The 54,806-nt window shown below is 70.0% G+C and carries 56 protein-coding genes and 2 tRNA genes (1 of these 58 running past the window's edge); 26 read left to right on the plus strand and 32 right to left on the minus strand.

Features of this window, described 5'->3' with window-relative positions:
- The 5 genes from CKO43_RS07410 to CKO43_RS07430 all read left to right on the plus strand — a co-directional run.
- Positions 1 to 497: glycine radical domain-containing protein (locus CKO43_RS07410; protein WP_200378281.1), on the plus strand; the 497-nt coding region annotated here is incomplete at its 5' end.
- The gene (pflA, locus tag CKO43_RS07415; protein WP_200378282.1) at positions 484 to 1,302 is read left to right on the plus strand and encodes a pyruvate formate-lyase-activating protein; all 819 of its coding nucleotides are present in this window, start codon (positions 484 to 486) and stop codon (positions 1,300 to 1,302) included. The genes CKO43_RS07410 and pflA, both read left to right, overlap by 14 nt.
- A gap of 94 nt (positions 1,303 to 1,396) precedes the next feature.
- Positions 1,397 to 2,437, plus strand: a complete 1,041-nt coding sequence (locus tag CKO43_RS07420; RefSeq protein WP_200378283.1) for a bifunctional enoyl-CoA hydratase/phosphate acetyltransferase — start codon at positions 1,397 to 1,399, stop codon at positions 2,435 to 2,437.
- Between the two features lie 46 nt (positions 2,438 to 2,483).
- On the plus strand, positions 2,484 to 3,413 hold the full coding sequence (locus CKO43_RS07425) for a formate/nitrite transporter family protein (RefSeq protein WP_200378284.1): 930 nt from the start codon (positions 2,484 to 2,486) through the stop codon (positions 3,411 to 3,413).
- Between the two features lie 11 nt (positions 3,414 to 3,424).
- Complete coding sequence (locus CKO43_RS07430; protein ID WP_200378285.1) at positions 3,425 to 3,757, plus strand: hypothetical protein; 333 nt, start codon at positions 3,425 to 3,427, stop codon at positions 3,755 to 3,757.
- A gap of 71 nt (positions 3,758 to 3,828) precedes the next feature.
- Here the strand turns inward: CKO43_RS07430 and CKO43_RS07435 are convergent, their stop codons facing one another.
- The 3 genes from CKO43_RS07435 to CKO43_RS07445 all read right to left on the minus strand — a co-directional run bounded on the left by CKO43_RS07435 (position 3,829) and on the right by CKO43_RS07445 (position 6,247).
- Positions 3,829 to 4,728, minus strand: a complete 900-nt coding sequence (locus CKO43_RS07435) for a fumarylacetoacetate hydrolase family protein (protein WP_200227397.1) — start codon at positions 4,726 to 4,728, stop codon at positions 3,829 to 3,831.
- A 431-nt stretch (positions 4,729 to 5,159) separates the two neighbouring features.
- Positions 5,160 to 5,236 (minus strand) — tRNA-Pro (locus CKO43_RS07440).
- Positions 5,237 to 5,305: 69 nt separating this feature from the next.
- Positions 5,306 to 6,247 (minus strand): polyprenyl synthetase family protein, encoded by a 942-nt coding sequence (locus CKO43_RS07445; RefSeq protein ID WP_200227492.1) that lies wholly within the window; start codon positions 6,245 to 6,247, stop codon positions 5,306 to 5,308.
- 256 nt (positions 6,248 to 6,503) lie between these two features.
- Here CKO43_RS07445 and rplU point away from each other — a divergent pair, with 256 nt between their 5' ends.
- From rplU to proB, 4 genes are all read left to right on the plus strand, one after another.
- On the plus strand, positions 6,504 to 6,815 hold the full coding sequence (gene rplU / locus CKO43_RS07450; RefSeq protein WP_200227408.1) for a 50S ribosomal protein L21: 312 nt from the start codon (positions 6,504 to 6,506) through the stop codon (positions 6,813 to 6,815).
- A gap of 14 nt (positions 6,816 to 6,829) precedes the next feature.
- A complete protein-coding gene (rpmA, locus tag CKO43_RS07455) occupies positions 6,830 to 7,087 on the plus strand; it encodes a 50S ribosomal protein L27 (RefSeq protein WP_200227409.1) in 258 nt (85 codons plus the stop codon).
- A 69-nt stretch (positions 7,088 to 7,156) separates the two neighbouring features.
- Positions 7,157 to 8,227: an Obg family GTPase CgtA gene (gene obgE, locus CKO43_RS07460; protein ID WP_200227411.1), complete on the plus strand. Its 1,071-nt coding sequence runs from the start codon at positions 7,157 to 7,159 to the stop codon at positions 8,225 to 8,227.
- A complete protein-coding gene (gene proB / locus CKO43_RS07465; protein ID WP_200378286.1) occupies positions 8,224 to 9,342 on the plus strand; it encodes a glutamate 5-kinase in 1,119 nt (372 codons plus the stop codon). The genes obgE and proB overlap by 4 nt, the downstream gene beginning before the upstream one ends.
- 10 nt (positions 9,343 to 9,352) lie before the next feature.
- On the opposite strand, the gene CKO43_RS07470 is transcribed toward proB, so the two are convergent.
- Positions 9,353 to 9,928, minus strand: coding sequence for an RNA pyrophosphohydrolase (locus tag CKO43_RS07470; RefSeq protein ID WP_200227415.1), 576 nt, complete (start codon positions 9,926 to 9,928; stop codon positions 9,353 to 9,355).
- A gap of 115 nt (positions 9,929 to 10,043) precedes the next feature.
- Between CKO43_RS07470 and CKO43_RS07475 the strand changes: the two genes are divergently transcribed.
- Positions 10,044 to 11,792, plus strand: coding sequence for a proline--tRNA ligase (locus CKO43_RS07475; protein WP_200378287.1), 1,749 nt, complete (start codon positions 10,044 to 10,046; stop codon positions 11,790 to 11,792).
- Positions 11,789 to 12,391: a lytic transglycosylase domain-containing protein gene (locus tag CKO43_RS07480; RefSeq protein WP_200227418.1), complete on the plus strand. Its 603-nt coding sequence runs from the start codon at positions 11,789 to 11,791 to the stop codon at positions 12,389 to 12,391. Before CKO43_RS07475 ends, CKO43_RS07480 begins: the two co-directional genes overlap by 4 nt.
- Here the strand turns inward: CKO43_RS07480 and CKO43_RS07485 are convergent.
- The 6 genes from CKO43_RS07485 to hemA all read right to left on the minus strand — a co-directional run bounded on the left by CKO43_RS07485 (position 12,381) and on the right by hemA (position 17,291).
- On the minus strand, positions 12,381 to 12,959 hold the full coding sequence (locus CKO43_RS07485) for a UbiX family flavin prenyltransferase (RefSeq protein ID WP_200378288.1): 579 nt from the start codon (positions 12,957 to 12,959) through the stop codon (positions 12,381 to 12,383). The genes CKO43_RS07480 and CKO43_RS07485 overlap by 11 nt on opposite strands.
- Positions 12,959 to 13,273, minus strand: a complete 315-nt coding sequence (grxD, locus tag CKO43_RS07490; RefSeq protein WP_200227421.1) for a Grx4 family monothiol glutaredoxin — start codon at positions 13,271 to 13,273, stop codon at positions 12,959 to 12,961. The genes CKO43_RS07485 and grxD overlap by 1 nt, the downstream gene beginning before the upstream one ends.
- An 89-nt stretch (positions 13,274 to 13,362) precedes the next feature.
- Positions 13,363 to 13,911, minus strand: a complete 549-nt coding sequence (locus CKO43_RS07495; protein WP_200227423.1) for a hypothetical protein — start codon at positions 13,909 to 13,911, stop codon at positions 13,363 to 13,365.
- A gap of 110 nt (positions 13,912 to 14,021) precedes the next feature.
- On the minus strand, positions 14,022 to 14,837 hold the full coding sequence (gene prmC / locus CKO43_RS07500; protein ID WP_200378289.1) for a peptide chain release factor N(5)-glutamine methyltransferase: 816 nt from the start codon (positions 14,835 to 14,837) through the stop codon (positions 14,022 to 14,024).
- Positions 14,837 to 15,931 (minus strand): peptide chain release factor 1, encoded by a 1,095-nt coding sequence (gene prfA, locus CKO43_RS07505; RefSeq protein ID WP_200227426.1) that lies wholly within the window; start codon positions 15,929 to 15,931, stop codon positions 14,837 to 14,839. The genes prmC and prfA overlap by 1 nt, the downstream gene beginning before the upstream one ends.
- A gap of 64 nt (positions 15,932 to 15,995) precedes the next feature.
- Positions 15,996 to 17,291 (minus strand): glutamyl-tRNA reductase, encoded by a 1,296-nt coding sequence (gene hemA / locus CKO43_RS07510; protein ID WP_200227428.1) that lies wholly within the window; start codon positions 17,289 to 17,291, stop codon positions 15,996 to 15,998.
- Between the two features lie 88 nt (positions 17,292 to 17,379).
- Here hemA and CKO43_RS07515 point away from each other — a divergent pair, with 88 nt between their 5' ends.
- Complete coding sequence (locus CKO43_RS07515) at positions 17,380 to 17,661, plus strand: hypothetical protein (protein ID WP_200227429.1); 282 nt, start codon at positions 17,380 to 17,382, stop codon at positions 17,659 to 17,661.
- A 9-nt stretch (positions 17,662 to 17,670) separates the two neighbouring features.
- On the opposite strand, the gene miaB is transcribed toward CKO43_RS07515, so the two are convergent.
- From miaB to CKO43_RS07530, 3 genes are all read right to left on the minus strand, one after another.
- Positions 17,671 to 19,005 (minus strand): tRNA (N6-isopentenyl adenosine(37)-C2)-methylthiotransferase MiaB, encoded by a 1,335-nt coding sequence (miaB, locus tag CKO43_RS07520; protein ID WP_200378290.1) that lies wholly within the window; start codon positions 19,003 to 19,005, stop codon positions 17,671 to 17,673.
- A 1-nt stretch (position 19,006) separates the two neighbouring features.
- Positions 19,007 to 19,387 carry a hypothetical protein gene (locus CKO43_RS07525; RefSeq protein WP_200378291.1) on the minus strand — a complete coding sequence of 127 codons (381 nt, stop codon included), beginning with the start codon at positions 19,385 to 19,387 and terminating at the stop codon, positions 19,007 to 19,009.
- A gap of 69 nt (positions 19,388 to 19,456) precedes the next feature.
- Positions 19,457 to 19,533, minus strand: a tRNA-Met gene (locus CKO43_RS07530).
- Positions 19,534 to 19,580: 47 nt separating this feature from the next.
- Here CKO43_RS07530 and ftsY point away from each other — a divergent pair.
- Positions 19,581 to 20,720: a signal recognition particle-docking protein FtsY gene (ftsY, locus tag CKO43_RS07535; protein WP_200378292.1), complete on the plus strand. Its 1,140-nt coding sequence runs from the start codon at positions 19,581 to 19,583 to the stop codon at positions 20,718 to 20,720.
- A 392-nt stretch (positions 20,721 to 21,112) separates the two neighbouring features.
- Here the strand turns inward: ftsY and ffh are convergent, their stop codons facing one another.
- Entirely contained in the window at positions 21,113 to 22,480 is a 1,368-nt protein-coding gene (ffh, locus tag CKO43_RS07540) for a signal recognition particle protein (protein ID WP_200227434.1), read from the minus strand.
- A 45-nt stretch (positions 22,481 to 22,525) separates the two neighbouring features.
- Between ffh and CKO43_RS07545 the strand changes: the two genes are divergently transcribed.
- The 8 genes from CKO43_RS07545 to CKO43_RS07580 all read left to right on the plus strand — a co-directional run bounded on the left by CKO43_RS07545 (position 22,526) and on the right by CKO43_RS07580 (position 32,431).
- On the plus strand, positions 22,526 to 23,344 hold the full coding sequence (locus tag CKO43_RS07545; RefSeq protein ID WP_200227436.1) for a cytochrome C assembly family protein: 819 nt from the start codon (positions 22,526 to 22,528) through the stop codon (positions 23,342 to 23,344).
- Complete coding sequence (locus CKO43_RS07550) at positions 23,341 to 23,577, plus strand: PP0621 family protein (protein ID WP_200227438.1); 237 nt, start codon at positions 23,341 to 23,343, stop codon at positions 23,575 to 23,577. The genes CKO43_RS07545 and CKO43_RS07550 overlap by 4 nt, the downstream gene beginning before the upstream one ends.
- A 6-nt stretch (positions 23,578 to 23,583) precedes the next feature.
- Positions 23,584 to 25,449, plus strand: coding sequence for a two-component system sensor histidine kinase NtrB (locus CKO43_RS07555; RefSeq protein ID WP_200378293.1), 1,866 nt, complete (start codon positions 23,584 to 23,586; stop codon positions 25,447 to 25,449).
- On the plus strand, positions 25,446 to 26,885 hold the full coding sequence (locus CKO43_RS07560; protein ID WP_200227441.1) for a sigma 54-interacting transcriptional regulator: 1,440 nt from the start codon (positions 25,446 to 25,448) through the stop codon (positions 26,883 to 26,885). Before CKO43_RS07555 ends, CKO43_RS07560 begins: the two co-directional genes overlap by 4 nt.
- A 4-nt stretch (positions 26,886 to 26,889) precedes the next feature.
- Entirely contained in the window at positions 26,890 to 27,477 is a 588-nt protein-coding gene (gene ampD / locus CKO43_RS07565) for a 1,6-anhydro-N-acetylmuramyl-L-alanine amidase AmpD (RefSeq protein WP_431191957.1), read from the plus strand.
- A 233-nt stretch (positions 27,478 to 27,710) separates the two neighbouring features.
- Entirely contained in the window at positions 27,711 to 30,581 is a 2,871-nt protein-coding gene (locus CKO43_RS07570; RefSeq protein WP_200378294.1) for a ribonucleoside-diphosphate reductase subunit alpha, read from the plus strand.
- A 133-nt stretch (positions 30,582 to 30,714) separates the two neighbouring features.
- Positions 30,715 to 31,842 carry a ribonucleotide-diphosphate reductase subunit beta gene (locus CKO43_RS07575; RefSeq protein ID WP_200227447.1) on the plus strand — a complete coding sequence of 376 codons (1,128 nt, stop codon included), beginning with the start codon at positions 30,715 to 30,717 and terminating at the stop codon, positions 31,840 to 31,842.
- Between the two features lie 253 nt (positions 31,843 to 32,095).
- Positions 32,096 to 32,431, plus strand: coding sequence for a hypothetical protein (locus CKO43_RS07580; protein ID WP_200378295.1), 336 nt, complete (start codon positions 32,096 to 32,098; stop codon positions 32,429 to 32,431).
- Between the two features lie 85 nt (positions 32,432 to 32,516).
- On the opposite strand, the gene CKO43_RS07585 is transcribed toward CKO43_RS07580, so the two are convergent.
- The 18 genes from CKO43_RS07585 to thiD all read right to left on the minus strand — a co-directional run bounded on the left by CKO43_RS07585 (position 32,517) and on the right by thiD (position 52,768).
- A complete protein-coding gene (locus tag CKO43_RS07585; protein WP_200227450.1) occupies positions 32,517 to 33,422 on the minus strand; it encodes a carbohydrate kinase family protein in 906 nt (301 codons plus the stop codon).
- A gap of 41 nt (positions 33,423 to 33,463) precedes the next feature.
- Positions 33,464 to 34,459, minus strand: a complete 996-nt coding sequence (locus CKO43_RS07590; RefSeq protein ID WP_200378296.1) for a zinc-ribbon and DUF3426 domain-containing protein — start codon at positions 34,457 to 34,459, stop codon at positions 33,464 to 33,466.
- Positions 34,460 to 34,466: 7 nt separating this feature from the next.
- Positions 34,467 to 35,357: a 50S ribosomal protein L11 methyltransferase gene (prmA, locus tag CKO43_RS07595; protein WP_200227454.1), complete on the minus strand. Its 891-nt coding sequence runs from the start codon at positions 35,355 to 35,357 to the stop codon at positions 34,467 to 34,469.
- Between the two features lie 106 nt (positions 35,358 to 35,463).
- A complete protein-coding gene (gene accC / locus CKO43_RS07600; protein ID WP_200227456.1) occupies positions 35,464 to 36,813 on the minus strand; it encodes an acetyl-CoA carboxylase biotin carboxylase subunit in 1,350 nt (449 codons plus the stop codon).
- A 10-nt stretch (positions 36,814 to 36,823) separates the two neighbouring features.
- On the minus strand, positions 36,824 to 37,270 hold the full coding sequence (gene accB, locus CKO43_RS07605) for an acetyl-CoA carboxylase biotin carboxyl carrier protein (protein ID WP_200227457.1): 447 nt from the start codon (positions 37,268 to 37,270) through the stop codon (positions 36,824 to 36,826).
- 274 nt (positions 37,271 to 37,544) lie between these two features.
- On the minus strand, positions 37,545 to 38,039 hold the full coding sequence (locus CKO43_RS07610; RefSeq protein WP_200378297.1) for a TlpA family protein disulfide reductase: 495 nt from the start codon (positions 38,037 to 38,039) through the stop codon (positions 37,545 to 37,547).
- The gene (locus CKO43_RS07615; RefSeq protein ID WP_200227461.1) at positions 38,036 to 38,629 is read right to left on the minus strand and encodes a hypothetical protein; all 594 of its coding nucleotides are present in this window, start codon (positions 38,627 to 38,629) and stop codon (positions 38,036 to 38,038) included. The genes CKO43_RS07610 and CKO43_RS07615 overlap by 4 nt, the downstream gene beginning before the upstream one ends.
- 139 nt (positions 38,630 to 38,768) lie before the next feature.
- Entirely contained in the window at positions 38,769 to 39,485 is a 717-nt protein-coding gene (mtgA, locus tag CKO43_RS07620) for a monofunctional biosynthetic peptidoglycan transglycosylase (protein WP_200227463.1), read from the minus strand.
- A complete protein-coding gene (gene aroE, locus CKO43_RS07625) occupies positions 39,482 to 40,327 on the minus strand; it encodes a shikimate dehydrogenase (RefSeq protein ID WP_200227464.1) in 846 nt (281 codons plus the stop codon). Before aroE ends, mtgA begins: the two co-directional genes overlap by 4 nt.
- 4 nt (positions 40,328 to 40,331) lie before the next feature.
- On the minus strand, positions 40,332 to 41,204 hold the full coding sequence (locus CKO43_RS07630) for an energy transducer TonB family protein (RefSeq protein ID WP_200227466.1): 873 nt from the start codon (positions 41,202 to 41,204) through the stop codon (positions 40,332 to 40,334).
- Positions 41,191 to 43,206: an RNB domain-containing ribonuclease gene (locus CKO43_RS07635; protein WP_200227468.1), complete on the minus strand. Its 2,016-nt coding sequence runs from the start codon at positions 43,204 to 43,206 to the stop codon at positions 41,191 to 41,193. The genes CKO43_RS07630 and CKO43_RS07635 overlap by 14 nt, the downstream gene beginning before the upstream one ends.
- Positions 43,207 to 43,647: 441 nt before the next feature.
- Positions 43,648 to 44,358, minus strand: coding sequence for a beta-ketoacyl-ACP reductase (locus tag CKO43_RS07640; RefSeq protein WP_200378298.1), 711 nt, complete (start codon positions 44,356 to 44,358; stop codon positions 43,648 to 43,650).
- Entirely contained in the window at positions 44,349 to 44,939 is a 591-nt protein-coding gene (locus CKO43_RS07645; RefSeq protein ID WP_200378299.1) for a YqiA/YcfP family alpha/beta fold hydrolase, read from the minus strand. Before CKO43_RS07645 ends, CKO43_RS07640 begins: the two co-directional genes overlap by 10 nt.
- Positions 44,936 to 46,294: a UDP-N-acetylmuramate:L-alanyl-gamma-D-glutamyl-meso-diaminopimelate ligase gene (mpl, locus tag CKO43_RS07650; protein ID WP_200378300.1), complete on the minus strand. Its 1,359-nt coding sequence runs from the start codon at positions 46,292 to 46,294 to the stop codon at positions 44,936 to 44,938. The genes CKO43_RS07645 and mpl overlap by 4 nt, the downstream gene beginning before the upstream one ends.
- Positions 46,295 to 46,350: 56 nt before the next feature.
- Positions 46,351 to 48,309 (minus strand): alpha/beta hydrolase family protein, encoded by a 1,959-nt coding sequence (locus tag CKO43_RS07655; RefSeq protein WP_200227475.1) that lies wholly within the window; start codon positions 48,307 to 48,309, stop codon positions 46,351 to 46,353.
- Complete coding sequence (locus CKO43_RS07660) at positions 48,306 to 50,354, minus strand: alpha/beta hydrolase family protein (protein WP_200227477.1); 2,049 nt, start codon at positions 50,352 to 50,354, stop codon at positions 48,306 to 48,308. The genes CKO43_RS07655 and CKO43_RS07660 overlap by 4 nt, the downstream gene beginning before the upstream one ends.
- Positions 50,355 to 50,508: 154 nt before the next feature.
- Entirely contained in the window at positions 50,509 to 51,798 is a 1,290-nt protein-coding gene (gene hemL / locus CKO43_RS07665) for a glutamate-1-semialdehyde 2,1-aminomutase (protein WP_200378301.1), read from the minus strand.
- Between the two features lie 13 nt (positions 51,799 to 51,811).
- Positions 51,812 to 52,768 carry a bifunctional hydroxymethylpyrimidine kinase/phosphomethylpyrimidine kinase gene (gene thiD, locus CKO43_RS07670; protein WP_200227480.1) on the minus strand — a complete coding sequence of 319 codons (957 nt, stop codon included), beginning with the start codon at positions 52,766 to 52,768 and terminating at the stop codon, positions 51,812 to 51,814.
- A 170-nt stretch (positions 52,769 to 52,938) separates the two neighbouring features.
- Between thiD and CKO43_RS07675 the strand changes: the two genes are divergently transcribed.
- The 5 genes in view from CKO43_RS07675 to CKO43_RS07695 are tightly spaced (at most 52 nt apart) and all read left to right on the plus strand, a layout consistent with a single transcriptional unit that may run on beyond the window.
- Positions 52,939 to 53,091 (plus strand): rubredoxin, encoded by a 153-nt coding sequence (locus tag CKO43_RS07675; RefSeq protein WP_200227494.1) that lies wholly within the window; start codon positions 52,939 to 52,941, stop codon positions 53,089 to 53,091.
- Between the two features lie 52 nt (positions 53,092 to 53,143).
- On the plus strand, positions 53,144 to 53,536 hold the full coding sequence (locus CKO43_RS07680; RefSeq protein WP_346014405.1) for a response regulator: 393 nt from the start codon (positions 53,144 to 53,146) through the stop codon (positions 53,534 to 53,536).
- A gap of 49 nt (positions 53,537 to 53,585) precedes the next feature.
- Positions 53,586 to 53,951 (plus strand): response regulator, encoded by a 366-nt coding sequence (locus CKO43_RS07685; protein WP_200227482.1) that lies wholly within the window; start codon positions 53,586 to 53,588, stop codon positions 53,949 to 53,951.
- Between the two features lie 4 nt (positions 53,952 to 53,955).
- Entirely contained in the window at positions 53,956 to 54,489 is a 534-nt protein-coding gene (locus tag CKO43_RS07690; protein ID WP_200378302.1) for a chemotaxis protein CheW, read from the plus strand.
- 19 nt (positions 54,490 to 54,508) lie between these two features.
- Positions 54,509 to 54,806, plus strand: the beginning of a protein-coding gene (locus CKO43_RS07695; protein WP_200227485.1) for a methyl-accepting chemotaxis protein. It continues 2,006 nt past the right edge of the window; only the first 298 of its 2,304 coding nucleotides appear in the window; its start codon is at positions 54,509 to 54,511; its stop codon lies off the right edge, out of view.

Consider the following 54,806-nt stretch of genomic DNA (forward strand, 5'->3'; position numbering starts at 1 on the left):
AGCAGAAGGCCTACCGCGGCGCGACGCCGACGATGTCGGTGCTGACGATCACGTCCAACGTGGTCTACGGCAAGAAGACCGGCAACACGCCGGACGGCCGCAAGGCGGGTGAACCGTTCGCGCCGGGCGCCAACCCGATGCACGGGCGCGACCACAAGGGCGCGGTCGCCTCGATGGCCTCGGTCGCCAAGCTGCCCTACAGCTGCTCGCAGGACGGCATCTCCTACACCTTCACGATCGTGCCGAGCGCGCTCGGCACGGATGAAGGCCGGCGCGTGGACAACCTGGTGAACCTGATCGACGGCTACTTCGGCTCGGGTGGCCACCACATCAACGTCAACGTCTTCGACCGTTCGACGCTGCTGCACGCGATGGATCATCCCGAGCTCTACCCGCAGCTGACGATCCGGGTGTCGGGCTACGCGGTGAACTTCATCAAGCTCACGCGCGAACAGCAGCTCGACGTCATCAGCCGTACCTTCCATGCGACCCACTGACGTCATCGACGTCGCCGCCGCTGCCGCCCCGTGCGGCCTGCGGCCGGCAAACGCCCCGGAGCCCGCCCCGGCGGCGGCCGCCACCGAAGGTTGGGTCCATTCGACCGAGACCTGCGGGGCGGTGGACGGCCCGGGCATACGCTACGTGCTCTTCCTGTCCGGCTGCCCGCTGCGCTGCGCCTATTGCCACAACCCCGACACCTGGCACCGGCACGAGGGCACGCTCACCAGCGTCGCTGAACTGCTGACCGACATAGGCCGCTACCGCGGCTTCATCCAGGCCCACGGGGGCGTGACGCTGAGCGGCGGCGAGCCGCTGGCCCAGCCGCGTTTCGTCAAGGCGCTGCTGCGCGGCTGCAAGGCGATGGGCCTGCACACGGCGCTCGACACCTCGGGCTATCTCGGTGCCCTGGTCGACGACGAGATGATGGCCGACCTGGACCTGGTGTTGCTGGACATCAAGGCCTTCAGCGAGAAGCGCTACCGCCGGCTCACCGGCGCGGAGCTGGAGCCGACGCTGGAGTTCGCGCGGCGCCTGGCCGCGATCGGCAAACCCATCGTGCTGCGCTACGTGCTGGTGCCCGGCTGGACCGACCACGAAGCCGAGATCCGCGCGCTCGCCGCCTTCGCTGCCGGGCTGGGCAATGTGCAGCGTGTCGACGTGCTGCCCTTCCACCAGATGGGCGAGCACAAGTGGCGCGAGCGTGATCTGAACTACCGCCTCGCCGGCGTCGCCCCGCCGTCGGACGAAGCGGCCGAGCGCACGCGCTCGCTGTTCCGCGCCGCCGGGCTGCAGGTGAGCTGACCGGCCCCCTCGGCCCCGCGCCTCCCGACCGAACACGACTCCGGGCACACGCCCGGTCGGGCTTGCTGTTGCCCGCGAATCCGCACCGACTGCCATGCTGACCGAAATCCGCCCCACTGCCGCGCTGTTCGACGGCGCCCGTGTCCCGGCCGGCGCTGCGATCGACCACGACGACGGCGTCACCGGGAGCCTGCCCTGCGACGAGATCGCCGCCGGCCGCACGCGCCAGCTGGACGCGCTGCTGATGAAGTGCGAGCGCCTGGCGCCGCTGCCCACCGCGGTGGTCTACCCGGGCAGCGAGCCCGCGCTGCGGGGCGCCGTCGCGGCCGAGCGGGCCGGGCTGATCGAGCCGGTGCTGGTCGGCCCGGCGCGCCAGATCCGCGCGCTCGCCGCGGTGCACGGGCTGGACATCTCGCGCTGCCGGCTGGTGGACGTCGAGCATGCGAAGGAATCTGCCGAGGCCGCCGCCCGGCTGGCACGCGACGGCGAGGTCGGGGCGCTGATGAAGGGCTCGCTGCACACCGACGAGCTGATGGGCGCCGTCGTGCGCAAGGACAACGCGCTGCGCACCGCCGCGCGCATCAGCCACGTCTTCGTGATGCAGGTGCCGACCTACGCGCGCACGCTGCTGATCACGGACGCCGCGATCAACATCTCGCCCTCGCTCGAAGACAAGGTGCACATCGTCCAGAACGCGATCCACCTGGCGCAGGCGCTGGGCGTGGACCGGCCCAGGGTGGCCATCCTGTCGGCGGTCGAGACCATCAACCCGCGCATCCCGTCGACGCTGGAAGCCGCCGTGCTGTGCAAGATGGCCGAACGCGGCCAGATCACCGGCGGCGTGCTCGACGGGCCGCTGGCCTTCGACAACGCGATCTCGGCCGAAGCCGCGCGCACCAAGGGCATCGAGTCGCCGGTGGCCGGCCAGGCCGACATCCTGCTGGTGCCCGACCTGGTGGCCGGCAACCTGCTGGTCAAGCTGTTCGCCTTTCTGGCCAATGCCGACGCCGCCGGCATCGTGCTCGGCGCCAAGCTGCCGGTGATCCTGAGCAGCCGCGCCGACAGCCTGCGCTCGCGGCTGACGTCTTGCGCCATCGCTGCGCTGCTGGCCGAGGCCCGGCGCGCCGCCGCTTGACGGCGAGTGCACGCACCCAGGCCGCGAGGCCGACGAAAGCAAAACCATGCTCGACCGCACCCATTCCCGCTACCTGCCCGGCGACGGGTCTGAGCCCGACCCGGCTGCGGCTGCACCGCGCTCGCTGTTCGACCCGCTCGCCCCCGACGCCGTGGCCTGCGCTGCCGAGGAGATGGGCGTGAAGAAGGCCAAGGCCACGGCCGCCCATCAGTTCGGGCTGGCGGTGCTGGGCGGCGCCTTCGTCGCGCTGGGCGCGATGTTCGCCACCGTCGCGATCGCCGGTGCCGACCACCTGCTGCCCTGGGGCGTGATGCGCCTGCTGATGGGCGCGGCCTTCTCGATGGGGCTGATGCTGGTCGTCGTCGCCGGTGCCCAGCTGTTCACCAGCGACGCGCTGATGGTGATGGCCTGGGCCAGCGGCCGGCTGGACACCCGCCGCATGCTGCGTGTCTGGACCCTGGTCTGGCTGGGCAACCTGGTCGGTGCGCTCGGCACCGCGGTCATCGTCTTCCTCGGCGGCCAGTACGGCGCCGGGCACGGCGAGGTCGGCGCCAGTGCGCTCTACCTGGCCTCGAGCAAGGCCAGCCTGGCGCCGTTCAAGGCGTTTTCGCTCGCCATCCTGTGCAACGTGCTGGTCTGCCTGGCGACCTGGCTGTCGCTGGCCGCGCGCAGCGTGACCGACAAGATCGTCGCGATGTTCCTGCCGATCACGGCCTTCGTTGCCGCCGGGTTCGAGCACTGCGTGGCCAACATGTACTTCGTGCCCTACGGCCTGCTGGTCAAGTGGTTCGCGCCGGCCGGCTTCTGGGCCGAACCGGCGGCGCAGGCCAAGGCAGCCGCCGAGATCCCGGTGGGCCAGTACCTGGTCAACCTGGGCGTCGTGACGCTGGGCAATTGGGTCGGTGGCGCCTTGCTCGTCGCTGGTGCTTACTGGTGGCTGTTCCGCCGCGGCGCGCGCGCCGCCCGGGCCGTCTGACGGCGGCGGCGATGTCGGGATTCATCGACTACAGCGCCACCGCGCGCGAGACCGAGCGTGCGCTGCTGCGTGCCGGGCTGGCGCTGGGCATCGACTGGCACGACGCCGCTGCGGTGCAGGCGATCGTGCGCGAGACGCTGGACCGCCGCCAGGGCCTGCACCGCGGCGCGGCGCGCCTGCCGCACGGGCGCGAACGCCAGCGCCTGCAGCTGTGTGCGCTGGTCGTGCTGCGCCGTCGCATCGAAGTGGAGTACGAGCCCGCGGTGGCGTGTGCCGCCACTGGCGTGTGGCGCGCGCTGTCGCAGGCGCTGGACCACGAACTCGCCGGCCGTCTCGGCGCCTGAACGGGCCGGGCAGGGCGCGAGAACCTGGCATCCCGGGGCGGGCCGCCACCGGGATGCCGTTGTCGCCGGGCTCAGGCCGCGGCGGCTTCAACCGCCTGCAGCGCCGCGACGCTGTCCAGCGGTTCGACGACTTCGTCGGCGATGACGTTGCACAGCCGGCCTATGCCCGAGATCTCCACCTCGACGGTGTCGCCGGCCTGCATGAACAGCGGCGGCACGCGTTTCTTGCCGACGCCGCCGGGCGAGCCGGTGATGATCACGTCGCCGGGCGACAGCGCGCTGAAGGTGCTGATGTACTCCACCAGCTCGGCCACCGGATGGATCATGCTGGCCGTCGTGTCGTCCTGCACCTGCATGCCGTTGAGGAAGGTGCGCAGGCGCAGCTGCTGCGGGTCGCCGATCTCGTCGGGCGTGACCAGCCACGGGCCGAAGGCGCCGGTGTCGTGCCAGTTCTTGCCGGCGGTGAACCAGCTGTGCTGCCAGTCCCGCACCGAGCCGTCCATGTAGCAGGCATAGCCGGCGACGTGCCGCAGGGCGTCTTCACGGCGGATGCCGCGGCCGCCGGTGCCGATCACCACCGCCAGTTCGCCTTCGTAGTCGAACTCGCGGCTTTGCAGCGGCTTGACGACAGGGCAGCGGTGGCCGGTCTGCGAGTCGGGGAAGCGGATGAACAGCGTCGGCGCGGGGTTGGTCTCGGCGAACTCCTGGCGCTTGGCGGCGTAGTTCATGCCGACGCAGAAGATCTTGTTCGGGTGCTCGATGACGGGCAGGAAGGCGACCTCGCTCTCCTGGTAGTCGGGCGCGGCCTGTTCGTACTCGCGCGCGAGCGTGATGCCGCCGGGGGCGGCGAGCAATGCGCGCAGGCTGGCGTAGCGCTCGCCGAGGCGGCTGCCCAGGTCGACGATGCCGCGTTCGGTGCGGATGCCGTAGCTGCGTTTGCCCCGGCTGTTGCGGAAGCTGAGCAATTTCATGGGGTCTTCGTGAAACGTTTGGCGTCGGCACGCTGCCGTCGTTTCGCTTTCAGGTTGGGTTGCGGTGAAGCCACTGTAGGAAACGACGCGATATCGTCATAGATACATTTCCCAGCTTTCAGAGTTGCCCTGGCAGGCAAAGCTGGAGCCGCTGCGGCGGCGCGCCCGAGGGCGATGTGCTCGCGGCCGCTTCCGGTCTGCCGCGAGCCATGGGCCGCTCGGACCGTCGCGATGGGGAATCAGGTTCGCAAGCGGAGCCCGATCGATGCCGCATTCGCCACGACGAGTCGTGACGAACGGTTGGCAGATCGAATGCTGAAGCGGAACTCGTTTTCACGAGGGGGCGTCGACAGTGATTGCCTAGCCCATCATTTTCGTGGTGCCTGAGGCCGAGCGACTCAAGCGAGTCGTCGAACTCAAAGACAAATTCCTGGTCGGGGTGAGAGGATTCGAACCTCCGGCCTCTACGTCCCGAACGTAGCGCTCTACCAGGCTAAGCTACACCCCGATTTGGCTGTCCGGCAATGTGTTCATTGCCAGTGCCTTGTCTCCCGCTGCTCTTGCAGTGCCTCTCGGATTACGAGGACCTGTGAACAGCGCGAAAACAAAATTCTAGCAGAGCTTCGCGGGCTTTGGAAACAGGCAGCAGATCAAGCTGTGTGCGAGCCTTGTCGGCCTGGGCCTGCGCAGCCTCGCGCGTGGCCTCCAGCGCCCCCGTGCGGCGCACGATGGCGATGATCTCCGGGAGCTTCTCGAGTTCGCCGTGTTCGATCGCGTGGCGGATCAGGTCGCGCTCCTCGGGCGTGCCGCGCTCCATCGCGATCAGCAGCGGCAGCGTCGGCTTGCCTTCGCGCAGATCGTCGCCGACGTTCTTGCCGAGTTCGTCGCTGTTGCCTTCGTAGTCGAGCAGGTCGTCGACGAGCTGGAACGCGGTGCCGAGCGAGCGCCCATAGTCGGCGCAGGCTTCCTCGATCTCGGGCGACGCGCCCGCCAGCACCGCGCCCAGGCGCGCGCTGGCTTCGAACAGCTTGGCGGTCTTGTAGCGGATGACACGCAGGTACTCGTCGACCGCGAGGTCGGCGTCGTGCATGTTCATCAGCTGCAGGACCTCGCCCTCGGCGATGACGTTGGTCGCTTCGGCCAGGACCTCGAGCACCCTCATGCTCTTGACCGAGACCATCATCTGGAACGAACGCGAGTACAGGAAGTCGCCGACCAGCACCGCCGCGGCGTTGCCGAACATCGAGTTCGCCGTCGCGCGCCCTCGGCGCAGCGAGGACTCGTCGACGACGTCGTCGTGCAGCAGCGTCGAGGTGTGGATCAGCTCGACGACGGCGGCCAGTTCGTAGCGTTCCGCGCCGCGGAAGCCGAGCGCCTCCGAGAACAGCAGCAGCAGGCGCGGGCGCATGCGTTTGCCGCCGGCGCCGATGATGTAGCTGGCGATCTGGTCGATCAGCCCAACCTTCGAGGACAGCCGGGCGCGGATGACGGCGTCGACCTGGCGCATCGCGGCGTCCATCGGGTCGTCGACGTGAGGAGGGGAAGCGGTGGTCTGAAGCACGGAACGCGCCGGTTGATTCGGCTGGATTATAGGAAGGCGGTTCTGACACCGTCCGGCCGGGGCCGGTGGTGATACCGACGTGCTCGGGCGCAGGGGCGCCCGAGCAAGCCGACACGGCGAGCAGACATGCTATACTGAAAGGCTCTGCGTTGTTTGCTGCCCGTCACAGGGCGACATGCACCGCAGATGTCCACAAGACTGAAGGAAGGCACACATGTACGCGGTCATAAAAACCGGTGGCAAGCAATACAAGGTTGCTGCCGGCGAAAAGATCAAGGTAGAACAGATAGCTGCGGACGTGGGCCAGGAAATCGTGATCGAACAGGTGCTGGCCGTCGGTGACGGCGCGGATCTGCAGATCGGGGCTCCCTGGGTCGCGGGTGCAAGCGTCAAGGCAACCGTCGTGGCGCATGGCCGTCACGACAAAGTCCGCATCTTCAAGATGCGTCGCCGCAAGCACTACCAGAGGCACGGCGGCCACCGCCAGAACTACACCGAGCTGGAAATCGGCTCCGTGAACGTCTGAAGGAGCACTGAACCATGGCACAGAAAAAAGGCGGCGGCTCAACCCGCAACGGTCGCGACTCCAAGCCGAAGATGCTCGGCGTGAAGGCGTTCGGCGGCGAGGTCGTTTCGGCCGGCTCGATCATCGTGCGTCAGCGCGGCACGCGTTTCCACGCCGGCGTCAACGTCGGCATGGGCCGTGACCACACGCTGTTCGCGCTCGTCGACGGCAACGTTTCGTTCGCGATCAAGGGCGAGAAGAATCGCCAGACGGTGAACGTCACGCCGGTCTAAAGGCCGACGCGACCTTCGATCCCGAAGCCCCGGCACGCCGGGGCTTCGTCTTTTCTATCATCTCGCACCATGAAGTTCGTAGACGAAGCCACGATAGACATCGCCGCGGGCAACGGCGGCGCCGGCTGCGTCAGCTTCCGGCGCGAGAAGTTCATCCCCTTCGGCGGCCCCAACGGCGGCGACGGCGGGCGGGGCGGCAGCGTCTGGGCGCTGGCCGACCGCAACATCAACACGCTGATCGACTACCGCTACGCGCGCCGCCACGAAGCGCGCAACGGCGAGTCCGGGCGCGGTGCCGACCAGTTCGGTGCTGCGGGCGAGGACATCGTGCTGCGCATGCCGGTGGGCACCATCATCACCGACCTCGAGTCCGGCGAGGTGCTGTGCGAACTGCTCGAGCACGACCAGCGCGAACTGCTCGCCAAGGGCGGTGACGGCGGTTTCGGCAACCTGCACTTCAAGACCAGCACCAACCGTGCGCCGCGGCAGAAGACCGCCGGCTGGCCGGGCGTGGCACGCAAGGTCAAGCTCGAGCTGCGTGTGCTCGCCGACGTCGGCCTGCTGGGCATGCCCAACGCCGGCAAGAGCACGCTGATCTCGGCGATATCCAACGCCCGGCCGAAGATCGCCGACTACCCGTTCACGACGCTGCACCCGAACCTGGGCGTGGTGCGCGTGGGCCCGGAGCGCAGCTTCGTCGTCGCCGACATCCCGGGCCTGATCGAAGGCGCGAGCGAAGGCGCGGGCCTGGGCCACCGCTTCCTGCGCCATCTGCAGCGCACGCGGCTCTTGCTGCACATCGTCGACCTGGCGCCCTTCGACGAAGGCGTCGATCCGGTGCAGCAGGCCAAGGCCATCGTCGCCGAGCTGAAGAAGTACGACCCCGAACTGCACGCCAAGCCGCGCTGGCTGGTGCTCAACAAGATCGACATGCTGCCGGTCGAGGAGCGCGAGGCGCGCGTGAAGGATTTCGTGCGCCGGCTGCGCTACAAGGGCCCGGTGTTCGCGATCTCGGCGCTGGCGCGCGAAGGTCTGGAGCCGCTGCTCGAGGCGATCTGGAAACACGTCGCCGCGCAGCAGCACGAGGCGCCGCTGCCCGACCCGCGTTTCGACAACCCGCCGCCGTCAGATCCCGCATGAGCAGCGTGCTCGCGGCCGCGCGCCGCATCGTCGTCAAGGTCGGCTCGAGCCTGGTCACGAACGAAGGCCGCGGCGTCGATGCCGAGGCCATCGGCAACTGGTCACGCCAGCTCGCGGCGCTGGCGCGCGACGGGCGCGAGGTCGTGATGGTTTCCAGCGGCGCCATCGCCGAAGGCATGAAGCGCCTGGGCTGGACGACGCGGCCCAAGGAGCTCAACGAGCTGCAGGCCGCTGCCGCCGTCGGCCAGATGGGGCTGGCGCAGATGTACGAGACGCGGCTGTCCGAGCAGGGTCTGCGCAGCGCCCAGGTGCTGCTGACGCACGCCGACCTGGCTGACCGCGAGCGCTACCTCAACGCCCGTTCGACGCTGCTGACGCTGCTGGCGCTGGGCGTGGTGCCGGTGATCAACGAGAACGACACCGTCGTCACCGACGAGATCAAGTTCGGCGACAACGACACGCTGGGTGCGCTCGTCGCCAACCTGATCGAAGCCGACGCGCTGGTCATCCTGACCGACCAGCGCGGGCTGTACTCGGCCGATCCGCGCCAGGATCCCGAGGCCCGTTTCATCGACGTCGCCACCGCCGGCGACCCGGCGCTGGAGCAGATGGCCGGCGGCGCCGGCTCCAGCATCGGCCGCGGCGGCATGATCACCAAGGTGCTGGCGGCCAAACGCGCTGCCGGCAGCGGTGCCAGCACCGTCATCGCCTGGGGGCGCGAGCCCGACGTGCTGCTGCGCCTGGTGCGCGGCGAGGCGATCGGCAGCGCGCTCGTCGCCGGCACGCCCAAGTTCGCGGCGCGCAAGCAGTGGATGATCGACCACCTGCAGCTGCGTGGTTCGGTCGTCGTCGACGCCGGCGCCGCGCTCAAGCTGCGCGCGGACGGCAAGAGCCTGCTGCCGATCGGCGTCGTCGAGGTGCAGGGCGAGTTCGCGCGTGGCGACGTCATCGCGGTGCTGGCGCCGGGCGGCGAGGTGATCGCGCGCGGTCTGGCCAACTACTCGTCGGCCGAGGCGCGGCTGATCTCACGCCACGCGTCGTCGCAGATCGAGTCGCTGCTGGGCTACGCCCACGAGCCCGAGATGATCCACCGGACCAACCTGGTCCTGGTCTGAGCCGGCGGCTTCAGCGCGGCGTGGCCGGTGCCGCAGCCGGCGGCCAGGGCGCCTCGAGTTCGTCGTGGCGGTGCGTGCGCAGGCCCGAGCGCAGATAGCGGTTATGCGTGGGCTGGCGCGGCAGGTAGCGCGAGAGCTCGGTCAGCGCCATCTCGTAGACGCCGCGCTTGAACTCGATGACGACGTCCAGCGGCACCCAGTACTCGTTCCAGCGCCAGGCGTCGAACTCGGGGTGGTCGGTGGCGCGCAGGTTCATGTCGCAGTCGCGGCCGACCAGGCGCAGCAGGAACCAGATCTGCTTCTGGCCGCGATAGTGGCCGCGTGCATCGCGCCGGATGTAGTGCTCGGGCACCTCGTAGCGCAGCCAGTCGCGGGTGCGGCCGATGATCTGCACGTGCTCGGGCCTGAGGCCAACTTCCTCATGCAACTCGCGGAACATCGCCTGCTCGGGCGACTCGCCGTGCTTGATGCCGCCTTGCGGAAACTGCCAGGAATGGGTGCGAAGCCGCTTGCCCCAGAACACCTGGTTCTTCGCATTCAGCAGCACGATGCCGACGTTGGGCCGGAAGCCCTCCCGGTCGAGCATAATCGGACCCCGAATCTGTGACTCAGATCATTATTGCACCGGGCAGGTGCGGCACAAAGGCTCTCGGTTTCCCGCACGCGGGCTGCAGCCGTCCCGCACGGCCCGCACCGCGCCCATGAAAGCCTCCCAGACCTTCATCTCCACCCTCAAGGAAGCTCCCGCCGACGCGGAAATCGTCAGCCACAAGCTGATGATGCGTGCCGGGATGATCAAGCGCCTCGGCGCCGGCATCTACAACTACATGCCGATGGGCCTGCGGGTGATCCGCAAGGTCGAGGCCATCATCCGCGAGGAGATGAACCGCGCCGGCGCCGTCGAACTGCTGATGCCGGTGGTGCAGCCGGCCGAGCTCTGGATGGAGACCGGCCGCTTCCAGGCCTACGGCCCCGAACTGCTGCGCGTGAAGGACCGCCACGACCGCGACTTCGTCATCCAGCCGACGAGCGAAGAGGTCATCACCGACATCGCGCGCCAGGAGCTGCGCAGCTACAAGCAGCTGCCGCGCACCTTCTATCACGTGCAGACCAAGTTCCGCGACGAGCGCCGCCCGCGTTTCGGCGTCATGCGCGGCCGCGAGTTCACGATGAAGGACGCCTACTCCTTCGACCGCGACAAGGCCTCGGCGCTGAAGAGCTACGACACGATGTACCGCGCCTACTGCGCGATCTTCGACCGCTTCGGCCTGACCTACCGCGCGGTGGCTGCCGACACCGGCGCCATTGGCGGCGACGCCTCGCATGAGTTCCAGGTCATCGCCGACACCGGCGAGGACGCGATCGTCTACTGCCCGACGAGCGACTACGCGGCCAACATCGAACTCGCCGAAGCGGTTTCGCTGATCGCCGAACGCGCAGCGCCGGCCCAGGCCCTGGCCAAGACGCCGACGCCGGGCAAGAGCACCTGCGAGGACGTCGCGGCGCTGCTCGGCCTCCCGCTCGCGAACACCGTCAAGTCGCTGGTGCTGGCCACCGACGAGAAGGACGAGGCCGGCGACATCGTCAAGACGACGGTCTGGCTGCTGCTGGTGCGCGGCGACCACGCGCTCAACGAGGTCAAGACCGGCAAGCTGCCGGGGCTCAAGAGCGGTTTCCGTTTCGCCACCATTGCCGAGATCGAGGACCACTTTGGCTGCAAGCCGGGCTACCTCGGCCCGATCGGGCTGAAGAAGCCGGTGAAGGTGGTCGCCGACCGCACGGTCGCGAACATGAGCGACTTCGTCTGCGGCGCCAACGAGCCCGACTTCCACATCGCCGGCGTCAACTGGGGCCGCGACCTGCCCGAGCCCGACTTCGTCGCCGACATCCGCAACGTCGTCGCCGGCGACCCCTCGCCCGACGGCCAGGGCGTGCTCGCGATCCAGCGCGGCATCGAGGTCGGCCACGTCTTCTACCTCGGCACCAAGAAGTACAGCGTGCCGATGGGCGCGACCTTCCTCGACGAGAACGGCAAGCCGCAGCCTTTCGAGATGGGCTGCTACGGCATCGGCGTCACGCGCATCCTGGGCGCGGCGATCGAGCAGAACCACGACGAACGCGGCATCGTCTGGCCGGACGCGATCGCACCGTTCACGGTGGCCGTTTGCCCGATCGGCTACGACCGCAGCGCCGAGGTCAAGACCGCGGCCGACCAGCTGCACGACGAACTGGTGGCGCTCGGCATCGACGTCGTGCTCGACGACCGCGGCGAACGCCCGGGCGCGATGTTCGCCGACTGGGAGCTGATCGGCGTGCCGCACCGCGTCGTCATCTCCGACCGCGGCCTGAAGGCCGGCACGGTCGAGGTCCAGGGCCGGCGCGAGACCGCGGCGAACACGGTGCCGCTGGCCGAGGCCGTCGCTTTCGTGAAGGGCCGCCTGAAGGCATGATCGGCCGCCGTGCGCTGCTGGCGCTGCCGCTGGCGGCCGCCTGCGGCGCCGCCCGCGCCGGGGCGCAGAAGGAAGAGCCGCTGGCCGACGCCGTGCGCGGTGCGCTGGCGGCGGCGGTGGCCGACGGTGCCCCGCCCAAACCCGGCTTCCTGCGCGTCGAGGACCGGCTGGCCTATCTGCGCTGGCTGGGAGCGGCCAGCGAGAAGTTGAAGCGCCGCAAGAGCGAACACCGCACGCGCGTCGAGTTCCTCGAGACCGTCTGGTACGAGAGCCGGCGTGCCGGGCTGGAGACCTCGCTGGTGCTGGGCCTGATCCAGGTCGAGAGCGGTTTCCGCAAGTACGCGATCAGCAGCGCCGGCGCGCGCGGCTACATGCAGGTGATGCCGTTCTGGTCGCGCCTGATCGGCGACGGCGACGCCAGCCGGCTGTTCCACATGCAGACCAACATGCGCTTCGGCTGCGTGATCCTGCGCCACTACCTGGACGCCGAGCGCGGCGACCTGTTCATGGCCCTGGGCCGCTACAACGGCAGCCGCGGCCGCGCGGAGTACCCGAACATGGTGTTCGGCGCGCGCCGGGCCTGGGACATCAAGGCTTGAGCTGGAGGCCGCGCCATTCGCGCGGCGCGGCGCCCGTGGCCTGCAGCAGCGCGAGCACACGCTCGACGCCGTCGTCGACGATCTCGGCCACCGTCTGCGGCCGGTGATAGAAGGCCGGCAGCGGCGGGAAGATGATCGCGCCCATCTCGGTTGCGGCCGTCATGTTGCGCAGGTGCGCCAGGTTCAGCGGCGTCTCGCGCACCATCAGCACCAGGCGCCGGCGTTCCTTCAAGGTGACGTCGGCCGCGCGGGTCAGCAGGTTGTCGGCCAGGCCGTGGGCGACGGCGGCCAGCGTCTTCATCGAACACGGCGCGACCACCATCGCCGCGGTGTCGAAGCTGCCGCTGGCGACGCAGGCGCCGACGTCGCCGGGCGCGTAAGCGTGGTCGGCCAGCGCTTCGAGTTCGCCGCGCGACAGGCCGAGTTCGTGGTAGGCGTTGAGCACGCCGGCCGGGGTCGCGATCAGGTGCGTCTGGAGCCCCAGTTCGCGCGCGCGCTGCAGCAGGCGCACGCCGTAGACGGCGCCGCTGGCGCCGGTGATGCCGACGACCAGCCGCGGCGCCGGCATCAGGCCTTGGCCAGCAGCTGCTGCAGCTCGCCCGACTGGTACATCTCCATCATGATGTCCGAGCCGCCGACGAACTCGCCGCCGACGTAGAGCTGCGGGATCGTCGGCCACTGGGCGTAGTCCTTGATCCCCTGGCGCACGTCCTCGTCCTCGAGCACGTTGAAGGTCTTGAACTCGTCAACGCCGCAGGCCTTGAGCACCTGCACGGCGCGGCCGGAAAAACCGCACATCGGAAACTGCGCCGTACCCTTCATGAAGAGCACCACGCGGTTGCCCTTGACCAGTTCGTCGATGCGTTGTTGAACGTCGCTCATCGCTGTGCTGCCGCCGGATGTCTGAAAGAGGCAAGGATAAGCCAAAGGCAGGTGACGCCCGGGCGCGGCGGCCGATGCCCGTACCGGCGTCAGAACGCGTAACGCACGCCCAGCTGCAGCACCGGCGCGAGCTGCATTTCGCGCAGCGCCCGGTCCAGGGGCTGCTCGCCCAGCCGCACCCGGTCGGCGCGGTCGCCGACGAGGCCGATGTCGGCGCTGAAGTTCCAGGCGCCGTCGCGCGTGCCGGCGCTGTAGCCCAGGCCGACGTAGGGCAGCGTCTGCGCCGCGTCGTCGGCAAGGCCCGACCAGGCGGTGGCGCCCAGCCGCAGCGGCCCCGGCGCGCCGAGCGGCAGGCCGCGCCCGCTCAGCGTCACGCCGCTGGTCGCGCGCAGGCCGCCGACGAGCGAGCGCACGCGCAGTCCGGGCACGTCGAAGTAGTAGTCGCCGAGCACCGAGCCGGCGTTGCGCGTGCCGCCGGACAGCGTCACCGGCGCCAGCGTCGAGCTGCCGAGTTGCACACGCGCCTGCCACTGCGGCCAGACGGTGTCGGTCTCGGGAGCGGCCAGACCGTCCGCGGCGGCTGCGGCGCCCGCGAGGGCGAGGCCTGCGAAGGTCACGGGAGCGGAACGCATGCGCATGGCAGGACTCCTCGTGCTGAGGCCTTCATCATGCTCTGTTGCGCCGCTGCCCGCAGGAATCCACGCGACGAATCGTGACATCCGCGCCATGCCGCTGGCGCGGTGGTGTCTCAGCGCGGCAGGCAGCCGCCGGTGCAGCGTGGCTGCGTGCCCAGGTCGTGGCGCGTGGTGACCGCCGTAAACCCGGCGCCGAGCAGCAGTGCCTGCACCGCCTCGGCCTGGTCGTAGCCGTGTTCGAGCAGCAGCCAGCCGCCGGGCACCAGCTGCGCCGGGGCGCCGGCGACGATCTGGCGCAGCGCATCCAGGCCGTCGCCTTCAGGCGTCAGCGCGCCGCGTGGCTCGTGGCGCAGCGCCGGCAGGTGCTCGTCGTCGCCGGCGATGTAGGGCGGGTTGGACAGCACCAGATCGAAGCGCCGGCCGGCCAGCGGCTGCCACCAGGCGCCGGCGACGAAATCGACCTCGAGCGCGAGCCGCTTCGCGTTGGCGGCGGCGACCGCCAGCGCGGCTTCGCTGACGTCGGTGGCGACGACCGTGACAGCGGGTCGCGCGTGTTTGACCGCGAGTGCGATCGCGCCACTGCCGGTGCCGAGGTCGAGCACCTGCGCCGGCTGCTCCGGCGGCAGCAGTTCCAGCGCCCAGTCGACCAGCACTTCGGTGTCCGGTCGCGGCACCAGCACGGCGGGCGTCACCTGCAGCGCCAGGCCGTGGAACTCGCGTTCGCCGACGATGTAGGCCAGCGGCACGCCGGCGGCGCGGCGGGCCAGGTCGGCACCGAACTGCGCCGCGACCGGCGGCTCCAGTGCGTCATCGTCGTGCGCCAGCAGCCAGGCACGCGTGCGCTGCAGCCGGTGGGCCAGCAGCAGCTGGGTGTCGAGCCGGTCGACGCCCAGTTCGCGGCCGGCGGCGAGCGCTTCGCGTATGCGCATCAGCGCTCTCCGGTCTCGAGCTGTGCCAGCTGTTCGGCGGAACGCGCCGCCTTCAGCGCGGCGACGATGTCGCCCAGGTCGCCGTCCATGATCTGGCCGAGCTTGTACAGCGTCAGGTTGATGCGGTGGTCGGTCAGCCGCCCCTGCGGGAAGTTGTAGGTGCGGATGCGGTCGCTGCGGTCGCCGCTGCCGATCAGGCTCTTGCGCGTCGCCGCCTCCTGAGCGGCACGCTCGGCGCGGTCCTTGTCGCGCAGCCGCGCCGCCAGCACCGCCATCGCCTTGGCCTTGTTGCGGTGCTGCGAGCGATCGTCCTGGCACTCGGCGACCAGGCCGGTCGGCAAGTGGGTGATGCGGATCGCGCTGTCGGTCTTGTTGACGTGCTGGCCGCCGGCGCCGCTGGCGCGGAAGGTGTCGATGCGCAGATCGGCCGGGTTGAGCTGGATGTCCTCGGCCTCGTCGGGCTCGGGCATCACCGCCACGGTGCAGGCGCTGGTGTGGATGCGGCCCTGCGACTCGGTGGCCGGCACGCGCTGCACACGGTGGCCGCCGGACTCGAAACGCAGCGTGCCGAAGACGCCGTCGCCCTCGACACGCAGCACCAGTTCCTTGTAGCCGCCGAGTTCGGACTCGCTCTCGCTCATCACCTCGACGCGCCAGCCCTGGCGCTCGAAGAAACGCAGGTACATGCGCGCCAGGTCGCCGGCGAACAGCGCCGACTCGTCGCCGCCGGTGCCGGCGCGGATCTCGACGAAGGCGTTGCGCGCGTCGTCGGGGTCGCGCGGAACGAGCGCGAGCTGCAGCTCCTGCTCGAGCCGGGCGAGGTCGGCCTCGGCCGCAACGACTTCCTCGCGCGCCATCTCGGCCATCTCGGCGTCGCTCTCTCCGGCAAGCATCTCGCGCGCCGTGCCCAGGTCGGCTTCACGCTGCAGGTACTGGCGCCAGCGGCCGACAACGTCGGCGGCTTCGGCCTGCTCGCGCGCGAGCACGCGGAAACGCTTCATGTCGGCGCTGACCTGCGGGTCGGCCAGCAGCGCATCCAGTTCGGCGAGCCGCATCCCCAGGCGCTCGAACTGCTGTCGCAACGATTCGTTCATCGGCGGTCCAACGTAAAAACGCCCGGCCCCGCTGACGAGCGGGGCCGGGCGTGGGGATGGGGCGCTAGCGTTCGGCGCTGGGCGAGCGCGAGCTCTGGCGCAGGAACAGGCGCGAGACAGTCTGCGCGAGCTGTTCGCGGTCGTTGCCGTCGGCCGAATGCAGCTCGGCCAGCGTGCCGTGCAGCATCTTGTGCGTCAGGCCGCGCGACAGCGCTTCGAGCACGGTCTCGATCGGCTCGCCACGTGCCAGCAGGCGGCGGGCGCGCTGCATCTCGATCGCGGACCAGTCTTCGGCCTGGCGGTTCAGTGCCTGGATCAGCGGCACCGCGGCGCGCTGGTCCAGCCAGTGGGCGAAGCTCTGCACGCCGGCGTCGATGATGGCCTCGGCCTGTTCGACGGCGGCCTGGCGCTTCTCGCCGGCCGACTGCACGACGGCCGACAGGTCGTCGACGGTGTACATGTAGACGTCGCGCAGCTTGGCGACTTCGGGCTCGATGTCGCGCGGCACGGCCAGGTCGACCATGAACATCGGGCGATGGCGGCGCAGCTTCAGCGCGCTCTCGACCGCGCCCAGGCCGATGATCGGCAGCGAGCTGGCGGTGCAGGAGATGACGGCGTCGAACTCGTGCAGGCGCTGCGGCAGGTCGGTCAGGCGGATCGCCTGGGCGCCGAAGCGGCCGGCGAGGTGTTCGCCGCGTTCCAGCGTGCGGTTGGCGATCGCCATGCTGCGCGGCGTGCGCGCCGAGAAGTGCGTCGCGACCAGCTCGATCATCTCGCCGGCGCCGACGAAGAGCACGTGGATGTCGGCCAGGTCTTCGAAGATCTGGGCTGCCAGGCGAACGGCCGCAGCGGCCATGCTGATCGAGTGCGAGCCGATTTCGGTGGCGGTGCGAACTTCCTTGGCGACCGAGAACGAACGCTGGAACAGCTGGTGCAGCGTCGTGCCCAGCGTGCCGGCTTCGTCGGCCTGGCGCACGGCCTGCTTCATCTGGCCGAGGATCTGGGGCTCGCCCAGCACCATCGAGTCCAGGCCCGAGGCGACGCGGAAGGCGTGGCGTGCGGCGTCGCGGTCCTCGCGCACATAGGTGTGCGACTGCAGGTGGCCGCCGGTGACCCCGCCCTGTTCGGCCAGCCAGTCCATCGCCGGCCGTACGAGTTCGTGCACGGCCTTGGGATCGGCGGCGACGTAAAGCTCGGTACGGTTGCAGGTGGAGACCAGCGCCGCTTCCGGCATCGACCGGTGCAGGCGTTCACGCAATGCGCGCAAGGCCGTCGGCATCTGTTCCGGCGCGAACGCGAGCCGCCCACGCAGATCCAGCGGGGCGGTGTTGTGATTTAGGCCGAGTGCAAAGACGCTCACGAGTCTGATTGTAGGAGTCGGCTGACAGTCCGGGTTGCTTCAGGCTTGAGCAGGGTCAAAGCCTGAGTCCGGGGCAAAATCGGCGGCGATGGGACCTCTGGACGCTCTGTGGCATCTGCTCAACTTCCTTCTTCCGGCGGCAGGCGTCGCGGCGCTGGCCGCCGCCGCGGCCAAGCTGCTGTGGCGCCGTGAGCTGAAGCCGGTTCCGTGGTTCCGGCTGGCACGCGACGCCGCGCTTGCCAATCTGGCCGTGCTCCTGGCCGGCCTCGTGCTGACGCGCCATGACGGCCGCATCGTCACCTATGGTGCGATGGTGCTGGTCTGCGCGCTGGTCCTGTGGTGGCGCGGGTTCGGCCCCGGCCGGCGCTGATTCTCCTGTTCAGTCCGCCAGCACCGGCGTACCGCGCAGCGAGTGCGGCAGTGCTTCGGTGACCTGGACGTCCAGCATGCGCCCGACGAGCCGGGCCGCGTTCGGGCCCCCGTCGAAGTTGACGATGCGGTTGCATTCGGTGCGGCCCATCAGTTCGGCCGGGTTCTTCTTCGACGGGCCTTCGACGAGGATGGTCTGGCGCGTGCCGACGCGCGAGGCGCTGATGCGGCGCACGTTGGCCTCGATCGCCGCCTGCAGCCTCTGCAGCCGCGCGAGCTTGAGCTCCTGCGGCGTGTCGTCTTCCAGCGCTGCGGCCGGCGTGCCCGGGCGCTTGCTGAAGACGAAGCTGAAGCTGGCGTCGTAGCCGATGTCTTCGATCAGCTTCATCGTGCGCGCGAAGTCGTCCTCGGTCTCGCCGGGGAAGCCGACGATGAAGTCCGACGACAGGCTGATGCCCGGGCGCACCTCCCGCAGCTTGCGGATCGTGCTCTTGTATTCGAGCGCGGTGTAGCCGCGCTTCATCGCCGACAGGATGCGGTCGCTGCCGTGCTGCACCGGCAGGTGCAGATGCGAGACCAGCTTCGGGATCTTCGCGTAGGCGTCGATCAGGCGCTGCGTGAACTCGTTCGGGTGGCTGGTCGTGTAGCGGATGCGCTCGACGCCGGGGATGTCGGCGACGTATTCGAGCAGCAGCGCGAAGTCGGCGATCTCGCCCGACTCGCCCATCGTGCCGCGGTAGGCGTTGACGTTCTGGCCCAGCAGCGTGACTTCGCGCACGCCGCGGTCGGCGAGGTCGGCGACCTCGGTCAGCACGTCTTCGAACGGGCGGCTCATCTCCTCGCCGCGCGTGTAGGGCACGACGCAGTACGAGCAGTACTTGGAGCAGCCTTCCATGATCGAGACAAATGCGCTGGCGCCTTCGACACGCGGCGGCGGCAGGTGGTCGAACTTCTCGATCTCGGGGAAGCTGATGTCGACCTGCGGCCGGCGCTCGGCGCTGCGCGCGGCGATCATCTGCGGCAGGCGGTGCAGCGTCTGCGGGCCGAAGACCATGTCGACGTAGGGCGCGCGTTCGATGATCGCCGCGCCTTCCTGGCTGGCGACGCAGCCGCCGACGCCGATCAGCACGCCTTTTTTCTTCAGGTGCTTGACGCGGCCGAGGTCGCTGAACACCTTCTCCTGCGCCTTCTCGCGCACCGAGCAGGTGTTGAACAGAACGAGGTCGGCCTGCTCGGGGTCGTCGGTGGGTTCGTAGCCACCGGCGGCGTTGAGCACGTCGGCCATCTTGGCCGAGTCGTACTCGTTCATCTGGCAGCCGAAGGTGCGGATGTAGACCTTCTTCATGTCACTTGGTCCAGGTCTGGGACAGGGGGTCGAAGCGCCACTTGGCGGCTTCCTCGGCGGTCTTCGGCCAGAGCTTGGCGCGTTCGGCCGCGTTCAGGATCCAGACCTCGAGCACTTCGCCGCGCAGCTCGCGTGTGTAGTTCACGGCGAGCTTCTGGCCTGCGATGCTGCCGGACAGCGCCAGCAGGTTGTTCTCGCCGTGGATGCGCGCACCGGGTGCCAGGCGCGCGGCCTTGCCGTTGAGCAGCAGCTCGGGCGGCTGGGTGACGACGAGCTCGGCGCGCAGCGAGTTCGGGGCGAGCTTGCGCTGCACGACGATCTGCGCGGCGCCGGGCAGCGCCGTCGAGGCGAGCAGGGCCGCCAGCGTGACACAGCGGAGCATGGTGTGGATCCAGTGGCCGTGAAACGTAAAAACGGCCCGAGGTCTCGGAAAACCTCGGGCCGGTGACTTTGGTGGCGCTTCAGGGATTTGAACCCCGGACCTGCGGATTATGATTCCGTCGCTCTAACCAACTGAGCTAAAGCGCCTGAGCCGCGCAGTATAGCAAGGCTCTCGCAGGCTCGTCAGCCCCCCGATGTTCAGCTTTTTCAAGAAGAAGGTCACGCCGCCGGTGGCCCCCGCCGAGTTGCCGCCGGTCGAGACCTCGGACGACGCGCCGCCGCTGTCGGATGCCGAACTCGAACGTGCCGCGCTCGCTGCCCAGCCCGAGGCCGAGGCCGAGCCTGCCGTGGAGCCGACGCTGCCGCAGGCGGATGCCGCGCCGGCCGTCGTCGACGAGCAGCCGGAGGCGGGCGCGCAACCGCGCTCGCGCTGGCTCGACCGTCTGAAGCAGGGCCTGCGCAAGACCGGCGGCAGCCTGACCCAGGTCTTCACCGGCGCACGCATCGACGATGCGCTGTACGAGGACCTGGAGTCGGCGCTGCTGGTCGCCGACACCGGCGTCGGCGCGACCCAGTTCCTGCTGCAGGACCTGAAGCGCCGCGTGAAGGACGCTCGTGCCACCGAGCCCGCGGTCGTCAAGGCGCTGCTCGCCGACGCGGTCAGCGAGCTGCTGGCGCCGTTGCAGCGCCCGCTCGTGATCGGCCAGGCCTCGCCGACGGTGATCATGGTCGCCGGCGTCAACGGCGCCGGCAAGACGACGACCATAGGCAAGCTCACGCGCTACCTGGCCGAGTCGGACCAGCGCGTGCTGCTGGCCGCGGCCGACACCTTCCGCGCCGCGGCGCGTGAGCAGCTCGGTGTCTGGGCCGACCGCAACCGCGTCGAGATCGTCAGCCAGCAGGGCGGCGACCCGGCCGCGGTCAGCTTCGACGCCGTCACCGCCGGCCGCGCGCGTGGCTGCGACGTCGTCATCGCCGACACCGCCGGCCGCCTGCCGACGCAGCTGCACCTGATGGACGAGCTGAAGAAGATCAAGCGCACGATCGCCAAGGCGCAGGAGGGCGCGCCGCACGAGGTGCTGCTGGTCATCGACGGCAACACCGGCCAGAACGCGCTCGCCCAGGTCAAGGCCTTCGACGCTGCGCTCGGCCTGACCGGGCTGGTGGTGACCAAGCTCGACGGCACCGCCAAGGGCGGGGTGCTGGCGGCGATCGCGCGCTGGTGCACCGAGCAGGGCCGGGTCGTGCCGGTCTATTTCATCGGCGTCGGCGAGAAGCTGGAAGACCTGCAGACCTTCGACGCGCGGGAGTTCGCGAACGCGCTGCTGGGGTGAGCCCGGACGTGAACGGTCCGGTGGACCGTTCACGCCTGGCGAACGGCCGGGCCACCGGCCCGGGTGGGGCGGCGGCGGGTGAAGCTGCGGCGCGCTGAGGCTGCAGCGCGCTGAGGCTGCGCGGGCCACGGCCGCCGGGCGGCCGGCTGGCTCCATGTCCTCCGGCCCGGCTGCGCCGGGCCTCCTCCTTTACTTCCGCCATCCGGCCGCCCGACGTCCGTGGCTGGCGACGTCGGCGGTGCACCTGATCGAGTGCCGATCACGGCGCAGGAGCCGGTCGACGGGGCGCGCCCTGGAGCGAAGTATTAGGAGGAGGGCGGGCGCAGCCCGCCCGGGGGACATGAGCGCAAGGGCGCGCCCCGTCGACCGGCGGGCGCGCAAGAGCGGGACTGTCAGCCGCCCATCCCCGGCGGCAGCATGCCCTTCATGCCGCCCATGCGTTTCATCATCTTCATCAGGCCGCCGCCCTTCATCTTCTTCATCACGCCCTGCATCTGCTCGAACTGGTTGAGCAGGCGGTTGACTTCCTGGACGTGAACGCCGGCCCCGGCGGCGATGCGGCGCTTGCGGCTGGCCTTCAGCAGCTCGGGCTTGCGCCGCTCCAGCGCCGTCATCGAGTTGATGATGCCTTCCATGCGGCGCACGTCGCGTTCGGCCTTGTCCATGTCGGCGCCCTTGGCCTTGGCCGTCATCTGGCTGGGCAGCTTGTCCATCAGCCCGGCGAGACCGCCCATCTTCTTCATCTGGCTGATCTGCGAGAGGAAGTCGTTGAGGTCGAAGCCGCCGGCCTTGACCTTGTCGGCGAGCTTCTGCGCCTCCTTCAGGTCGACGCCCTTCTGCACCTCCTCGACGAGCGCGACGATGTCGCCCATGCCGAGCACGCGGCCGGCGTGGCGCTCGGCGTCGAAGACTTCCAGGCCGTCGATCTTCTCGGAGACGCCGGCAAACTTGATCGGCGCGCCGGCGACCTGGCGCACCGACAGCGCCGCGCCGCCGCGCGAGTCGCCGTCGAGCTTGGTCAGCACGATGCCGGTGAGCGGCAGCGCCTCCTTGAAGGCGCGTGCGGTGTTGATCGCGTCCTGGCCCTGCATCGCGTCGACGACGAACAGCGTCTCGACCGGGTGGATCGCCGCGTGCAGATCGCGGATCTCGGCCATCAGCGCTTCGTCGATCGCCAGCCGGCCGGCGGTGTCGACGAGCAGCACGTCGAAGTAGTGGCGCCGCGCGTGGTCCAGCGCGGCCAGCGCGATGTCGCGCGGCTTGTCGGTCGGCGTGCTCGGGAACCATTCGGCGCCGGCCTGCTTGGTCACCGTCTTCAGCTGCTCGATCGCCGCCGGGCGGTAGACGTCGGCCGAGACCGTCAGCACCTTCTTCTTGCGCCGCTCGATCAGGTGCTTGGCGAGTTTGGCCGTCGTCGTCGTCTTGCCCGCGCCCTGCAGGCCGGCCATCAGGATGACCGCCGGCGGCTGCACCGCGAGGTTCAGGTCGGCCACGCCCTCGCCCATGGTCGCGGCGAGTTCCTTGTGCACGATGCCGACCAGCGTCTGGCCCGGGTTCAGCGAGCCGGCGACCTCCTGGCCCAGTGCCTTGTCCTTGACGCGGGCGATGAAGTCGCGCACCACCGGCAGCGCGACGTCGGCCTCGAGCAGGGCCATGCGCACTTCGCGCAACATGTCCTGAACGTTGCCTTCGGTGATGCGGGCCTGGCCGCGCATCGTCTTGACCAGCCTCGAAAGCCGGTCGGATAGGGTCGAGGCCATCGCCGTGTCAGGCTGAAACCAGCCCGCCAAAAGTACACTGTCGGCATGATTCTATCGAGTGCCTCTCCTGTGGTGAGCGGCGGGCTGCCTCTGTTCGTCGCGCTCGTGGCCATTGCCGGCTACGCCGTCGCCGCCCTGCCACTGGCCAAGTCCGGCCGCGTCTGGATCGCCGCGCTGCATGTCGGCTGGCTCGCGCACCTCGCGGCGCTGGTGCTGGACATCGGCGGCATCGGCCAGGAGATCCCCGGCGCGCGCGTCGGTTTCGGGCCTGTGCTGTCGCTGACGGTGTGGCTGGTGATGGCGGTGCACACCGTCGAGAACCGCTTCATGCCGCTGCCGGCGGTGCGGCGCTGGCTCGCGGTCTGCGGCGCGATCGTCGTCGTGATGGCGGCGCTGTTCCCGGGCGAACCACACCACTACGCCTCGCCGCTGGCGCCGCTGCACTTCGCGCTCGGGGTCGGCTCGTACAGCCTGTTCGGTGCCGCGGTGGTGCACGCGATGATGCTCGACGCCAGCGAACGCCGGCTGCGCGCGCGCGTCGACATCGAGAACCCGCGTACCGGCATGCCGCTGTTGCTGCTCGAGCGCCTGACCTTCCGCTTCGTCGAAGCCGGCTTCTCGGTGCTGACGGCGACCATCCTGCTGGGCGCGCTGACTTCAGTCGGCTGGCGCTGGGACCACAAGGTCGTGTTCTCGCTGATGGGCTGGGCGGTGTTCGCCGCGCTGCTGGTCGGGCGCCACCGCCAGGGCTGGCGTGGGCGCCAGGCCACACGCTGGGTCTACGTCGGTGCGGTGCTGCTGCTGCTGGCCTACGCCGGTTCGCGCTTCGTCTTCGAGGTCCTGCTCGGGCGTCCGCCAGCGTGAAATACCTGCTCGTCATCGCCGTCGTCGGCTTCGTGCTCTGGCTGATGTTCGGCCGTGGGCGCCGGCCCGACGCGCCGCCGCGGCCCCGCCGCGGCGCGGCGCGTGCACCGGGGCCGGTCGAGATGATCTCCTGCGCCCACTGTGGCGTGCACCTGCCGGCCGACGAGGCCGTTGCCGATGCCGGCGGCCGGCGCTTCTGCAGCGAGGCCCACCGCCTCGCCGGTCCGCGCTAGCGCGTGATGGACGCGCCGCCCGGCGACCGTCGGCCAGGCGATCGTCGACGCGGCGACCGCCGGGCAAGCCCGCGCCACGCCGAATCGTCCTGGTTCGGCCACGAGTCCTACTTCGACCCCGGCTGGGCCGGCGGCAACCCCGAGCTCGACCAGCGCCTGCGTTCGTTGTGGTCGCAGCGCATCGTCGGTGCCGAGGACAGCGCGCTCACGCGCATCCACCGCACCTATGCCGCGGTGCGGGCCGCCTTCGGCCTCGCGCTGGTGGCGGCGCAGGGCGCCGGCAACCTGTTCGGCGCCCGGGTCTCGCTGCCGCTGACGCTGGTCTGCATCGCCTACGCGGTGCAGGCGATCGCGCTCTGGCTGCTGCCGCGCTTCCAGCCGCTGACGACGCCGGTGGCTTCGCCGCCGCTGCGCCGGCGCCAGTGGCTGGCGACGATAGGCGTGGACCTGCTGGCCTTCGGTGCGCTGCACCTGATGGGCAGTGGCGGGCCGATCAACTACTCGGCGCTGCTGGTGCTGCCGGTGCTGATGGCCGGCGCGATGAGCACGCGGCTGATCGCGCTGGCCACCGCCGCCGGCGTCGCGCTGCTGCTGCTGGCCGGCGCCTGGCGCGGCTCGTTCGACGACGGCGCCATCGCCGGCTCGCTGCTGCAGTCGGGTCTGGCCGGCCTGGGCCTGTTCGTCATCGCGCTGCTCTCGGGCGAGCTGGCGGGGCGCCTGGCGCGTGAGGAGCGCGCGGCGCGCGGCAGCCTCGAGCTCGCGCGCCAGCAGGCGCAGCTCAACCGCCTGGTGATCGAGGAGATGGTCGACGGCGTGCTCGTGGTCGACGCGCGCCAGCGTGTGCGCGCCGCGAACCCGGCGGCGCGTGCGCTGCTGGTCGATTCGGGTCTGAGCCCGCCGGCCCCGTTCGGGCTCGACTCGCGGCCGGTGTGGCGGCCGCTGGCGCAGGCGGTGGCGCGAGCGCTTTCCGATCGCGACTGGCCCGAGGCCGGGCGCGAGCTGACGCTGTCGTTCGAGCCGGGCCACCAGCGCACGCTGCGGCTGCGCGTGCGTTTCGTGCGCGGCCGGACTCCGGGCGAGGGCAACGCCGGCGAGCCGCTGTGCGTGCTGCTGCTCGAGGACGTGCGCATCGCGCAGGCGCGGCTGCGGCAGGAGAAGCTGGCGGCGATGGGGCGCGTCTCGGCCGGCATCGCACACGAGATCCGCAACCCGCTGGCGGCGATCTCGCAGGCCAACGCGCTGCTGCTCGAAGACGAGCTCGCGCCGGCGCAGCACCGGCTGGCGCGCATCGTCGCCGACAACGTCGACCGCCTGAAGCGCATCGTCGACGACGTCATGGAACTCGCGCCCGGCGGCCCGGTCAGCCCGCCCTTGCCGGTGGATGCGACGGCCGAGGTCGGCTGCACCGCCGCCGAGTGGGCGCGCACCGTCGGCCTGCCGCTGGGGCCCTGCAGCCGGCTGCAGGTCGAACTGCCCGCGGGGCCGCTGGGTGTCGGCTTCGACCCCGAGCACCTGCGCCGCGTGCTCGTCAACCTGCTCGACAACGCCGGGCGCCACGCGAGCCAGGCGCCGGGGGCCATCCTGCTGCGCGTGGCCGCGGCCGGCGACACGCTGGCGCAGCTCGTCGTCGCCAGCGACGGCGCCGCGATCGCGCCCGAAGTCGAGCCCTACATCTTCGAGCCCTTCTTCTCGACGCGCAGCCGCGGCGCCGGCCTCGGCCTGTATATTTGCCGCGAGCTCTGCGAGCGCTACGGCGCAAGCATCGAATACCGCCGGCACGGCGGCGACGATTCCGCCCGCAACGAGTTCGTCGTCACGATGAAGCGCAGCTCTCTGCCGGCTGCCGACACCTCACTGCCACTGCATCCGTGAGCGCCCCCACGCCGCCCCGATTGCTCGTCGTCGACGACGAGCCCGATCTGCGCACGCTCTACGAGCTGACGCTGCTGCGCGAGGGTTACGACGTCGAGAGCGCCGAGACCGTCGAGGAGGCCTGGGCGGCGCTGCAGTCGCGCCGCTTCCAACTGCTGATCACCGACATGCGCCTGCCCGACGGCACCGGGCTGGACCTGCTGCGCCGGCTGGAAGACGCGGGCCGCGGCGAGAAGGGCATCGTCATCACCGCCTACGGCTCGGCCGAGAACGCGGTCGAGGCGCTGAAGGCCGGGGCCTACGACTACCTGACCAAGCCGGTGGACCTGCGCCAGTTCCGCGCCGTCGTCGCGTCGGCGCTGGGGCGCACGCCGGCTGCCGATGACGCACGCGGCCGGCCCGCCGAGGCGCGCCACCCGGCTTCGCGGCGGGCACTCGACCGCATGGCGGGCCGCTCGCAGGCGCTGCAGCGTGTGCGCTCGCTCGTCGCCCGGGTCGCGCGCAGCATGGCGCCGGTGCTGGTGCACGGCGAGTCGGGCACCGGCAAGGAGCTGGTCGCGCACGCGATCCACGAGCTCTCTCCGCGGCACGCGATGCCTTTCGTCGCCGTCAACTGCGGCGCGATCCCGGAGACGCTGCTCGAAGCCGAGTTCTTCGGCTACCGGCGCGGCGCCTTCACCGGCGCCGTCGAGGACCGCGAAGGTTTCTTCCAGACCGCCCAGGGCGGCACCCTGTTCCTCGACGAGATCGGCGACCTGCCGCTGGCGATGCAGAGCAAGCTGCTGCGTGTCATCCAGGAGCGCGCGGTGCGGCCGCTGGGCGCGGCGGCCGAGCAGGCCGTCAACGTGCGCATCGTCAGCGCGACGCACAAGGACCTGGCGGCCGAAGTCCATGCCGGGCGCTTCCGCCAGGACCTGTTCTATCGCCTGAACGTCATCGAGATCGTCGTGCCGCCGCTGCGCGAGCGGCTCGAGGACCTGTCCGAGATCGCCGCCGCGGTGCTCGAACGCATCGCTGGCGACGCCGGCGTCTCGCCGCCGCCGACGCTGGCGCCCGAGGCGCTGGCGCACCTGTCGCGTTATGCCTTCCCGGGCAACGTGCGCGAACTCGAGAACCTGCTGCACCGCGCCGTCACGCTGGCCGGCGGCAGCGTCGTCGAGTGCCGCGACCTGGGTCTGCCCGAGGTCGCCTTCGCCGACTCCGAGTACCTCGGGCTGGAGGCGGCAGCGGTGGAGCCGCTGCGCGCCGGCCCGGCCGAAGCGCCGCTGCCATCGGACCTCGCCGCCTACCTCGACCAGGTCGAACGCGAGATCCTGGAGCGCGCGCTCGAACGCCACCGCTACAACCGCACCGCCGCCGGCGCCAGCCTGGGGCTGTCGCTGCGCCAGATGCGCTACCGCATGGCGCGGCTGGGTGTCGGCAGCGGCGACGACTGAGGCGGTGGCCGTGCCGCGCCCGCGCTGGCGCGACGGCTGGTGGGCCGGTGCCCGCGCCTGCCCGTCGCCCAACTTCGGCCCGCGCCCGGGCGGCGAGGCCGTCACGCTGGTGGTGCTGCACTCGATCAGCCTGCCGCCCGGCGAATACGGCGGCGACGCGGTCGAACGCCTGTTCACGAACACGCTGGACTGCGACGCGCACCCCTATTACGAGCGGTTGCGCGGGCTGCAGGTCTCGGCGCACTTCGTGATCCGCCGCGGCGGTGAGCTGCTGCAGTTCGTCTCCTGCGACGAACGCGCCTGGCACGCCGGGCGCTCGTCGTGGCGCGGGCGCGAGAACTGCAACGACTGGTCGATCGGCATCGAGCTCGAAGGGCTGGAAGGCGAACGTTTCGAGACGCCGCAGTACGCCGCACTCGCGCGGCTGCTGGCGGCGCTCGCGCCGGCCTACCCGCTCGCCGAGATCACCGGCCACGAACACGTCGCGCCCGGGCGCAAGCTGGACCCCGGTCCGGGCTTCGACTGGTGCCGGCTCGAGCGCCTGCTCGTGCGCCGGGCACCGACGCTGCAGGTGGCTCCGGCGCGCGGCTGACGCCCGGCGCGGAGGGGCGGGAAATCCGCACCCCTACGCTATTCCTAGTGCATTGTGAGCTTGTTGCGCACTAGATATAGTGTTCCTTCGCGCCGTACATCCGTGCCGACAGCCGCTTGGGGACCGTTCTCCGCAAGGCGTCGGGCCGGTAGTCCCGCGTCGCGGCCCTCCCCGGCCGCGGCGACGACGGGACGGTGCCGCCATCCGCCACACCTCACCGACAGGGGAACCCCATGCAAGCAGTCCAGTCGCTCGCGACGCCGGCCGTCGTGCCCGGCCGCAGCCCGGCCGCCGCGCCGGCCGCCGGCGCCGTCACCGGCTACCAGATCATCCGCCGCAACGGCGCCGTCGTCGCCTTCGAGCCGAACAAGATCGCGGTCGCGCTGATGAAGGCCTTCCTCGCCGTGCATGGGGCGCAGGGCGCGGCCTCGGCCAGCGTGCGCGACACCGTGGACCAGCTGACCGAAGGCGTGGTGCGCGCGCTGCTGCGTTCGCGGCCGGGCGGCGGCACCTTCCACATCGAAGACGTGCAGGACCAGGTCGAACTCGGCCTGATGCGTGGTGGCCACCACGAGGTCGCACGTGCCTACGTGCTCTACCGCGAACGCCGCTCGCAGGAACGTGCCAGGCAGGCTGCCGCACCGCGGCCGGCGGCGCCCGAACTGCATGTGCTCGACGGCGGCCAGCGCCTGCCGCTGGACGCCGATGCGCTGCGCTCGCTGATCGAGTCGGCCTGCGCCGGCCTCGGCGCGGACGTGAGCGCCGCGCCCATCCTGGCCGAGACCCGGCGCAACCTCTACGACGGCGTGCCGATGGACGAGGTCTACAAGGCCGCGATCCTGGCCGCGCGCACGCTGATCGAGAAGGAGCCGGCGTACACGCGCGCCACCGCGCGCCTGCTGCTGCACACGATCCGGCGCGAGATCCTGGGCGCCGAGGTGCGGCCCGAGGCGATGGCCGCGCGCTACGCCGAGTACTTCCCGCAGTTCATCGGGGAAGGCGTGCGCGCCGAACTGCTGGACGAGGAACTGCAGCGTTTCGACCTCGCCCGCCTGGGAGCCGCGCTCAAGCCCGAACGCGACCTGCAGTTCGACTACCTCGGCCTGCAGACGCTGTACGACCGCTACTTCCTGCACATCGAGGGCCGCCGCATCGAGATGCCGCAGGCCTTCTTCATGCGCGTCGCGATGGGGCTGGCGCTGGGCGAGATCGACCGCGAGGCGCGTGCGATCGAGTTCTACGACGTGCTCTCCAGCTTCGACTTCATGTCCTCGACGCCGACGCTGTTCAACAGCGGCACGCGGCGCTCGCAGCTGTCCTCGTGCTACCTGACGACGGTGTCCGACGACCTCGAAGGCATCTACGACGCGCTCAAGGAGAACGCGCTGCTGTCCAAGTTCGCCGGCGGCCTGGGCAACGACTGGACCCCGGTGCGCGCCCTGGGCAGCCACATCAAGGGCACCAACGGCAAGAGCCAGGGCGTGGTGCCGTTCCTGAAGGTCGTCAACGACACCGCGGTCGCCGTCAACCAGGGCGGCAAGAGAAAGGGCGCGGTCTGCGCCTATCTCGAGACCTGGCACCTGGACATCGAGGAGTTCCTGGAGCTGCGCAAGAACACCGGCGACGACCGCCGGCGCACGCACGACATGAACACCGCGAACTGGGTCCCGGACCTGTTCATGAAGCGCGTCATCGAGGGCGGCGACTGGACGCTGTTCTCGCCGTCGAGCTGCCCCGACCTGCACGACAAGTTCGGCAGCGCGTTCGAAGAGGCCTACGTCGCCTACGAGCGCAAGGCCGACCAGGGCGAGATCCGCCCGTTCAAGCGCCTGCCGGCCAAGGACCTGTGGCGCAAGATGCTGACGATGCTCTTCGAGACCGGGCATCCCTGGATCACCTTCAAGGACGCCTGCAACCTGCGCAGCCCGCAGCAGCATGTCGGCGTCGTGCACTCCAGCAACCTGTGCACCGAGATCACGCTGAACACCAGCGCCGGCGAGATCGCGGTCTGCAACCTCGGCTCGGTCAACCTGGCGCAGCACATCGCCGACGGCGCCATCGACCAGGCCAAGTTGAAGCGCACGGTGGCGACGGCGATGCGCATGCTCGACAACGTCATCGACATCAACTACTACGCGGTGAAGAAGGCGCGCGACGCCAACCTGCGCCACCGCCCGGTGGGCCTGGGGCTGATGGGCTTCCAGGACTGCCTCTACCAGCTGCGCCTGCCTTACGCCAGCGACGCGGCGGTCGAGTTCGCCGACCGCTCGATGGAGGCGCTGTGCTACCACGCCTACTGGGCCTCGAGCGAACTGGCCGAGGAGCGCGGGCGCTACTCCAGCTACCGCGGCTCGCTCTGGGACCGCGGCGTGCTGCCGCACGACACGCTGGACCTGCTGGCCGCGGCGCGCGGCGGCCATGTCGAGGTCGACCGTTCGGCGACGCTGGACTGGGACGCCTTGCGCGCGCGCATCGCCGCGCACGGCATGCGCAACTCCAACTGCGTCGCGATCGCGCCGACGGCGACGATCTCCAACATCATCGGCGTCGACGCCTCGATCGAGCCCTGCTTCGGCAACCTCTCGGTCAAGAGCAACCTGTCGGGCGAGTTCACCATCGTCAACGAGTACCTGGTGCGCGACCTGAAGCGCCTGGGGCTGTGGGACGACGTGATGGTGATGGACCTGAAGCACTTCGACGGCTCGCTGCGCGCCATCGACCGCGTACCCGACGAGCTGAAGCGCCTGTACGCCACCGCCTTCGAGGTCGACGCGCAGTGGCTGGTCGAGGCCGCGGCGCGGCGCCAGAAGTGGATAGACCAGGCGCAGTCGCTGAACATCTACATGGCCGGCGCCTCGGGCAAGAAGCTCGACGAGATCTACAGGCTCGCCTGGACGCGTGGCCTGAAGACCACCTACTACCTGCGCACGATGAGCGCCACGCACGCCGAGAAGAGCACGGTGGCCCCGGGAGCGATGAATGCCGTGCCGCGCCACGGCGGGCTCGATGCCTCAGCGGCGACCGGCGCCACGGCCGCAGCGGAGCCGGCCAGCGACATCCGCTTCTGCTCGATCGACAACCCCGATTGCGAGGCCTGCCAGTAGGGCATTGGAGTACCTAACGTCGAAAGTGCGCATTCGCGGCGCCAAATGCGGGTCGCGAATGCGGACGAATGTCAACTAGTGCTTGGTGATCCCGAGCAAGCCCTCGATAATTCCGAATACAGGACGTCCACACATGCTGGTCTGGGAAGAAGAAGTTCGCAGCACTCCGGCGATCGCCCCCGCGGCGATTGCGCCCCAGTTGGACAAGGCCGCGCGCGCGGATGCCGCAGCGGCGGTGAACACGCGGCGCGTCAACGTTGCCGACAAGCGCATCATCAATGGTCAGACGGACGTGAACCAGCTGGTTCCGTTCAAGTACAAATGGGCCTGGGAGAAGTACCTCGCGTCCTGCGCCAACCACTGGATGCCGCAGGAAGTGAACATGAGCCGCGACATCGCGCTCTGGAAAGACCCGAACGGCCTGACCGAAGACGAGCGCCGCATCGTCAAGCGCAACCTCGGCTTCTTCGTCACCGCCGACTCGCTGGCGGCGAACAACATCGTGCTCGGCACCTACCGGCACATCACCGCCCCCGAATGCCGCCAGTTCCTGCTGCGCCAGGCCTTCGAGGAAGCGATCCACACCCACGCCTACCAGTACATCGTCGAGTCGCTGGGGCTGGATGAAGGCGAGATCTTCAACGCCTATCACGAGGTCGACGCGATCCGCGCCAAGGACGAGTTCCTGATCCCGTTCATCGACGCGATCATGGATCCGGCCTTCGCCACCGGCACGCCCGAGAACGACCAGACGCTGCTGAAGAGCCTGATCGTCTTTGCGTGCCTGATGGAAGGCCTGTTCTTCTACGTCGGCTTCACGCAGATCCTGGCGCTGGGGCGGCAGAACAAGATGACCGGTGCCGCCGAGCAGTACCAGTACATCCTGCGCGACGAGTCCATGCACTGCAACTTCGGCATCGACCTGATCAACCAGATCAAGCTCGAGAACCCGCATCTCTGGACGCCGCAGTTCAAGGCCGAGATCCGCGCGCTGTTCGAGCGCGCGGTCGACCTCGAATACCGCTACGCCGAGGACACGATGCCGCGCGGCGTGCTCGGCATGAACGCGTCGATGTTCAAGGGCTACCTGCGCTACATCGCCAACCGGCGCGCGACGCAGATCGGCCTGGAGGCGCTCTTCCCGAACGAGGAGAACCCGTTCCCGTGGATGAGCGAAATGATCGACCTGAAGAAGGAGCGCAACTTCTTCGAGACCCGCGTCATCGACTACCAGAGCGGTGGCGCCCTGTCATGGGATTGAGCGGGCGACAGTCTCCGCTCCACAAGGCGGGCCGCGGCCCGCTGCCGTCGCACGGTGCAGCGCTGCCCGTGCGACGTTTCACATCCGCGGCCCGGGGCACGTCGACGCCAGATGCGACGGCCCGAGGCCGCGACCCCATTCGTCGTACCGGGGCGAGTGCCCGGCTTGTCCGGGCGTCAGACCGCCGGACGACGGATTGCCGTGCCGCTCATGACGGTGCGGTGCTCTTTGCAACTTGATCAAGGAGATCGTGATGGCAACTGCGAAGAAGACCCCGGCCAAGGCGCCGGCTGCGAAGAAGGCCGCTCCGGCGAAGAAGGCTGCTGCACCCGCCAAGAAGGCTGCGGCACCCGCGAAGAAGGCGGCGGCTCCGGCGAAGAAGGCGGCTCCGGCGAAGAAGGCCGCGGCGCCGGCCAAGAAGGCGGCGGCCCCGGCGAAGAAGGCTGCCGAGCCCAAGGCTGCGGCCAAGAAGAAGGCTGCGCCGAAGAAGACTGAGCCTGCGCCTGCGGCCCCCGCTGCTGCACCTGCCGCGAAGACGACGCTGAGCCCGGCGGCTGCCTGGCCGTTCCCGACCGGCAACAAGCCCTGAACGGGCACCGGCCGCTCGCGCGGCCGGTTGTGTTGATTCCGAGCCCGGCCACAGGCCGGGTTTTTTCATGGGCGCGTCGTGCGCCTCAGACGCCGAGTGCGGCCCGGTCGATCACGTGGTTCTGGCCGCCGCGGCAGGCGATCTTCAGCGCGCCGATGCGGTTGCCCAGCGCCGCGCAGCGCTCCAGATCCCAGCCGCGTTCCAGGCCGTAGAGCAGCGCGGCGCGGAACGAGTCGCCGCAGCCGGTCGGCTCGACGATCTCGGCCGCCGCGACGCCCGGCACCTCGCGGCGCTGGCCGTCGATCCAGATCTCGCAGCCGTGCTCGCCTAGCGTGACGACGACGCCCTTCAGGTTCGAGCGCGACAGCCCCGCCAGATCGGTGCCGATGCGTTCGCACAGGATGCGGCCTTCGTAGTCGTTGACGGTGATCCAGCTCGCGATCTCGACCATGCGGCGCAGCGCCGGGGCGTCGAACATCGGCAGCTGCTGGCCCGGGTCGAAGATGAAGGGCACGCCGGCGGCGTGCAGCTGCTCGGCGTGTTCGCCCATCGCCTGGCGGTCGTCGGGCGAGATGATCGCGATCTTCAGGTCGGTGCGCGCCGGCACCTTGGCCCGGTGCGCGTGCTGCATCGCGCCCGGGTGGAAGGCGGTGATCTGGTTGTTCTGGACGTCGCTGATGATCATCGCCTGCGCCGTGAACGAGTCCGGGTCGACCATCACCAGCGAGGTGTCAGCGCCCCAGGCCTTCATGCGCGCGAGGTAGTCGCTGCCGTCGCTGCCGAGTGCGGCCATGACGACGGCCTCGCCGCCGAGCGCCTGCAGCGTATAGGCGATGTTGCCGGCGCAGCCGCCGAATTCGCGGCGCAGCGTCGGCACCAGGAACGACAGGTTCAGGATGTGCATCTGCTCCGGCAGGATCTGCTCCGCGATGCGGCCGGGATAGGTCGTGATGGTGTCGAAAGCGAGCGAACCGCAGATCAGGGCGGGCATGGGAACTCCAGGGAAATGCGCGCGACCGGCGCGCCGCGGTATCAGGGGTAGAAGATCTCGATCGTATAGCCGGCGATTGGCCGGCCGGCCGCGGACAGCGTGATCTGGATCGGCATTTCCGCCGCAGGTTGCACGGCTGGCGCCGCGATGCCGGCTTCGGCCGGCGTGATGATGCGGCGTGCGACGGTGCCGCCGCGGCTGTCCGATAGCGTCAGGTCCAGCGCCGGCACCGCCAGCGGCAGTGCCGAGCGGTTGCGCAGCAGCAGCTGCAGCTGGTACATCGCCGTGCCTTCCAGGCGCACGAGACCGCTGCTCTCGACGCTCAGGCCTTCGATTGCGCGTGGTGCCTCGATCGTGCACGCCGGCGCGTGGCACAAGGCCATCACCAGCGGCGCCGTGCCCGGCCAGCGCGCGACGACGAGGTCGCGGTACTCGAACGTGGCCTGGGCGCCGAGCGCGGCCGTGCCCAGCAGGCAGCAGGCCGCGAGCGCGGCGCGCACGCCGGGCCGGCGCCAGCGCGCCTCGCGTTCGGCGCGGCGCAGGAAGGCCGGTTGGGGTGCGGGCGTGCTGTCTGCCCGTTCCTCGGCAACGGTGTCGGCTGCGCGTGGGGCAGCCGGCGGTTCTAGGGGCGGTTCGTCCGGGGTCGCCCCGGGCGCTGCCGAAGCAGGCTGCGGTGCCGCCATGGTGTCCAGGCCGACGTCGAACACCGGCTCCTCGTGCGGGCGCGTGGCGCCCGGCGCGTCGTCGTAGCGGCTGGCGACGACGGTGTCCTCGTGGGGTTCGACGACGAGGTCATCGTCGTCATCGTCGTCGCGCGCGCTGAAGTCGGCCGGCGAGGCCGGCGCCGCAGCGGTGTCGATGTCGGCTTCCTGCGGTTCGGGCCTGGCCGTGTCGACGTCGAGTTCGACGAGGTTCTGGATCGCGTTGAAGACCTCGCCGCAGCGCCCGCAACGCACCCAGCCGTCGGAAACCCGAAGCTGGTCCTGCACCACACGGAAGACAGTGCCGCAGGACGGGCACCGGGCGGCGAGCGTCATGCGCCGATCATGCCATGCGCGTTGCCGTCATCAGGATCCAGCCGTCCTCCTGGTCGCTCACTTCGAGGCTCAGGTAGGGCGCGTATGCCGCCTTCAGTTCGTCGGCCTGGCGCTCCAGGATGCCGGCCAGCACCAGCGAGCCGCCGGGCGCGACGAAACCTGCGAGCAGCGGCGCCAGCAGCTTCAGCGGCGTTGCCAGGATGTTGGCCAGCACCAGCGGGTAGTCGCCGGCGGCGGCGGCGGGCAGTGCCGCCTGCAGCACGACGCCGTTGGCCGTCGCATTGGCGCGTGTCGAATCGACTGCCGCCGGGTCGATGTCGACTGCGTCCACCGCGGCAGCGCCGTGCAGCGCGGCCGCGATCGCCAGGATGCCGGAGCCGCAGCCGTAGTCGAGCACGCGCGGCCAGGCTTGGGCGTGCGCCGCGATCCAGCGCAGGCACATGCGTGTCGTCGGGTGCGTGCCGGTGCCGAAGGCCAGGCCCGGGTCGAGCCGGATCAGGCGCTCGGCGGCGGCCGGCGGTTCGTGCCAGCTCGGCACGATCCAGAAGCTGGGCGTGATCTCGACCGGGCCGAACTGCGACTGGGTGATGCGCACCCAGTCCTGCTCGGCCACCGGCTCCAGCGCCTGCAGCGACAGGCCCTCGGTCCAGTCCTGGGCCAGCAGCAGCGTGGCTGCGCCGTCGGCTGCGGCTTCGTTCTCGAACAGCGCGCGCAGCGTCGAGCGGCCCCAGGCCGGGCGCGGCGCCGGCATGCCGGGTTCGCCGAACAAGGCCTGCTCGGCTTCGGTGCCGGCGTCGGCGTCCTCGACCGAGACCGACAGCGCGTCCAGATCGTCGACCAGTGCGTCCGAAACCGCCTCGACCAGCGCTTCCGGCGCACGCAACACGAGTTCAAACATCATGTGTCCCCCCCCCGTAGCGCCATCGGCGCTCCCCCTAGGAGGAGCCGCCAGCGGCCCGGCAGAGCCGGTTCCGCTGCGGCAGCTTGATGGCGCGTCGGATCCGTCATCGCTTGTGTTGCGCCAGCCAACCTTCTAGGTAGTGGATGCTGGTGCCGCCTTCGATGAACTTGGCGTCCAGCATCAGCTCGCGGTGCAGCGGGATGTTGGTGTTGATGCCTTCGACCACGGTCTCGCTGAGCGCGCTGCGCATGCGCGCCAGCGCCTGGTCGCGCGTGTCGGCGTGCACGATGACCTTGCCGATCATCGAGTCGTAGTTCGGCGGCACGTAGTAGTTGGTATAGGCGTGCGAGTCCACGCGCACGCCCGGGCCGCCGGGCGGGTGCCACATCGAGATGCGGCCCGGCGACGGCGTGAACTTGTACGGGTCCTCGGCGTTGATCCGGCACTCGATCGCATGGCCGCGCAGCTGGATGTTGCGCTGCGCGAACGGCAGCTTCTCGCCGGCGGCGATGCGGATCTGCATCTGCACGATGTCGATGCCGGTCACGAGCTCCGTCACCGGATGCTCGACCTGCACGCGCGTGTTCATCTCGATGAAGAAGAACTCGCCGTTCTCGTACAGGAACTCGAAGGTGCCGGCACCGCGGTAGCCGATCTTCTTGCAGGCTGCGGCGCAGCGTTCGCCGACACGCTCGACGACGCGGCGCGGGATGTTGGGCGCCGGCGCTTCCTCGATGACCTTCTGATGGCGGCGCTGCATCGAGCAGTCGCGCTCGCCCAGCCAGACGGCGTTGCGGTAGTTGTCGGCCAGGATCTGGATCTCCACGTGGCGCGGATGCTCCAGGAACTTCTCCATGTAGACGGCCGGGTTGCCGAAAGCGGCGCCGGCTTCGGTGCGCGTCGTCTGCACCGCGTTCAGCAGCGCGGCTTCGGTGTGCACGACACGCATGCCGCGCCCGCCGCCGCCGCCGGCGGCCTTGATGATCACCGGGTAGCCGATGGCACGCGCCTGGCGGATGATCTCCTTCGGGTCCTCGGGCAGCGCGCCTTCGGAGCCGGGCACGCAGGGCACGCCGGCCTTGATCATCGCCTGCTTGGCCGACACCTTGTCGCCCATCATGCGGATCGCCTCGGGCGTCGGGCCTATGAAGACGAAGCCGCTCTTCTCGACACGCTCGGCGAAGTCGGCGTTCTCGCTCAGGAAGCCGTAGCCGGGGTGGATGGCCTCGGCGTCGGTGACCTCGGCCGTCGAGATGATCGCCGGCATGTTGAGGTAACTCTGGGCCGAAGCCGCCGGGCCGATGCAGACGGCTTCGTCGGCGAGCTTGACGTACTTGGCCTCGCGGTCGGCTTCCGAATAGACGACGACCGACTTGATGCCCATCTCGCGACAGGCCCGCTGGATGCGAAGGGCGATCTCGCCCCGGTTCGCGATGAGGATCTTCTTGAACACGGTGGCGTGCTTACTCGACGATGAACAGCGGCTGCCCGAACTCGACCGGCTGGCCGTTCTCGCAGAGGATGCGCAGGATGCGGCCGGAGCAGTCGGCTTCGATCTCGTTCATGATCTTCATCGCTTCGATGATGCAGACCGGGTCGCCTTCCTTGATCTGGGTGCCGACGTCGGCGAAGGCCTTCGCGCCGGGGCTGGAGGCGCGGTAGAAGGTGCCGACCATTGGCGACTTGATGACCTTGCCCTCGGGCTCTGCCGGAGCAGCCGGCTCGGCGGCAGCGGGTGCTGCGGCGGCGGGAGCCGGCGCGGCAGGCGCTGCGGCGACAGGCGCCATGGCGACAGCGGCGACACCGCCCTTGACGATGCGGACCTTGCCCTCGGCTTCGGTGATCTCGAGTTCAGAAATGTTCGACTCGGAAACGAGGTCGATGAGCGTCTTGAGCTTTCTCAGGTCCATGTCGGTCCTCTTTCTGACGGCAGGCTGTCCCGCCCGGAAACTTTGGTGAACGGCGAGCCTGAACCCTTTTGGGGCCCTGACGGCTGCGGCCGGTCAAGAACTTTATTGGATCGGCAGGTATCTGCCGCCTAAATCGCCAAACATACCAGCTGCATCCGGGGCCCTCCGGGGCTGGGACGTAGCTTGGAAAGGGCGGACTCTACGCCAAAATCGTTGCAGATGGCAGCAGTTTGGGCGGAACTGGCTCGGAGAACCCCGTTGCACGGGGTTGCCATCAGCTCAGCCAGGCTTCGAGCTCGGCGGCGGTCGTTTCGCCGAACTTGTGCTGCCGCCGGCGCCCGTCGCTGCCCATCAGCACGGTGTACGGCAGCCCGCTGCCGGGGTTCCCCAGGCCCTGCGACAGCGCCACGCCGCCGAAACCGGCGATGACGATGGGGTAGGAGACCGGCGCCTTCTGCAGGTGTTTGCGCACCGGCTCGGCTTGATCAATGGCAATGCCGAGGATGACGACGTCGGACCGGCGCTGCTGCAGCCGGTCGAGTTCGGGCATCTCCTGGACGCAGGGCGGACACCAGGGCGCCCAGAAATTGACGATCAGCGGCCGGCCGTGAAGCTCGGCAAGTGCGAGTTCGCTGCCATCCGGACGCGGCAGTCGCGAGGCCCACAAGGCCTGTTCGCCGGGATCGAGCCGGCGCCCGGAGGCGTAGCGCCAGGCCAGGCCGGCGCCGACACCGCCGACCGCCGCCGCCAGCAGCGCGCGCCGGATCAAACGTCCTCCGCCAGCAGGCGCTCCAGCGCCGCAAGGTCGCCGCGCCAGCTGCGGCCGCGTGCGTCGGGCTTGAGCGCACCGCGCACCGCGTCGTGTTCGTTGACCACCAGTTGCAGCGTGACGATTTCGCCGAGTGCCGCGCTGCGCTCGCCGACGATCAGCACCAGGGTCTCGCCGCTGCGCGGGCGGTCTATGCTGGCGCTGTCGTAGTCGACGCCGGCGTTGATCAGCGCGATCTCGGCGGCCTTGGAGTCGTCGCAGTACAGGTCGATCAGCACCGCCGAGCGGCGCGTCGCGGTGCCGCGCCAGACCGAACCGGCCAGGTGCGGGCGGAACTCGGCCAGCCGCCGCATCCACAGCCGCGCGGTCTCGCGCAGCGCGCGCAGCTCGGCCGGCTGGGTGTCGGCGCAGAACAGATCCAGGTAGGCGCGGACCTCGTCCTCGACCTCCTCGTTGCTCGGCAGCTCGGCGCCGCGGCCGCCGCGACGGCCGAGTTCGTGCGCGGCCTTGCGTTTGGCCGCGGCGTACTCCATGCCGTCTTCGACGACCAGGCGGGCCGCGGTGGCGGCGATTTCGGCTGCCGCGCTCATCGGGGCACCCGTCGGCCTGCGGCCGCTCGCGCCAGGCGGGACTGAGCCCCGGGCAGGTTCTGAAGGCTCACTGGAGCACCCTTCGGCCTGTCGGCCGGTCCCGCCAGGCGGGAATGAGCGCCGGACAAGTCCTGAGCGCTCATGGCAGCTCCACCGCGCCCATGCGCGCGACGATGGTCTGGGCGCGGCCGGCGACATAACCCGAGTTCGCACGCTTTTCGAAGCGTTTGGGCGCCGGCAGCATCACCGCCAGGCGCGCGGCCTGTGTCGCCGACAGCTGCAGCGCGTCGGTGCGGAAGTAGTGGCGTGCGGCGGCCTGGGCGCCGAACACACCTTCGCCCCATTCGACGTTGTTCAGATAGATCTCCAGGATGCGCTCCTTGGACAGGAAGGCTTCCAGCATCATCGTGATCGCCAATTCCTGTGCCTTGCGCAGGGCCGTGCGTTCGCCCGACAACAGCAGGTTCTTGGCCAGCTGCTGCGTGATCGTCGAGCCGCCGCGGATCTTCACGGCCTTGCTGCGGCCGGCCTCGAAACGGGCTTCGGCGCGCTGGTTGCGTTCCCAGGCCTGCTCGATCGCGTCCCATTCGACACCGGAGTGTTCGGTGAAGCCGGCGTCCTCGCTGGCGATCACGGCGCGCTGGATGTTCGTGCCCAGGCGTGCACGCGGCACCCAGTCCTGGCTCCAGGAGATGGTGTGCTGCTCGACCAGCAGCCGCCAGGCCTCGCTGCGCTGGAACGCGCTGGACTGCGGATCGACGAGCACCATCGCCGCCACGCGCAGCGCGAAGAACAGCTGCAGCGCCAGGCCGCAGATCACGACCAGCGCCGCCAGCCGCCAGATCTGGCGCTTCATGCCCGTGCCGCCAGCCGGGCGCGAAGCGCCGCCAGCACCGGCGCCGTCTGCGGGCGCACGCCGCGCCAGAACCAGAAGGCTTCAGCTGCCTGTTCGACCAGCATGCCCAGGCCGTCGTGGGCACGCGCGCCGGCCGCGCGCGCCCAGGCGAGAAACGGCTCGGCCGCCGGCCCGTACATCAGGTCGACCGCGAGCGCACCTGGCGCCAGCACCGCCGCCGTCACCGGCACCGCGGCGCCGGCCAGGCTGCTGGCGCTGGCGTTGAGTACGATGTCGTAGCGCGCGCCCGGCATGTCCAGGCCGGCGGCGGACAGCGGCACGCCGTGCTGCGCCGCCAGCACCGCGTGCCGCGCCACCAGCGCGGCGGCACGCTGCGGCGTGCGGTTGACGACACTCACCGCCGCCGCCCGGGCTTCGATCAGGGGCCCGAGCACGCCGGCGGCAGCGCCGCCAGCCCCGATCAGCAGCACGCGCTGGCCGGCGACCGGCTGCGCGGCGTGTTGCTCCAGGTCGCGCACCAGGCCGATGCCGTCGCTGTTGTCGGCGGCCCAGCCGCCGGCGTCGAAGCGCAGCACGTTGGCGGCTTCGGCGAGCGCCGCGCGCGGCGTCACGCGCGCCGCCAGCCGCGGCGCCTCGAACTTGAAGGGCACGGTGACGTTGCAGCCGCGCGCGCCGCCGGCGGCATAGGCGCGCAGCGTGGCCTCGAAGCCGTCCAGCGGGCATTCGACGCGGCCGTATTCGAGCGCCTCGCCGGTCTGGCGCGCGAACTCGGCGTGGATGAAGGGCGACTGGCTGTGCGCGACGGGGTGGCCGAGCACGGCGTAACGATCGGGTGCGGTCATGGGGTCAGCGGGCGACGGGCATCGTCTCGAGGCCGTCTTCGCGGGTGAAACGGAAGCGCGAGGTGACGACGATCTGGTCAGCCTGGCGGCGCATCGCCGGCGTGAACGGGCCGAAGGGAGCGGCGGCGCGCACGATCGCCATCGCCTGCTGGTCAAGCACGCGCGAGGCGCTGGGGCGCACGATCTCGGTGTCGACGACACGGCCGGCGGCGTCGACGGTGACGTTCATCGTCAGCTCGCCGTAGAGCTTGACGCCGTTGCGTTCGGGGAAGTTACGCGTGCCGCGGTCCTCGATGCGCCGGCGCAGCAGGTCGTAGTACAGCGCGTAGACCTCCTCGCGTGTCGCCGGGCTGATGTAGCGCTTGCGCGGCCGCGCGTTCTCTTCGTTGATGCGCTTCTCGATCTCGGCCAGCATCTGCAGCAGTTGGCGGCGGTGTTCTTCCTGGTCGCGCTCCTGCGGGTTGCCGGCTTCGCGCCGCGGGTCGGGCGGCGGCAGCGCCGCCAGTTCGCGCCGCAGCTGGGCCAGCAACTGCTGCTGCTGCTCCTGCAGCTGGTCGATGCGGCGGCGGGCGTCGTCGGCGGCGTCGCCGGCCTGGGTCTGCGGTGTGCGCGGCAGCGGCGACGTCGCGCGCCCCCGCGCTGCTTCGCCGCCGCCGGCCAGACGCACCTGGGCGATGGCCTGGGCTTCGGTGGGCGCCTCGTTGGAGCGGGCGTTGACGAGGATGACCTCCAGCGGCGTGTCGCGGAACACGCGGTTGAAGGCTTCGGGGTCGACGAACCGCACCGTCAGCAGCGCGAGGTGCACGCCGACGGAAGCGATCAGCGCCCAGTGCAGCGCCGTCAGTTTGGCCAGCGCGGGCAGCTTAAGCGGCAGCATCTCCGGCAGGGGCGTCGTTGACGTCGATCGCCAGCGTCAGCGGGCCGACGGCCTCGGCCTCGTCGTCGACCTCGGCCACCGCTTCGGGCGGCTCGTCCTCGATGCGTGCGGCCAGCGTCGCGTGCAGGTCCAGCGTCAGCAGGTCGATGCCGGCGACACGCGCACGCAGCCGGGCGCCGCGCGGCCAGTCCTCGGTGCCGGGCACGCGGAACACCAGCGGCAGCGTCTCGGCGCGCACCAGCCCGCCCTTCATCACCGCGGCCTCGATTTCGGTGACGCCGTTCTGCTCGATCCAGCGCAGCGTCCAGAAACGCTCGATGCCGTGCTGGAAGTCGTTGTAGGCCGAGTAGGCGGCATCGAAGCCCGAGATGATCGAGAACAGCGACGCGTCCTTGGGCCGGAACGGCGCCGCCAGCGCCGCGGTGCGGCCGTGGCGGGCGCAGGCGATGATCTGCCACTGGTTGACGAGGTCGACGTAGCGCCGCAGCGGCGAGGTCGCCCAGGTGTACTGCGCCACCCCCATGCCGGCGTGCGGCGCCGGGCGCGTGCCCATGCGCACCTTGATGCCCGGCAGCAGGCTGGCCTGGCTGCGGTAGATGCCGGGCACACCGCATTCGGCGAGCCAGCCGCCCCAGCGGCTGTTGGCCAGGATCATCGCTTCCGAGACGATCAGGTCCAGCGGTGCGCCGCGCTGGCGCGTCGTGATCTGCACGCTTTCGCTGCCGTCGGGCTCGGCGACGTTGCCTTCGAGACGGAAGTTGTAGTCGGGCCGGTTGAAGTTCTCCGGCTTGCCGCGCACCACCTCGCGCGCCGCCTTCAGCGCCTTCGCGAAGCGCCAGCAGAAGGCGAGTTCGGCGGCGAAGGCGTAGTCGGCCGGGGCTTCGCCGGCCAGCGTCGCCTCGGTGATGACCTCATCGAGCTTGTCGTGGCGCAGGTTGGCGGCGATCGGCACGCGCTCCAGCCTGGTCTCGACCGCGCGCACCTCGAAGGTGGTTTCGTCGACGGTCGCGTACAGGCTCACCGCCGGGCAGTCGCGGCCTTCGATCAGCGTGTAGGCCTGCACCACCTCGTCGGGCAGCATCGTGATCTTCCAGCCCGGCATGTAGACGGTGGACAGGCGCTCGCGCGCGACCTTGTCCACCGGCGAGTCCGGCTGCACCGCCAGCCCCGGGGCGGCGATGTGGATGCCGAAGACCACGGTGCCGCTGCCCAGGCCCTGGACCGACAGCGCGTCGTCGATCTCGGTCGTCTGCGAATCGTCGATCGAGAAGGCCCGCACGGCGGCCAGCGGCAGCTCGTCCTTGATCGCCGGTGCTGCCAGCGCCGGGAAACCGGTGCCCTGCGGGAAGGTCTCGAACAGGAAGCGCCGCCAGTGGAACTGGTAGGGGCTGTCGATCGCGCCGGCTTCCTTCAGCAGGTCCAGCGGTGCGCGCTGGCTGCGTTTGGCGGCTTCGACGACGGCCTTGTACTCGGGCGCGTTCTTGTCGGGCTTGAACAGGATGCGGTAGAGCTGCTCGCGCACCGGCGGCGGGCACTGGCCGGCGGCGATCTCGCCGGCCCAGGACTCGATCTGCGCCGCCAGCTGCTTCTTGCGCTCGATGCCCAGCAGCGCTGCCTTCACCGTCTCTTCCGGCGCCTTGCGGAACTGGCCCTTGCCCATGCGGCGGAAGTAGTGCGGCGCCTCGAACAGGCGCAGCAGCGCCGCGGCCTGCTTCTCCGGCCCGGCCGTGGCCTCGAAATAGTCGCGCGCCAGGTCGGCGAAGCCGAACTCGCCTTCGGGCGCGAACTCCCAGGCGAGGTCGAGGTCGATTTCCGTGGACAAGGCCTGTGCCTGCGCGATCAGCTCGGCGGGCGCCGGCTTGTCGAAACGCAGCAGCACGTTGGCCGCCTTCACCTTCACGCGTTTGCCGGAGTCGAGCTCGATCTGCATCGAGCTCTCGGCTTCGGACAGCACGCGGCCGGCGTGGAATTTCCCGGCGTCGTCGAACAGGGCATAAATCACCGGGCGATTGTCCACTAGCCGCCGGGGCGCCGGGCTCGCCGGATCGCCGGGTTTCGATCGGTGTCATGTCCTGTGTGCACGGGCTGGCCCTCGGCGTTGCTGCCGCACAGGCGGGCCACGGCCACCGGGCGGCCGGCTCGCTCCATGTCCCCCGGCCGGGCTGCGCCCGGCCTCCTCCTTTACTTCCGCGATCCGGCCGCCCGGCGTCCGCGGCCGGCACCACCGGTGGCACGCCTTGGGCGTGCAGCGACCGGTTCGGAGCCGGTCGGCGGGGCGTGTCCCGGAGTGAAGTAAAGGAGGAGCCCCGGCCGCAGGCCGGGGCGGGGGACATGAACGCAGGGACACGCCCCGTCGGCCGGCCTCGCGCCGCCGCTTGCGCAAAAACCGTGCTCGCGCAAGCCGCGGCGCACGGCCAAACGGCTGAACCGGCGCCGTCGCCCGCTACACCGTCATGCCGCCCGAGACCTCGAGCACGGCGCCGTTGACATAGCTGGCGTCGTCGCTGGCCAGGAAGGCGTAGACGGCGGCGATCTCCTCGGGCCGGCCCAGGCGCTGCAGCGGCACCTGCGTGCGCATGTGCTCCAGCACCTTCTGCGGAATCGTCTCGAGGATGGGTGTGGCGACGAAGCCCGGCGCCACCGCGTTGACACGCACGCCCTTGGGCCCGAGTTCGCGGCTCCAGGTCTTGGTGAAGCCGATGACGCCGAACTTGGACGCGGCGTAATTGGTCTGGCCGAAGTTGCCGTAGATGCCGACGACGCTGCTGGCGTTGAGGATCACGCCCGAACCCTGCTCGATCATGATCGGCGCCACCGCCTGCGCGCAGTGGAAGACGCCGCGCAGGTTGACGTCGATGACGGCGTCGAACTGCTCCTCGGTCATCTTCACCAGGCGCGCGTCGCGCGTGATGCCGGCGTTGTTCACCAGCACGTCGATGCGGCCGTGTTTTGCCCGCACCGCCGCGACCATGGCGTCGACCTGGGCCCGCACGGTGACGTCGACCGCGTGGCACTCGGCCGCGCCCGGCACCGCGCCGGCGTGGCGGTCGCAGGCGATGACGATGGCGCCTTCGGCGGCGAAGCGGGCGACGGTGGCGGCGCCTATGCCTTGCGCCGCGCCGGTGACGATGCAGACCCTGTCCTTCAATCGCATAGCCGCAGATGCCTCATCAGGTGGGGGAGGTGGTCGTCGAAATCGGACAGCGCGTGGTCGCTACCCTGCACGAGGCGGACCGTGGCTCCGGCGTAACGCGCCTGCATCTCGCGCCAGTCCAGCAGTTCGTCGCCGGTGGCGATGACGGCGAAGTAGCGCTCGGGCCGGGTGATCGCCGCCGGCCGCAGCGCACGCAGCTCGTCCACGTATTCGGGCAGGAAGTAGAAGCTCTCTTCGGGCGCGTGGTACTGCTGGTTCTCGCCGATGTAAGCGGCCAGGTCGCGCGCCGGGTCGACGGCGGGGTTCAGCACCCCGGCCGCCCAGCCGCGGGCTTCGGCGACCGCGGTCGTGTAGAAACCGCCGAGCGAGCTGCCGACGACGGCGGACGTTGCCGGCCAGTCGGCCGTGCCGTCCAGCACCAGCGCCAGCGCGGCGCGCGGCGACGGTGGCAGCTGCGGGCACCAGAGCCGGACCTCGGGCCGGTGTTCGGCCAGCCAGGCGGCGACGCGCCTGGCCTTGGCCGACTGCGGCGACGAGCGGAACCCGTGCAGGTACAGCAGGTGCGTCGGCGCGCCGCTCACGAGCGGCCCTGCAGCGCGGCCAGCAGCTTGGTGTGGATGCCGCCGAAGCCGCCGTTGCTCATGCAGACGACGTGGTCGCCCGGGTGCGCGGCGCGCACGATGGCGGCCACCAGCGCGTCGACGGTGTCGGCCGTCGCCGCCTTGGCGCCCAGCGGCGCCAGCGCCTCCTTGACGCTCCAGCCCCAGTCGCCCTGCAGCGCGAAGGCCAGGTCGGCGTCTTCCAGCGCCCAGGGCAGCAAGGCCTTCATCGTGCCCAGCTTCATCGTGTTCGAGCGCGGCTCGAAGACGGCGAGGATGCGTTCGTGGCCGAGCCGGCGCCGCAGGCCGTCTATCGTCGTGCGCATCGCCGTCGGGTGGTGGGCGAAGTCGTCGTAGACCTTTACGCCGCCGGCTTCGCCGCGCAGCTCCAGCCGCCGGCGCACGTTCTGGAACGTGGCCAGCGCGGCCGCCGCGGCGTCGGGTGCGACACCGGCGTGTTCGGCCGCGGCGATCGCCGCCAGCGCGTTCAGCTGGTTGTGCTCGCCCAGCAGCGGCCATTCGACGCGGCCGATCTTCAGGCTGCCGCGCAGCACGTCGAAGGCGTGCGGCTCGCCGCGTGCGCGCAAGGCGCCGGGTTCCTCGCGCCGCGGGCCGAACCGCTGCACCTGGCTCCAGCAGCCGCGCTGCAGCACACGCTGCAATGCCTCGTCGCGTGCGTTGACGACGATGCGGCCGCTGCCGGGCACGGTGCGCACCAGGTGGTGGAACTGGGTCTCGATCGCCGCCAGGTCGGGGAAGATGTCGGCGTGGTCGTGTTCGAGGTTGTTCAGCACCGCGGTGCGCGGCCGGTAGTGCACGAACTTGCTGCGCTTGTCGAAGAGCGCGGTGTCGTATTCGTCGGCTTCGATGACGAAGAACCTGCCGCCGCCCAGGCGCGCCGAGACGCCGAAGTTCAGCGGCACGCCACCCACCAGGAACCCGGGCTCCAGCCCGGCCTGCTCGAGGATCCAGGCCAGCATCGAGGTCGTCGTCGTCTTGCCGTGGGTGCCGGCGACGGCCAGCACATGGCGGCCGAAGAGCACGTTCTCGGCCAGCCACTGCGGCCCGCTGGTGTAGGCGGCGCCGGCGTCGAGGATGGCTTCCATCAGCGCATTGCCGCGCGTGACGACGTTGCCGACGACGAAGACGTCGGGCTTCAGCGCCAGTTGATCGGCGCCGAAGCCTTCGATCAGCTCGATGCCGAGCGAGCGCAGCTGGTCGCTCATCGGCGGGTAGACGTTGGCGTCGCAGCCGGTCACGCGGTGGCCGGCTTCGCGGGCGAGGGCGGCGATGCCACCCATGAAGGTGCCGCAGATGCCGAGGATGTGGAGATGCATCCGGGCATTCTAGGCAGCCGGCTCCGAGGGGCCGGCTGCGGGGTGACGCCCTGACGTCAGGGTTTCAGCGCGCGGTCGATGAAGGCGGCGAGGCGGTCGAGGAAGTCGGCATGGTTCGCAGGCGACGTGAAGCCGTGGGCTTCGTCGTAGTGGATGCGCTCCACCGCGGCGCCGGCCTGTGTCGCAGCTTCCTCCAGGCGGTCCAGGTCGCGCGGCGAGGCTTGGTGGTCGAGATCACCGCCGGCCAGTAGGATCGGCCACTTCATCGCCTTGGCATGCACGATGGGCGATGCCGCAGACCGCGCTGCGGCGTCGCCGAGCAACTCCTGGAAGGGCCGTGGCGGGGCTTTGGCGCTGGTCGCGAACCAGGTTTCCTCGTCGAGCGTTCGGAGGTCGGTGAAGGGCGCCATCGCAGCCGCACAGCGATACACGCCGGGACTGCGCACCGGTGCCAGCAGCGCGGCGGTGCCGCCGAAGCCGGTGCCGGCGATACAGACGCGCTGGGGGTCGGTGAGTCCTTGCCCCGCCGCCCAGGCCACCGCGTCGGCCAGATCATCGAGCGCCGCCTCGCCGAGTTTTCCGGCGCCTCCCTCGAGATGCCGGCGGCCGAAGCCAGTACTGCCGCGGAACTCCGGCTGCAGCACGCGCCATCCGCGGGCGGCGAGAAACTGCGCCTCGGCATGCCAACGGCGGTCTGATCCGCGCTCCCACGGGCCGTCGTGGACCAGCACGACGGTCGGCAGCGCAGCCTTCTCGGAAACGCCGGCGGGGTGGGTCACGACGACCGGCAGCGCCAGCTTGTCACGCGCGGTGATCCAGTGCAGGGTCCGGCGTCCCTGGGTGGCGGGGTCGATTCCGGGTCGCTCGCGGCCGATCTGGACGAGCTTCTTCTGCTCGGTGTCGTACAGGAGAAACTCTCCCGCTTCACGGTCGGAGCTGGAGTGGACGACGAGGAAACGCGACGTCTCGCACGCCGTGCAGCGGATCTGGTTGAAGCGCCCCGGCAGCGCGGCATCCAGATCGCGCTGCGCGGTCGCCAGCCGTTCGCTGAACCACACGGAGGTGGGGCGGTCGGTCACGAGGCTCGCGCCGACCGCCTTGCCGGTCTGGCGGTCGACCAATGCGGGGCCGACGTCATACCGCGCCACACGCAGGACGGGTTCGGGATCGAGACGTCCGTTGCGGGTGTCGAGCACGAACAGCCCTTCGGTGTCACCGCCCGAGCGTGTCGCCACCAGCAACTCGTGTCCGTTCTCCAGGGCCAGTGGAGACGGCATATCGGGGTCGGCCGTCGGCCGCTCCCAGACGGTGCGCCACTCGGACGCCTCCGAATCCTTCACGACGATGCGGTCGCGCCCTTGCTGGCGTACGCGCAGTGCTGGCATGTCGCCGGCGCGGTCGAAGACCCATTGCACCGCTCGGAAGGTTACGTCGTCGCCCAGACGACGCAGTTCGCCCGTCAGCGTGTCCAGGCGGCCCAGCCGTTGTTTGTCCTGTCCACCCCGCTCCTTGACCAGGATGTCGGCGCTGCCGTCTTCGACCGTCGAGAGCAGATCCCAGCCGTAGGTGAGAACGCGCGACTTCATGTGCGTGCCCGGAATGTGCGTCCAGGCGCGCCACGAGGTCAGCAGGCGCTCATTGCCCCCGTCCTGGTCGATGGCGATCAGGGCTACTCCGTCCAGGGGGACCTCGGGGCCCGTCACGGCGACGCGGACAACCAGCCTCTGGTCATTGATCCAGCTCGCCTGCAGCACGTTGGCCTCGGCATAGGACTGCAGGATGCGCGGCGGACGGTTCAGCGGCACGTCCATCACGCTCAGTGCCTGCCTGCTCTGCGGATTGCTCACGATCAGCGCGAGACGCTGGCCTGACGGCGCCAGCACTGCGGCGGCGGTCTCGGGTGGCTTGACGTAAAGCAGCGACTCCGAGGCAGCCCATGCTGGGGCTGTGATCGTGAACGCGAGTGCCATGCCGGCCACCGCCAGGTGCTGATGCGTGGTAATTCTGTGCTTCATTGGCTCTTGGCTCCGAGTGCAGCGGGATCGGACTTCAGCGACCGGTCCAGGAAATCCGCGAGGTGCTTCAGGAAGTCCGCCTCGCTGGAGGCGTCGACGAAGCCGTGGCCCTCGAACCCATAGTCCAGGCGTTCTATCGACACGCCGGCTCGGCGTGCGGCGGCCTCGAAGGCATCGGCGTGCTCCTTCGGGACACGGCGGTCCTCGCCGCCTTGGGCGAGCAGCACCGGCACCTTGATGTCGGCGACACGCTCCACCGGCGAGTTCTCGCGCAGCATGGCGGCGTCCTTGTCCGGGTCGCCGATCATCAGAGGCATGTCGTAGCGGCGCAGGTTGCGGCTGAAGTCCGCGCGTGCGCTGGTGAACATCAGCCGGATGTCGGTGACGCCGGCAAGACTGGCGGCGCAGCGGTACAGCTCAGGGTGCTTGACCGGTCCCATCAGGGACGCGTAGCCCCCGTAGCTGGCGCCGAAGATGCAGACGCGGTGGATGTCGATCAGCCCACCCTCGGCCGCCCACTTCACCGTGTCGGCCAGGTCGTCCTGCATCGCGAGCCCCCATTGATGGAAGCCGGCACTGAAATGGCGGTAGCCGTAACCCAAGGTGCCGCGGAAGTTCGGCTCAATGACGCGCCAGCCATGCGCCGCGAGGAACTGGGCCCACCGGCCCCAGCTGCGGTCCGTGCCTTGCACCCACGGGCCGCCATGCACCAGCAGGACCGCCGGGAGGCGCTCCTTCTCGTCGTGTCCGGCGGGGTGGGTCACGACCACCGGGAGCGACATCCCGTCCCGCGCCTTGATCCAATGGAAACTGCGGCGACCCTGGGTCGCCGGGTCGAGCCAGGGGCGGGTGCTGCCGATCGGCGACAGCGATCGCTTCTCGTCGTCATACAGCAGGTACTCGCCGGGCTGGCGGTCCGACAGGGACCGCACGGTGAAGAAGCGCGAACTCTCGCAACGGCCGCAGCTGATCTCGTTGAAACGGTCCGGAAGCGCCTTGTCCACGGTCTGCTGGATGGTGGCCATGCGTTCGCTGAACCACACCGTCGTCGGACGGTCGGCCTTCAGCCTGGCGCCGAGCACGCGTCCCGCATGCTTGTCGACGACCGAGCCGTCCGGCTCCATGTCGACGTCGTAGCGATTCACGCTCAGCAATGGCTCCGGGTTGATCTTCCCGGTGCGCAGATCCAGGACGTGCAGGCCCTGGGTGTCACTCCCGATCGCGCCGCGCACGACGAGTTCGTCCGGGCCTTCCATCTGGATGGGCGAGACCGTGTCGGGGTCCTTCAGGCCGTGGTCGGACACGAGCTTCCATTCGTCCGTGCCGGCGCCGCGAACGTACAGCCGGTCGCGGTCGCGCAACTGGACGCGCACGGCCCGCGGGTTGCCATGGCTGTCCAGTTCGAACGCTTGACCGTTGAACGAGATTTCGGGTCCGAGCAGGATCGGCGTCATGACGCCGGTGCGGGTGTTGACGCGCCCGAGCCGCCGCCCGCGGAAGTCGCCGAGCGCGTCAAACTTGACATCCTCCATGACGACGTCGTCGCTGCCGTCGTCCAGCGTCTCGAGCAGATCCCAGGTGTAGGGCAGCACGCGCGACCGGATGCGCGTTTGCGCCGTGTCGCTGCTCAAGCGCCAGGAAGTCAGCAGCACCTCGTTCTGCCCGTCGTGGTCGATCGCGGAGATCGCTCGGCCGTCGTCGCGGATCTGGACGTCATCGCCCCACTCGGTCACGCGGAAGATCAGCCGGTCGTCGTTGACCCAGTGCACCCAGTCGACCGACGCCCGCTCGTAGGACTGCAGCACCCGCGGCGGCTTGTCCATCGGCAGGTCCATGACCGCCAGTGCACGCTGGCCCTTCTCGTTGTGCACGACCACTGCCAGCCGCTTGCCCGACGGGGACAGCGTGGCGCCCGTCGTCTGCGCAGGCCTGACATAAGCCAGAGGGTCCAGCGCAGTAGCTGCTTTTGCGCTGGCCCCGGCGCCCAGCACGCAGGCCAGGCTTATCGTGAACAGCGGACGAAGCGCCCGCAGTCGCGTCGACATGGATTCCACTCCCTTCGGCCGGCTATGGGCCGGCTCTTCGGGTCAGTGTAGGCGGCGGCCGCCTGGCCGTTGCGACGCGAATCAAGCCGTTGTCACTCGCCGGCACCATGAAAAAGGCCGCCCATCGGGCGGCCTTCGCGATGCGGGAGAGGCCTCAGCCGCGCAGCGCCTCCAGCGCCGCCGCCTTCGTCGCCGCCAGGTCGGCGTCGGTGTGCGCGGCGCTGACGAAGCCGGCTTCGTACATCGCCGGCGCCAGATAGACGCCGCGGTCCAGCATGCCGTGGAAGAAGCGGTTGAAACGCTCCTTGTCGGTGGCCATCACCTCGTTGTAGTTGTGCGGCAGCGCGTTGGCGAAGAAGAAACCGAACATGCCGCCTTCGCAGTCGGTGACGATGGGCACGCCCGCTTCGCGGCCGGCTTCGGCGATGCCCTGCACCATCTTCTGCGTCTTGGCGGCCAGCGCTTCGTAGAAGCCGGGCTTGGTGATCTCGGCCAGCGTCGCCAGGCCGCAGGCGGTGGCCACCGGGTTGCCCGACAGCGTGCCGGCCTGGTAGACCGGGCCCAGCGGCGCGAGCTGCTTCATCACCTCGCGCGAGCCGCCGAAGGCCGCCAGCGGCATGCCGCCGCCGATGACCTTGCCGAACACGCTCATGTCGGGCTTGAAGCCCGGGATCAGCTTGGCGTAGACGCTCTGCGCGCCGCCGAGCGCGACACGGAAGCCCGTCATCACCTCGTCGAAGATCAGCAGCGCGCCGTGTTTGCTGCACAGCTCGCGCAGCTTGGTGACGAAGGGCACCGAGGCCCGCACGAAGTTCATGTTGCCGGCGATGGCTTCGAGCATCACGCAGGCGATCTCGTCGCCCTGCGCCGCGAAGGTCTCCTCGAGCTGCTCGACGTTGTTGTATTCGAGCACCAGCGTGTGCTGCACCACTTCGGCCGGCACGCCGGCCGAAGTCGGGTGGCCGAAGGTCGCGAGACCCGAGCCGGCCTTGACCAGCAGCGCGTCGGCGTGGCCGTGGTAGCAGCCCTCGAACTTGACGATCTTGCTGCGGCCGGTGACGCCACGCGCCAGGCGCAGCGCGCTCATGCCGGCTTCGGTGCCGCTGGAGACCAGGCGCACCTGCTCGACGCTGGGCACCTGGGCGATGATGGCTTCGGCGAGTTCGATCTCGCGCGCCGTCGGCGCGCCGTAGCTGAAGCCTTCGAGCAGCGCCTTCTGCACCGCTTCCAGCACCGCCGGGTGGCCGTGGCCGAGGATCATCGGGCCCCAGGAGCCGATGTAGTCGATATAGCGCTTGTCTTCGGCGTCCCAGATGTAGGCGCCGTGCGCGCGCGAGATGAAGCGCGGCGTGCCGCCGACGGCGCGGAAGGCGCGCACCGGAGAGTTGACGCCGCCGGGAATGACGGCCTGGGCGCGGGCGAAAAGCTGTTCGTTCGTGGTCATGGAGTCTGCGGTTTCAATGCACGCGGCGCGACGCGCCTGGGGTCTTGGGATCGTCGAATCCGGAGTCGGGCTCGTCCGGTCCGGGCTCGCCGTCGCCGTCCTCGGCCGGCGGCAGCGCCCAGAAGAAGCGGTCGGGCACGACATTGCCCATGCCGGGGCGGAAGCCCGCGTCCAGGCTCTGGTCGAGGAAGGACAGGGCTTCGCCGACGGCCGCCTGCAGCTCGCTGCCGGCCGCCAGCAGCGCGGCCAGCGCCGCCGACAGCGTGTCGCCGGCGCCGACGAACGAGGTTTCGAAACGCTCGAACTTCTCGCCCGTCAGCGCGCCCTGCGGCGAGGCCAGCACGTTGTCGATGAACTGCTCGTGGCCCTTGCTCGCCAGCATCACGCCGGTGACGAGCACGTAGCGCGTGCCGTGTTCGCCGGCGGCCACCGCCAGTTCGCGCGCCGACGGCGGGCGTTCGCTGTCCCAGTCGGGCAGCAGGAAGTCCTGCAGCGTCTTGTGGCTGCCGACCAGCACTTCGGTGGCCGGCAGGATCAGCTCGCGGAAGGCGTCGAGATAGGGCTGCAGCTGCTCCTCGTCGAGCCAGGACAGGCTGGGCAGATAGGCCACCAGCGGCACGTCGGCGTAGTCCGAGAGCACCTCGGCGACGGCGCTGACGGTCTCGGCGTTGCCGAGGAAACCGACCTTCCAGCCGGAGATCGTGACGTCCTCGAGGATGGTGCGTGCCTGCTCGACGACGGCGTCGTCGTCGATCTCGTGGTGGTCGAAGACTTCGGCCGTGTCGCGCATCACGATCGAGGTCACGACCGGCAAGGCGTGTGCACCCATCGCCGCTATCGTCGCGATGTCGCCGGCCAGCCCGCCGGCACCGCTCGGGTCGCTGGCGTTGAAGCTGATCACGCACGCCGGCGGCGGCGGCTCCTGCGCGGGGTCCTGCAGCTCCGTGGCGGGGTGGGGGTCGGGGGTCATCGCGATGCCTTTGCGCGCTTGCGTCCGGAGTCGCGGCGCGACCTCGAGCGAAGCCTGAAGAATGGTGCGTATGTCCTCACAAATCCTTGATTTTTCTTGGATATGCGTGACTACAATCGTTGCCCATTGTAGTGAGTGACCGCCTCAAAGTGAGCCAAAGCCGAACCTGGATGTGTCTGATCTGCGGCTGGATCTACGACGAAGCCGCCGGTGACCCCGAGCATGGCATCGCCGCAGGTACCGCGTGGGCCGACATTCCGTTGAATTGGACCTGCCCCGAGTGCGGTGCCCGTAAAGAAGATTTCGAAATGGTCGAAATCTGATTGCCAGCGGCGGCCGCACGTGTCGCCGGGCATGCCAACAGGTGACAGTGACGTGAACCCTGCCGCGTCCTCCGGCGCCAAGGTCCTGGTGATCGACGACAGCAACACCATCCGCCGCAGCGCCGAGATCTTTCTGCGCCAGGGCGGGCACGAGGTTCTGCTGGCTGAAGACGGCTTCGACGCGCTCGCCAAGGTCAACGACCACGGCCCCGAGCTGATCTTTTGCGACATCTTGATGCCGCGCCTGGACGGTTATCAGACCTGCGCCATCATCAAGCGCAACCCGCGTTTCGCGCAGGTGCCGGTCATCATGCTGTCGTCCAAGGACGGTCTCTTCGACAAGGCGCGGGGCCGCATGGTCGGCTCCGAGGACTACCTGACCAAACCCTTCACGAAGGAACAGTTGCTGCGTGCGGTGGAGGCTTTCCGCCGCAGTGCCGTCTGAACCCGCGGCTCGAGACGCCGCTTTCGATCGAACACCGAACCCGCTGCCGATGACCATCCGCAAGATCCTCGTCGTCGACGACTCGAAGACCGAGTTGCACCACCTGTCGGACATCCTCGGCAAGCGCGGCTACGTCGTGCGCACCGCCGAGAACGGCGACGAGGCGATGCGCCGCATCGCCGAGGAACTGCCCGACCTGATCCTGATGGACGTCGTGATGCCGGGCCAGAACGGCTTCCAGCTCACGCGCCAGATCACCCGCGACCCGCGTTACGAGGGCATCCCGGTGATCATGTGCACCAGCAAGGGGCAGGAGACGGACAAGGTCTGGGGCCTGCGCCAGGGCGCACGCGACTACATCGTCAAGCCCGTCCAGACCGACGAGTTGCTGTCCAAGATCCGCGCTTTCGACTGAGCCGATGGCCAATCGCGAAGCCCTGCGGGACCTGCAGAGCCGCCTGGCCCAGCGCCTGAGCGCGGTCCGCACCGAAGCGCCCGGCAGTTCCTGGCTGGCGATCGAGTGCGCCGGCGTCGGCCTGCTGGTGCCGCTGGCCGGTGCCGGCGAGATCTTCCCGCTGGGCACGATCGCGTCGGTGCCGCACACCCGGCCCTGGTTCGCCGGCGTCGCCAACCTGCGTGGCGGGCTGCACGGCGTCGTCGACCTGGCGGCCTTCCTGGGCCTGCGGCCGACGCAGGCCGCGGCCGAGGGCGTGCGCGAGCAGGCGCGGCTGCTGGCCCTGAATCCCGTGATCGGCAGCCATGTCGCGCTGCTGTTCGAGCGGCTCGCCGGGCTGCGCACCGCCGCGCAGCTGCAGCGCGAAGACGACGACGACGAGGTGTCGCGCCCGTCGTTCGCCACAGGACGTTGGCGCGACGACAGGCAGCGCGTGTGGCAGGAGATCGATCCGGCCGCGCTCGTCCAGCACGAACAGTTTCTCGGCATCGCCCGATGACGAAGGCCGCGAGGACCGCATGAGCTTTCTCGACAAGATGAAGGGCCCCGCACGGGGCCGCACGCCGGCGCAGGAGCCGGGTCAACCGGAAACCCTGGCCGTGGCCGGCGACGCGATGGACGCGACCATCCGCCTGGGCCCGGGCACGCTGGCGCCCGACAGCGCCGGCCGGGCCTCGGACTCGTCGATCATCTCCGAGGCTGCGCCGTCCGAGCTCGCCGGCGAGTTCACCAACACCCGCGTGCCCGACGAGGTCGAACCCGGCGCCTCCACCGGCCTGCCCTTCGTCGGCGGCCTGCCGGTGGCGCGCCAGCAGC

The sequence above is a fragment of the Rubrivivax gelatinosus genome (genome assembly GCF_016583785.1).
In the GTDB taxonomy this organism is placed as follows: domain Bacteria; phylum Pseudomonadota; class Gammaproteobacteria; order Burkholderiales; family Burkholderiaceae_C; genus Rubrivivax; species Rubrivivax gelatinosus_B.

Excerpts from the sequence above, each read along its gene's own strand:
- CKO43_RS07470 (WP_200227415.1), bottom strand. The coding sequence starts at position 9,928 with ATGCTCGACCGGGAGGGCTTCCGGCCCAACGTCGGCATCGTGCTGCTG.
- CKO43_RS07420 (WP_200378283.1), top strand. The coding sequence starts at position 1,397 with ATGCTGACCGAAATCCGCCCCACTGCCGCGCTGTTCGACGGCGCCCGT.
- CKO43_RS07435 (WP_200227397.1), bottom strand. The coding sequence starts at position 4,728 with ATGAAATTGCTCAGCTTCCGCAACAGCCGGGGCAAACGCAGCTACGGC.
- grxD (WP_200227421.1), bottom strand. The coding sequence starts at position 13,273 with ATGAGCGACGTTCAACAACGCATCGACGAACTGGTCAAGGGCAACCGC.
- CKO43_RS07675 (WP_200227494.1), top strand. The coding sequence starts at position 52,939 with ATGTGTCTGATCTGCGGCTGGATCTACGACGAAGCCGCCGGTGACCCC.
- thiD (WP_200227480.1), bottom strand. The coding sequence starts at position 52,768 with ATGACCCCCGACCCCCACCCCGCCACGGAGCTGCAGGACCCCGCGCAG.
- CKO43_RS07445 (WP_200227492.1), bottom strand. The coding sequence starts at position 6,247 with ATGGACGCCGCGATGCGCCAGGTCGACGCCGTCATCCGCGCCCGGCTG.
- CKO43_RS07525 (WP_200378291.1), bottom strand. The coding sequence starts at position 19,387 with ATGCTCCGCTGTGTCACGCTGGCGGCCCTGCTCGCCTCGACGGCGCTG.
- proB (WP_200378286.1), top strand. The coding sequence starts at position 8,224 with ATGAGCAGCGTGCTCGCGGCCGCGCGCCGCATCGTCGTCAAGGTCGGC.
- CKO43_RS07685 (WP_200227482.1), top strand. The coding sequence starts at position 53,586 with ATGACCATCCGCAAGATCCTCGTCGTCGACGACTCGAAGACCGAGTTG.
- pflA (WP_200378282.1), top strand. The coding sequence starts at position 484 with ATGCGACCCACTGACGTCATCGACGTCGCCGCCGCTGCCGCCCCGTGC.
- CKO43_RS07430 (WP_200378285.1), top strand. The coding sequence starts at position 3,425 with ATGTCGGGATTCATCGACTACAGCGCCACCGCGCGCGAGACCGAGCGT.
- ffh (WP_200227434.1), bottom strand. The coding sequence starts at position 22,480 with ATGGCCTCGACCCTATCCGACCGGCTTTCGAGGCTGGTCAAGACGATG.
- CKO43_RS07615 (WP_200227461.1), bottom strand. The coding sequence starts at position 38,629 with ATGAGCGCGGCAGCCGAAATCGCCGCCACCGCGGCCCGCCTGGTCGTC.
- CKO43_RS07515 (WP_200227429.1), top strand. The coding sequence starts at position 17,380 with ATGGGACCTCTGGACGCTCTGTGGCATCTGCTCAACTTCCTTCTTCCG.
- miaB (WP_200378290.1), bottom strand. The coding sequence starts at position 19,005 with ATGAAGAAGGTCTACATCCGCACCTTCGGCTGCCAGATGAACGAGTAC.
- ftsY (WP_200378292.1), top strand. The coding sequence starts at position 19,581 with ATGTTCAGCTTTTTCAAGAAGAAGGTCACGCCGCCGGTGGCCCCCGCC.
- CKO43_RS07640 (WP_200378298.1), bottom strand. The coding sequence starts at position 44,358 with ATGCGATTGAAGGACAGGGTCTGCATCGTCACCGGCGCGGCGCAAGGC.
- aroE (WP_200227464.1), bottom strand. The coding sequence starts at position 40,327 with ATGACCGCACCCGATCGTTACGCCGTGCTCGGCCACCCCGTCGCGCAC.
- CKO43_RS07495 (WP_200227423.1), bottom strand. The coding sequence starts at position 13,911 with ATGCGCATGCGTTCCGCTCCCGTGACCTTCGCAGGCCTCGCCCTCGCG.
- CKO43_RS07630 (WP_200227466.1), bottom strand. The coding sequence starts at position 41,204 with ATGCTGCCGCTTAAGCTGCCCGCGCTGGCCAAACTGACGGCGCTGCAC.
- rplU (WP_200227408.1), top strand. The coding sequence starts at position 6,504 with ATGTACGCGGTCATAAAAACCGGTGGCAAGCAATACAAGGTTGCTGCC.
- rpmA (WP_200227409.1), top strand. The coding sequence starts at position 6,830 with ATGGCACAGAAAAAAGGCGGCGGCTCAACCCGCAACGGTCGCGACTCC.
- CKO43_RS07480 (WP_200227418.1), top strand. The coding sequence starts at position 11,789 with ATGATCGGCCGCCGTGCGCTGCTGGCGCTGCCGCTGGCGGCCGCCTGC.
- mpl (WP_200378300.1), bottom strand. The coding sequence starts at position 46,294 with ATGCATCTCCACATCCTCGGCATCTGCGGCACCTTCATGGGTGGCATC.
- hemL (WP_200378301.1), bottom strand. The coding sequence starts at position 51,798 with ATGACCACGAACGAACAGCTTTTCGCCCGCGCCCAGGCCGTCATTCCC.
- prfA (WP_200227426.1), bottom strand. The coding sequence starts at position 15,931 with ATGAACGAATCGTTGCGACAGCAGTTCGAGCGCCTGGGGATGCGGCTC.
- mtgA (WP_200227463.1), bottom strand. The coding sequence starts at position 39,485 with ATGAAGCGCCAGATCTGGCGGCTGGCGGCGCTGGTCGTGATCTGCGGC.
- CKO43_RS07585 (WP_200227450.1), bottom strand. The coding sequence starts at position 33,422 with ATGCCCGCCCTGATCTGCGGTTCGCTCGCTTTCGACACCATCACGACC.
- accB (WP_200227457.1), bottom strand. The coding sequence starts at position 37,270 with ATGGACCTGAGAAAGCTCAAGACGCTCATCGACCTCGTTTCCGAGTCG.
- CKO43_RS07425 (WP_200378284.1), top strand. The coding sequence starts at position 2,484 with ATGCTCGACCGCACCCATTCCCGCTACCTGCCCGGCGACGGGTCTGAG.
- CKO43_RS07580 (WP_200378295.1), top strand. The coding sequence starts at position 32,096 with ATGGCAACTGCGAAGAAGACCCCGGCCAAGGCGCCGGCTGCGAAGAAG.
- CKO43_RS07545 (WP_200227436.1), top strand. The coding sequence starts at position 22,526 with ATGATTCTATCGAGTGCCTCTCCTGTGGTGAGCGGCGGGCTGCCTCTG.
- prmC (WP_200378289.1), bottom strand. The coding sequence starts at position 14,837 with ATGCGCATACGCGAAGCGCTCGCCGCCGGCCGCGAACTGGGCGTCGAC.
- CKO43_RS07690 (WP_200378302.1), top strand. The coding sequence starts at position 53,956 with ATGGCCAATCGCGAAGCCCTGCGGGACCTGCAGAGCCGCCTGGCCCAG.
- CKO43_RS07575 (WP_200227447.1), top strand. The coding sequence starts at position 30,715 with ATGCTGGTCTGGGAAGAAGAAGTTCGCAGCACTCCGGCGATCGCCCCC.
- CKO43_RS07660 (WP_200227477.1), bottom strand. The coding sequence starts at position 50,354 with ATGTCGACGCGACTGCGGGCGCTTCGTCCGCTGTTCACGATAAGCCTG.
- CKO43_RS07485 (WP_200378288.1), bottom strand. The coding sequence starts at position 12,959 with ATGCCGGCGCCGCGGCTGGTCGTCGGCATCACCGGCGCCAGCGGCGCC.
- CKO43_RS07555 (WP_200378293.1), top strand. The coding sequence starts at position 23,584 with ATGGACGCGCCGCCCGGCGACCGTCGGCCAGGCGATCGTCGACGCGGC.
- prmA (WP_200227454.1), bottom strand. The coding sequence starts at position 35,357 with ATGTTTGAACTCGTGTTGCGTGCGCCGGAAGCGCTGGTCGAGGCGGTT.
- CKO43_RS07590 (WP_200378296.1), bottom strand. The coding sequence starts at position 34,459 with ATGACGCTCGCCGCCCGGTGCCCGTCCTGCGGCACTGTCTTCCGTGTG.
- CKO43_RS07655 (WP_200227475.1), bottom strand. The coding sequence starts at position 48,309 with ATGAAGCACAGAATTACCACGCATCAGCACCTGGCGGTGGCCGGCATG.
- CKO43_RS07570 (WP_200378294.1), top strand. The coding sequence starts at position 27,711 with ATGCAAGCAGTCCAGTCGCTCGCGACGCCGGCCGTCGTGCCCGGCCGC.
- CKO43_RS07475 (WP_200378287.1), top strand. The coding sequence starts at position 10,044 with ATGAAAGCCTCCCAGACCTTCATCTCCACCCTCAAGGAAGCTCCCGCC.
- obgE (WP_200227411.1), top strand. The coding sequence starts at position 7,157 with ATGAAGTTCGTAGACGAAGCCACGATAGACATCGCCGCGGGCAACGGC.